This is a genomic window from Pilosibacter sp. NGB245, assembly GCF_057397225.1.
The window spans coordinates 2897501-2955171 of sequence record NZ_CM171584.1; the positions used below are offsets into that span (position 1 = coordinate 2897501).

General features: G+C 48.5%; 39 protein-coding genes and 1 tRNA gene (2 of these 40 running past the window's edge). 6 read left to right on the top strand and 34 right to left on the bottom strand.

Translation table 11 applies throughout. The features are described 5' to 3' along the window. The 16 genes from ACXMYH_RS13020 to ACXMYH_RS13095 all read right to left on the bottom strand — a co-directional run. Nucleotides 1-27, bottom strand: a tRNA-Ser gene (locus ACXMYH_RS13020) (it extends 59 nt beyond the left edge of the window). A gap of 375 nt (nt 28-402) precedes the next feature. Continuing rightward, nucleotides 403-1893 carry an AAA family ATPase gene (locus ACXMYH_RS13025; protein ID WP_215702223.1) on the bottom strand — a complete coding sequence of 497 codons (1491 nt, stop codon included), beginning with the start codon at nt 1891-1893 and terminating at the stop codon, nt 403-405. Continuing rightward, nucleotides 1880-2614 (bottom strand): 2-C-methyl-D-erythritol 4-phosphate cytidylyltransferase, encoded by a 735-nt coding sequence (gene ispD / locus ACXMYH_RS13030; protein WP_215702222.1) that lies wholly within the window; start codon nt 2612-2614, stop codon nt 1880-1882. The genes ACXMYH_RS13025 and ispD overlap by 14 nt, the downstream gene beginning before the upstream one ends. After that, nucleotides 2614-3651 (bottom strand): tRNA (adenosine(37)-N6)-threonylcarbamoyltransferase complex transferase subunit TsaD, encoded by a 1038-nt coding sequence (gene tsaD, locus ACXMYH_RS13035; RefSeq protein WP_215702221.1) that lies wholly within the window; start codon nt 3649-3651, stop codon nt 2614-2616. The genes ispD and tsaD overlap by 1 nt, the downstream gene beginning before the upstream one ends. A gap of 3 nt (nt 3652-3654) precedes the next feature. Beyond that, nucleotides 3655-4566, bottom strand: a complete 912-nt coding sequence (locus ACXMYH_RS13040; protein ID WP_118322624.1) for a ribonuclease Z — start codon at nt 4564-4566, stop codon at nt 3655-3657. A gap of 467 nt (nt 4567-5033) precedes the next feature. After that, on the bottom strand, nt 5034-5276 hold the full coding sequence (locus tag ACXMYH_RS13045) for a hypothetical protein (protein WP_118299088.1): 243 nt from the start codon (nt 5274-5276) through the stop codon (nt 5034-5036). Between the two features lie 76 nt (nt 5277-5352). Then, the gene (rimI, locus tag ACXMYH_RS13050; RefSeq protein WP_329752633.1) at nt 5353-5901 is read right to left on the bottom strand and encodes a ribosomal protein S18-alanine N-acetyltransferase; all 549 of its coding nucleotides are present in this window, start codon (nt 5899-5901) and stop codon (nt 5353-5355) included. Between the two features lie 353 nt (nt 5902-6254). Next, nucleotides 6255-9368 (bottom strand): glycosyltransferase, encoded by a 3114-nt coding sequence (locus ACXMYH_RS13055; protein WP_486555033.1) that lies wholly within the window; start codon nt 9366-9368, stop codon nt 6255-6257. Further along, nucleotides 9365-10225, bottom strand: a complete 861-nt coding sequence (locus tag ACXMYH_RS13060) for a class I SAM-dependent methyltransferase (RefSeq protein ID WP_486555034.1) — start codon at nt 10223-10225, stop codon at nt 9365-9367. The genes ACXMYH_RS13055 and ACXMYH_RS13060 overlap by 4 nt, the downstream gene beginning before the upstream one ends. Nucleotides 10226-10316: 91 nt before the next feature. Further along, entirely contained in the window at nt 10317-11633 is a 1317-nt protein-coding gene (locus ACXMYH_RS13065) for an ABC transporter ATP-binding protein (RefSeq protein ID WP_142412726.1), read from the bottom strand. A gap of 9 nt (nt 11634-11642) precedes the next feature. After that, complete coding sequence (locus tag ACXMYH_RS13070; RefSeq protein ID WP_485663125.1) at nt 11643-12428, bottom strand: ABC transporter permease; 786 nt, start codon at nt 12426-12428, stop codon at nt 11643-11645. A 156-nt stretch (nt 12429-12584) separates the two neighbouring features. Continuing rightward, nucleotides 12585-13160, bottom strand: coding sequence for a dTDP-4-dehydrorhamnose 3,5-epimerase (gene rfbC / locus ACXMYH_RS13075; RefSeq protein WP_015553895.1), 576 nt, complete (start codon nt 13158-13160; stop codon nt 12585-12587). A gap of 393 nt (nt 13161-13553) precedes the next feature. Next, nucleotides 13554-14480 carry a glycosyltransferase family 2 protein gene (locus ACXMYH_RS13080; RefSeq protein ID WP_486555035.1) on the bottom strand — a complete coding sequence of 309 codons (927 nt, stop codon included), beginning with the start codon at nt 14478-14480 and terminating at the stop codon, nt 13554-13556. Beyond that, complete coding sequence (locus ACXMYH_RS13085; protein WP_486555036.1) at nt 14470-15783, bottom strand: lipopolysaccharide biosynthesis protein; 1314 nt, start codon at nt 15781-15783, stop codon at nt 14470-14472. The genes ACXMYH_RS13080 and ACXMYH_RS13085 overlap by 11 nt, the downstream gene beginning before the upstream one ends. Beyond that, a complete protein-coding gene (glf, locus tag ACXMYH_RS13090) occupies nt 15776-16885 on the bottom strand; it encodes a UDP-galactopyranose mutase (protein ID WP_118533307.1) in 1110 nt (369 codons plus the stop codon). The genes ACXMYH_RS13085 and glf overlap by 8 nt, the downstream gene beginning before the upstream one ends. A gap of 88 nt (nt 16886-16973) precedes the next feature. After that, nucleotides 16974-17480, bottom strand: coding sequence for a signal peptidase II (locus ACXMYH_RS13095; protein WP_118533309.1), 507 nt, complete (start codon nt 17478-17480; stop codon nt 16974-16976). A gap of 261 nt (nt 17481-17741) precedes the next feature. On the opposite strand from ACXMYH_RS13095, the gene ACXMYH_RS13100 reads away from it, so the two are divergent. Beyond that, complete coding sequence (locus ACXMYH_RS13100; protein ID WP_486555037.1) at nt 17742-19475, top strand: S8 family peptidase; 1734 nt, start codon at nt 17742-17744, stop codon at nt 19473-19475. Between the two features lie 46 nt (nt 19476-19521). Here ACXMYH_RS13100 and clpX read toward each other — a convergent pair whose 3' ends face one another. Further along, a complete protein-coding gene (clpX, locus tag ACXMYH_RS13105) occupies nt 19522-21135 on the bottom strand; it encodes an ATP-dependent Clp protease ATP-binding subunit ClpX (RefSeq protein WP_486555863.1) in 1614 nt (537 codons plus the stop codon). Between the two features lie 600 nt (nt 21136-21735). Here clpX and gltS point away from each other — a divergent pair. Continuing rightward, nucleotides 21736-22920, top strand: coding sequence for a sodium/glutamate symporter (gene gltS / locus ACXMYH_RS13110; RefSeq protein WP_118533313.1), 1185 nt, complete (start codon nt 21736-21738; stop codon nt 22918-22920). A 215-nt stretch (nt 22921-23135) separates the two neighbouring features. Here gltS and ACXMYH_RS13115 read toward each other — a convergent pair whose 3' ends face one another. The 4 genes from ACXMYH_RS13115 to ACXMYH_RS13130 form a co-directional block, all read right to left on the bottom strand. After that, complete coding sequence (locus tag ACXMYH_RS13115; RefSeq protein WP_486555038.1) at nt 23136-24812, bottom strand: S1C family serine protease; 1677 nt, start codon at nt 24810-24812, stop codon at nt 23136-23138. A gap of 366 nt (nt 24813-25178) precedes the next feature. After that, nucleotides 25179-26018, bottom strand: a complete 840-nt coding sequence (locus tag ACXMYH_RS13120; RefSeq protein WP_215702210.1) for an undecaprenyl-diphosphate phosphatase — start codon at nt 26016-26018, stop codon at nt 25179-25181. A gap of 168 nt (nt 26019-26186) precedes the next feature. Then, nucleotides 26187-26864, bottom strand: a complete 678-nt coding sequence (locus tag ACXMYH_RS13125) for a uracil-DNA glycosylase (RefSeq protein ID WP_142412734.1) — start codon at nt 26862-26864, stop codon at nt 26187-26189. Nucleotides 26865-26889: 25 nt separating this feature from the next. Next, complete coding sequence (locus ACXMYH_RS13130; RefSeq protein ID WP_486555039.1) at nt 26890-27399, bottom strand: hypothetical protein; 510 nt, start codon at nt 27397-27399, stop codon at nt 26890-26892. Nucleotides 27400-27816: 417 nt separating this feature from the next. Here ACXMYH_RS13130 and ACXMYH_RS13135 point away from each other — a divergent pair, with 417 nt between their 5' ends. Then, the gene (locus tag ACXMYH_RS13135) at nt 27817-28248 is read left to right on the top strand and encodes a hypothetical protein (protein ID WP_118533321.1); all 432 of its coding nucleotides are present in this window, start codon (nt 27817-27819) and stop codon (nt 28246-28248) included. 157 nt (nt 28249-28405) lie between these two features. On the opposite strand, the gene ACXMYH_RS13140 is transcribed toward ACXMYH_RS13135, so the two are convergent. The 7 genes from ACXMYH_RS13140 to ACXMYH_RS13170 all read right to left on the bottom strand — a co-directional run bounded on the left by ACXMYH_RS13140 (nt 28406) and on the right by ACXMYH_RS13170 (nt 47788). Then, complete coding sequence (locus tag ACXMYH_RS13140) at nt 28406-32458, bottom strand: InlB B-repeat-containing protein (protein ID WP_329752643.1); 4053 nt, start codon at nt 32456-32458, stop codon at nt 28406-28408. Nucleotides 32459-32581: 123 nt separating this feature from the next. Beyond that, nucleotides 32582-36670 (bottom strand): InlB B-repeat-containing protein, encoded by a 4089-nt coding sequence (locus ACXMYH_RS13145; protein ID WP_486555040.1) that lies wholly within the window; start codon nt 36668-36670, stop codon nt 32582-32584. Between the two features lie 123 nt (nt 36671-36793). Continuing rightward, a complete protein-coding gene (locus ACXMYH_RS13150; RefSeq protein ID WP_329752644.1) occupies nt 36794-40219 on the bottom strand; it encodes an InlB B-repeat-containing protein in 3426 nt (1141 codons plus the stop codon). Nucleotides 40220-40776: 557 nt separating this feature from the next. After that, entirely contained in the window at nt 40777-42027 is a 1251-nt protein-coding gene (locus ACXMYH_RS13155; RefSeq protein ID WP_486555041.1) for a hypothetical protein, read from the bottom strand. 93 nt (nt 42028-42120) lie between these two features. Beyond that, a complete protein-coding gene (locus tag ACXMYH_RS13160; protein WP_486555042.1) occupies nt 42121-43278 on the bottom strand; it encodes a TolC family protein in 1158 nt (385 codons plus the stop codon). Nucleotides 43279-43442: 164 nt separating this feature from the next. Further along, nucleotides 43443-46445 carry an efflux RND transporter permease subunit gene (locus ACXMYH_RS13165; RefSeq protein ID WP_329752647.1) on the bottom strand — a complete coding sequence of 1001 codons (3003 nt, stop codon included), beginning with the start codon at nt 46443-46445 and terminating at the stop codon, nt 43443-43445. A 2-nt stretch (nt 46446-46447) separates the two neighbouring features. Beyond that, nucleotides 46448-47788 carry an efflux RND transporter periplasmic adaptor subunit gene (locus ACXMYH_RS13170; protein ID WP_329752648.1) on the bottom strand — a complete coding sequence of 447 codons (1341 nt, stop codon included), beginning with the start codon at nt 47786-47788 and terminating at the stop codon, nt 46448-46450. Between the two features lie 294 nt (nt 47789-48082). Here ACXMYH_RS13170 and ACXMYH_RS13175 point away from each other — a divergent pair, with 294 nt between their 5' ends. Next, a complete protein-coding gene (locus ACXMYH_RS13175; RefSeq protein ID WP_329752649.1) occupies nt 48083-48763 on the top strand; it encodes a response regulator transcription factor in 681 nt (226 codons plus the stop codon). A 76-nt stretch (nt 48764-48839) separates the two neighbouring features. Then, complete coding sequence (locus tag ACXMYH_RS13180; protein WP_486555043.1) at nt 48840-50324, top strand: sensor histidine kinase; 1485 nt, start codon at nt 48840-48842, stop codon at nt 50322-50324. A 156-nt stretch (nt 50325-50480) separates the two neighbouring features. On the opposite strand, the gene ACXMYH_RS13185 is transcribed toward ACXMYH_RS13180, so the two are convergent. The 3 genes from ACXMYH_RS13185 to ACXMYH_RS13195 all read right to left on the bottom strand — a co-directional run bounded on the left by ACXMYH_RS13185 (nt 50481) and on the right by ACXMYH_RS13195 (nt 53718). After that, the gene (locus ACXMYH_RS13185) at nt 50481-51371 is read right to left on the bottom strand and encodes an L-2-amino-thiazoline-4-carboxylic acid hydrolase (RefSeq protein WP_329752651.1); all 891 of its coding nucleotides are present in this window, start codon (nt 51369-51371) and stop codon (nt 50481-50483) included. Nucleotides 51372-51373: 2 nt separating this feature from the next. After that, a complete protein-coding gene (locus ACXMYH_RS13190; protein WP_329752652.1) occupies nt 51374-52189 on the bottom strand; it encodes an L-2-amino-thiazoline-4-carboxylic acid hydrolase in 816 nt (271 codons plus the stop codon). Between the two features lie 140 nt (nt 52190-52329). After that, nucleotides 52330-53718 (bottom strand): sodium:solute symporter family protein, encoded by a 1389-nt coding sequence (locus ACXMYH_RS13195; RefSeq protein ID WP_329752653.1) that lies wholly within the window; start codon nt 53716-53718, stop codon nt 52330-52332. Nucleotides 53719-53860: 142 nt separating this feature from the next. Between ACXMYH_RS13195 and ACXMYH_RS13200 the strand changes: the two genes are divergently transcribed. Next, entirely contained in the window at nt 53861-54787 is a 927-nt protein-coding gene (locus tag ACXMYH_RS13200) for a LysR family transcriptional regulator (protein ID WP_486555044.1), read from the top strand. A 275-nt stretch (nt 54788-55062) separates the two neighbouring features. On the opposite strand, the gene ACXMYH_RS13205 is transcribed toward ACXMYH_RS13200, so the two are convergent. From ACXMYH_RS13205 to ACXMYH_RS13215, 3 genes are all read right to left on the bottom strand, one after another. Continuing rightward, entirely contained in the window at nt 55063-56001 is a 939-nt protein-coding gene (locus tag ACXMYH_RS13205) for a 2-dehydropantoate 2-reductase (RefSeq protein ID WP_329752655.1), read from the bottom strand. Between the two features lie 17 nt (nt 56002-56018). After that, complete coding sequence (locus ACXMYH_RS13210; protein ID WP_329752656.1) at nt 56019-57212, bottom strand: M20 family metallopeptidase; 1194 nt, start codon at nt 57210-57212, stop codon at nt 56019-56021. A 165-nt stretch (nt 57213-57377) separates the two neighbouring features. Continuing rightward, nucleotides 57378-57671 carry the end of a sodium/proline symporter gene (locus ACXMYH_RS13215; protein ID WP_486555045.1) on the bottom strand. The gene runs 1239 nt beyond the window's last position, so 294 of the gene's 1533 nt are visible here — the last part of the coding sequence; its start codon lies off the right edge, out of view; the stop codon is at nt 57378-57380.

A 57671-nucleotide genomic window follows, 5' to 3' on the forward strand; every position in this document is an offset into this window, starting at 1 on the left:
TCGTTATGACCACTTCGATATCTCTCCAAAGCGCTCTCTCAAACGTGCTCATTAATAATAACCTACAATTACAGTTTTGTCAAGCATTTTTCCAAACTTTTTTTTGTTTTTTGATTCTTTTTAAATTGTATACAAAATATGCTATTTTAATCCGCGTAAATATCAATATCTAGTATCTGTTCTTTCATGCTTCCTTTCTCTGTTTTTCATCTTCGCAAACTTTTTTCAAAAATATTTTCAAAAAAGTTTGTTATTCAAACCCGGCTTTGTCCGGGCTTCCTGTTTCCGCAGGCTTTCCCTTTTCTTTTCCTTCAGAAATTTTTCGCGGACATATCATTGCCCTACACGCAATCCATCCTTTCCTATCATAAAAGAATAAGGAGGCACCAGGTCTCCTCGTTCTTATCCTAATAATTCCCGAACCATTTTCTTATCGAAAACTACTTTATTCACATGATTTACTTCGATCTGGTAAAGAGCGTTGGCTGCAATATGTTCTGCTGCCTGCTCCAGATTACGGATTCCCGATGTATCCGAATACCGGCTGATCACTTCATCCAGTGCCTCCGGAAGGATCTCACATTCTTCCTCTCTCATGCTCATCCGTTTCAATACCTTAGGAAGCGCAAATTTCGAGAAGATGATTTTCTTTTCCTCTTCCGTATAATCCGGAATATCGATCACTGCGAAACGTGACATTAACGGTGCGCTGATCTTTGAGCGGTCGTTGGCCGTCGCGATCGGGTAAACTCCACCCGTCGGGATCATGCACTCCATATAGTTATCCGTAAATCCAAGGTTATCCAGCAGCGTCAAAAGAACATCCGCCGGATTTCCGTTTCCTTTTCCAGACGCAGCCTTGTCGAGCTCGTTGATGATGAACACAAGATTCGACTGGCCGGACAGCGAAAATGCCTCCATGATGATTCCCGGCTTCGCATTTGCGTATACACGGGAGCTTCCTGTCAGCTGCTCCGGGTCATTGATGGAGCTCATGTCCAGGGTCGTCCACGGCAGTTTTAAGATCCTCGCTACCGCGTAAGCGATCTGGGATTTTCCCGTTCCCGCCGGTCCGATGAGAAGGATTCCGTAAGCCGGGAGCGTGTGGGTACGGTTAATCTGGATGATCGTCTCGATGATCCTCTGCTTTACCCGCTCCATTCCATACAGCTCCTCATCCAGAATCCGTCTCGCCTCTTCCGGATCGATGGCCTCAAAATAGTTGCTCTTCCACTGGATGTTCATCATGATGGACAGCGCTCTCTGGGCATGACGGCGCTCTTCCGGTGACACCTCATGGGAATTTGCCACCGCAAGGTTTCTTCTTGCCCACAGGCGGATATTATCCGGAAGTGTTCCTCCCGCACATGTCATGAAATCCGTGATGCTCTGAAGGCTGGTCAGCTTCATATCATCTCCATCTTCCGCTGCCTCTTCCTCCGACACTTCTTCTGCCGGGGCACTGCTCGCCTGAAGACGTCCGATCATATACTGTAAGAAGCCATCTTCCGCAGAAAGCTTTGTTCCGCCGCCAAAGGCGATCTCCCTGATCTTGTACACTGCATATCCGTCCGCCTCATTGGAGCCGGAAAGACGCACGTTGATCTTATTTTCTCCCAGCCATTTCAGCAGTTTCACAAAACGCGCGTCTATTTTTAAGATATCGGCGCTGTGTGTTCTGCCGTCTTCATCCTCAAATTCAAAGGCCGTCTCCCGTACCGGGTTCGTAAACACACCTTTGGAATGGTGCTCCCACTGTTTTTCCCGGTTGTCCAGGACCAGGATCGGATGTTCCGGAGTTGCCGTGGTCTCATTGGAACGAAATAACGTAAATGTGCATTTCGCGTTCTTTCTCTCTTCTTTTGCTTCCGCATTAAAATCAAAAACTGACATGTTTTTCTCCCTTGTACAGAAGTGCCTCCGCGATCACCATATCCTCCGGAGTCGTCACTTTAATATTAGAATAGCTGCCTTCCACGAATTTTACCTTTGTATCCGTCATCAGCTCTACCACCATCGCGTCGTCCGTGATATGGCTGCGGTCTGCCCCCGGTGCGAAGATCTTCTCATACGCACGATAGATCAGCTCAAACCGGAATGCCTGCGGGGTCTGGATCTGCCACAGGGTGCTGCGGTCCGGGGTGCTCTCGGAAAATCCGTCCGCGTCCGCCACTTTGATCGTATCCTTTACCGGCATCGCTGCCACGCAGGCAGAATAGCTGCAGGCGCCATCCACTGCGCGCGCAATGATCTCCCCGTCCACAAGCGGTCTCGCCCCATCATGAATCAGGACGATCCCATCTTCCGGGAATCCTGCTGCCTTCAAAGCGCAGAGACCGTTCCAGACAGAGTCATACCGCTCTTTTCCGCCCGGCACGACCTGTTTCACGCTGGAAAACCCATAGGCCTCCACGATATCCTTCCTGCAGAATTCCACCTCGTCCGCCCCGGTCACCAGGATGATCGTATCCATCCCGCTCATCTCAAACGCACGCAGGGCATGGACCAGCACCGGCTCTCCGTTTAAGAGCAGATACTGTTTCGCCACCTTGCTGTGCATCCGTTTTCCATGACCGGCCGCCAGAACGATCGCAGCTTTTTTTACCTGTTCCATTACCGTTCTCCCAGTTTCAGGTTCGGAACCGCATTCAGATCCCAGCCTGCGCGCACTCCGTTGATGTATTCATAATATCCGGCCGCGCCGATCATCGCCGCATTGTCGGTACAGAAGATCGGTGACGGATAGTAAAACTCGATCCCGGCTTTCTCACATGCCGCTTTCATTCCGGCACGGAGGGCAGAGTTCGATGCGACACCTCCCGCGATCGCAAGCTTCTTATAGCCAAATTCCTTTGTTGCAGCGATCGCGCGGCTCACAAGAACATCCACCACTGCGTTCTGGAACGAAGCACAGAGATCCGGGACATTGATCGTCTCGCCCTTCATCTCCGCCTGGTTGATATAGTTTAAGACAGCGGATTTCATACCGCTGAAGCTGAAATCATACTGGGATCCGCCAACCTTCGCACGCGGGAACTCCATGGCATGCGGATTTCCCTCTTTTGCCGCCTTGTCAACCTTCGGTCCGCCCGGATATCCGAGTCCGACCGCGCGGGCAACCTTATCGAAAGCCTCTCCGGCCGCGTCATCCATCGTGCGTCCGATGATCTCAAACTCGCCGTAATCCTTTACGATCACAAGGTGGGTATGTCCGCCGGACACGATCTCGCAGACAAACGGCGGCTCCAGATCCGGATGCTCGATAAAGTTCGCGGAAACATGTCCCTCGATGTGATGGACCGGAACCAGCGGTTTCTTTGCCGCATAGGCGATCGCCTTCGCAGCCGCAACTCCGACAAGAAGAGCACCCACAAGACCCGGACCGTAAGTCACCGCGATCGCCGTGATCTCGCCCAGAGTCATATGCGCCTCATCAAGGGCAGCCTGAACCACCTGGTTTACCTTCTCAATATGCTTTCTCGATGCGATCTCCGGCACTACGCCGCCATAGAGCGTGTGGAGCGCGATCTGGGATGAGATCACGTTGGACAGCACCTCACGTCCATTCTTTACGACGGAAGCTGCCGTCTCGTCACAGGAGCTCTCGATTGCAAGTATATATACGTCTTCTTCAACACTGTGTATCTTCATTTTCTAATCCTCGTCAAATCCAAGTTCTGCAGACCAGCCATCGCGGGCGGTCTTGATCTTCGGGAAAATCTCCCTGATCTCATTCAAATATTCCTCCGGATGCATCAACGACGGGCTGTAATGCGTCAGCCACATCTCCCTCGGATTCGCTTCCTTTCCGAGCTTCGCTGCCTCCTGGAACATCATGTGCTTATTCTCCCGCGCATTCGCGATCTTCTCCTTCTCGCCGTACATGCCCTCACAGATAAAAAGATCATTATCCGCAGCATATTCCGCGATCGCCGGGACCGGGCGCGTGTCAGTCGTGTAAGTCACAGAAATCCCGCGGCGCTTCTCGCCCAACACCATATCCGGCGTCAGGGTCCGTCCCTCATGCTCGATCGTCTCGCCCTTCTGGAGTCTGCTCCAGAACTTCTGCGGGATCTCCTGCGCTCTCGCCCGCTCCACATCAAACTTGCCGTTCCTCGGGATCGTGATACGGTAGCCGTAGCAGGTAACACGGTGATTCACACGAAACGCATCGACCACATACGGCCCCGCCTGGAACTTCTCCCTCGGCTCCGTGAGCTCCTTAAACACAAGCGGAAACGGAAGCTCCGGCGCGATCGTCCGGAGCGCGCCGACAACCCGCTCCAGCCCCTTCGGACCCACAAGAAGCACCGGCTCCGTCCGCTCCGCATTTCCCATCGTCAAAAGAAAACCCGGAAGCCCACTGATATGGTCCGCATGATAATGCGTAAAACAGATCACGTCCACCGGTTTCGGACTCCATCCCTTTTCCTTCAAAGCAATCTGGGTCCCCTCGCCGCAGTCAATCAACAGATTACTGCCGTCACAGCGCGCCATCATAGACGTCAGCCAACGATACGGCAGCGGCTGCATGCCCCCGGTCCCCAGTAAACAGATATCTAACATGTAATTTCCTCTGCATTCTATCATAATGGCGGGGTCAAAAAAACTTTTGTCCCCTTTGATACTAAATTTATCAAGTCTGCACGTATCATACCATAAAGCGCCAGTCATATGCAAGAGATGCAGCCCTTATTCCTCAGGAAAGAAACCATCGAAAGACACCTTATACTCCCATCGATGTGCCCGCCACGAGCGTCCCATCTGCAATACACAGCGGTGAGCTTCCGATCAGGAGTGCATTGATCCGGGGATCTGGTTCCACTTGGCTCGCGGACAGATGCGTTGGAGGACAGGGGACACTTGTCTGAGCGCAGCGAGTTGTGTCCCCTGTCCTCCGCCCTTAGCAGCCATCCGCAAGCTTAGTGGAACCATCCCCGCATCCCCAGCACTCCTGAGTGGAAGCTCACCGCGTACCCCCCCCCACCAACAAAAAAGGCAGGCAACCTCTCCAGCCGCCCGCCTTGATCCTTTTACAGCATCTCGATTTCCTCCTCCACCTCCACCGCAACCCGGAACTCCCCCGTCACCTCATCATAGCACTCCTCACACAGATCAAAATGGTGAACCTCCCCATCCTTCTCCGAAAAGAAATCCCACGCATGATCCGACGAAAACACGCCTTCCCGCACGATCCCATTCCTCACTGCCAACTTCCTTCCGCACCTGTTGCAGATCACGCTCTCCAACCGACCGTCTTTTCCGTATTTTCTCATATTTCTCTTTTCCTCCGCCTTCATCATCCCCGGTTCCCCCGGAGTCCCCTACAGTATAGCGGAAAAAATCATGATTTTAAGTGGGAATCGATGGAACCGGCCGTCTCCACATGATGAGCGCGTCCTCCACCGGATCATGATAATAATTCTTCCGAACAGCCTCCGCCTGAAAACCATAGAATTTATAAAGGTTTATCGCAGGCGTGTTCCCGGCACGCACCTCCAGAGTCAAATCCGGTGCCTCCTTCTCCCTTGAAGAGATTTCCAGACGATCCATGAGTTTCTTTGACTCCCCATGTCCCCTGTATTCCGGAAGCACAGCGATCCTCATAAGCTCCCCTTCCCCTGCGAGAAACCGGAAATTCGCATACCCGATCACGGAATTCTTCTCGTCCGCAAGCACCCAGGCCTCGTCCCACTCGCTCTCCAGCATATCGGAGAGAAGCTTCTCCGACCATGCATCGGAAAAACAAGTCTGTTCGATCCGTTCCACCGCCGGAAGATCATCCGCAGTCATCGCACGAAGAATCGTCTCCGCCTTTCCCGCGGACTTCGCCTCATCGCTACTATCCTTTGTGTATTTGTTGTAATTATTAGAATTTTCATGAATATTGTTTATTTCCACTATATTCTCCTTTTTTGCTGCATTGCAGCCATTCCCAATGATCGGTCCATCTGCATCCCGCCCAGATCGCTTCGCCGGAAAATTTCTCTGCATATACAGACTGCCGGGAACGAAAGTCCCGGCAGAATCGTATGATGCAATATTCGATTCATGAATAAACGTAACTGTTCAGTACCCTCACACCTACAAGAGCCTCCCCACGGAGCTTCCCTTCAGATGTATGGCAAGTTACGAGCAAAAATGCATTCCAAATCGGCTTTGCCGATGGGATTTTTTCCTTCCTATCCATGTTTTTCAGAATTGTAAACGCAGAAATCGTGAAACACTTCCACATTCGTGCGATCAGAAAACTCTTACCGTTTCTTCTCCGGCGTAAAATCTCCTTCAATGACCTTCCACGCCGCCTCGACACTGAAATACTCACGAATATACTTCTGCGTCTCCTCGCACATTCTGCGACACTCCGCCGGATCCTGGTACATCTTGACAACCTCATCGGCAAACGCCTCCGGTCCGTCAGCGACCTTCATGACGCGTTCCGCCTCCGGGATTCCCTCGGAACCGATGGAAGTAGTGACGATGGCCGATCCATTATAGACCGCCTCGACAACCTTTCCCTTGACTCCGGCACCGTAACGCAGCGGAACCACAACGATCCGGGATGTCGCATAAAGAGATGCAAGCTCTTCCTCTGTGACGAAGCCCTTGACGATGATGCCGCTTCCCGGCTGCTCAAGCGCCTTGATCTCATCTGTCACCTTGGATCCGACAACATAGAAGTTCACATCAAGCTTCTGTCTGATCAGCGGGAAGATCTCCTTTGCGAACCAGAGAACCGCGTCAGCATTCGGCGGATGCGCGAATCCACCGACAAACAGCAGTCCTTCTCTCTTTTCGAAGTCCTTGTCGATATTCTCCAGGAACTTCTCGTAGACATAGGCAGTGATCGCCCTGATCTTGTACTCCGGATGGATCGCATGGATTGCTTCTTCCTCCACGTAAGACGGATAGTAGGATACCGCCGCCTTCTCCATCAGGGAGAACTCGATGGATTTCCAGTAATCGGACTCCCGCTTTTTCTGGATATCGCCGGTGAGCTCATACTCCCGGTATTCTCTTAAGAAATGCAGGTCATGTCCGTAGTAGATCACCTTGATATTGGTGTTCTTCTTGATAAAGTCAATATATTTGATCGCGATATGCGGACGGTTCAGGTACGCAAAATCGATCTCGTCCTTATTCTTTGTCAGCCAGTCCCAGATTCCTGCCTGGTATCCCGGTCCGTATAAGATCTCCACGCCCATCTGCTGGAGTGTCGTCGAGTACGGCTCCTCGTGAAGGAAGTTGTCTCCGAGGAATTTCACGGAATATCCCATCTTCACAAACATTTTCAGATACTGATAGGTTGTCTTGGATCCCGCATCCTTATCAAATGTCGGAACATAGTGGTCCACAACAAGGATCACCGGCTTCTTCTGGCTTCTCTCACGGGCACGGAACGGGTTCGGATTGCCTGTGTTGACAGACTGCTTTTTGAACTCCTCCGCCCACTTCTCTTTTAATTTTCTGCTGTTCTCCACCTGGTAGCGCTTCAGACCGGTTCCGTTGACATCGGTACCGTTGGAGACGCCCTCAAAGTGGATGACCTTCGATAACGGCTGGTAGACCACGCGGTATCCGGCTTTTCTCACCTCAAATGCAAGATCGGAGTCCTCACAGTATGCCGGTGCAAACAGCTCATCAAAGCCACCGATCTGCTTCCAGAGATCCGTCGAGAGCAGGATCGCCGCGCCGGAGATGTAGTCCACATCCTTCACGTAGTTGTACTCCGGTTTCTCCGGATCATCGAGACGGCCATAATTCCAGCCGGAACCATCGCTCCAGATAATTCCTCCAGCTTCCTGAAGACGTCCGTCCGGGTACACGAGCTTGGAACCGACCATTCCGATCGTCGGATTCGACTCGATCAGGTTCACAAGGGAGGAAAGCCAGCCCGGTGTTACCTGGGTGTCATTGTTTAAGAACATGACATACTTGCCGCGGGCCGCCTTCGCAGCCTGGTTGCAGTTTCTTAAAAATCCCTGGTTTGTCTTGTTTCTGCAGATCACGAGATTCTCCGCGTACAGGGAGAGTTCCTTTGTCGCATCCGTGGACACGTCATCCGCAATGATGATCTCGTAAGTCACATCCTTCGTGTTCTCCAGGATTGAGAGCAGGCAGGCATATGTGTAGTGGATCTGGTTGTAGACCGGGATCACGATGGAAACGGTCGGATGCTCCACATAGTCAAAGTGCAGCTTTCCGTGTTCCAGGTAACCGGCGCCGATCTTGAAATCTCCACGGATCCTGTTTCGTCCGTCCTTCGTGAAATACAGCTTTCCGTATTTTCCCGGATGGAAGACGGTATTCTTGAAATATCCAGCGATCTTTCTCTTTCTCGTGCCCTTCGGCATGACTTTATCCACAGCGTGATGGCATTTCCGGAGAATTTTCCACATGATCGCCTCATGTTTCGACAGATACTGCAGGTCTCCCGCCATTCTCGCATTCTCGCTTCTGAGACTTGTGATGATGTTCTCAAGATTCGTCACATGATTGTTGGTGAGGCGCTGGACCTCCTGCTGTTTCATGATCGTGACATCTTTCTCGGAGATCTCCTGCTTTAAATTCTCACACCAGTCTTTTACCTTGTAGAGCTCGCTCTCACGGTCTAAAAGGAACTCGACCGTCTTTGTCGGCTGCTCATACTGCTTCATGTAACCGAAGGAACCGGCATCATGAACATAGGACTGGAACGCCTTTTCCATTCCGCCAAAAACAGCCTGCTCTTCCGCTGTAATCCCAAAATGCGCGTATAGGTCCTCTTCTTTAACGTTCAGCACCTTCTCATAACGTCTGTAGAAATATAAGAGATTGCGGTATTTTAAGAATTTCTCCGGGATCGGGAAGTCAAATACCCACTCGTAGTCGATCCCGTAGATACAGTTCTCATTTTCCGGGACCATAAGGTTCTCGAAGAGTCCGTCCACGTTGGACACGGAAACCGCCTGATCGCTGATCTCCGGGACTTTCCCGAATACCGCCTCAAATTCCGGCGTTGCCTCAAATTTCTTCTCGTCAGGGTCTTCCGGGAACAGGACGTTCATCACCTTCTCAAGTTCCTGATACGGAACTTCCCCCATGACGATCGCCTCGCCCAGGGCGTCCCCTACGGTCTTACCGTTTAAGTACTGGAAAGAAACCGTCTTCTGATCCTTTTTCCACTCCGGTTTTAAAAAGCGGACGGCCGGATTCAGATCGCGGATCTTCTCATATTTTTCCCCGAATGAGCGGATATGCGCCTCGCCGGCTTTCGTGAGAGCTGTCTTCTCGACAGTGAGAACTCCGTCCTCGCGCACGATCTCCGTTTTTAACTGGAACTGCTCCGCTCTGGTCCGGTTGTATTTTACAAATAAAATCTGTCTCATGCCTTCCCCTTTTCCCACATGCCAAGAAATGAGTTCGTGAACTTCGCGAAATCTCCATTTCTGCATGCGTTCGCCATGGCTTTCTCCTCGTTTCCGAACCAGAGTCCCGGACCGTCAAGACGGGCGGAGATATTCGTCACATCGCCGGTCTGCGGGAGATAGTCATCAGAGTAGAGAGTTACCGGATAACGGTAATCCGGAACCGGGTAGTAGAGCATTGCGGTTCCGCCAAATTTCTCTTTTAAGTCCTCAAACAGGCCGCGGAACTCCACCTCTAGGAAGGAGTGCTCAAATGGTTCCGCTCCCATGAAATAGCGGACGCCGGACTCATTCTCAGCCGCTGCTAAGAGTTTTCCTCCCGGTCTCACAAGGGATGCCGCTCTCTCGAGCAGATCCGCTGCCCCGCTTTTCTCTGTCGCGGAAAGCATGGACGGCAGGATCACATAGTCGAATCCAGCTTTATAGAGCGCGTCCAGCTCCGCTGCTGCACGTTCTTTTCCCTTGTACTCTTTCCACCCAAGAGACTCTGCATCTGCCTTCGGAAGTTCCCCGCGGATCAGGAAGAGATTTTTCTTTTCTCCATGCCTTCTCCGGTTCACCTCCAGATTCTCATCCCGCTGATCCAGAACGACCACCTCACCGGCACGCTCTGTAAAAAGTCCGGTACAGGAACCGTAGTCGGATCCGACCTGGAGAACCCGGTCATTTTTTTTCATTTCCAGCCACTCGAAAAGATTTTCCCTTAACGGAGAAAATGCGTAGAGACACCACGGGCTTGTTTCTCCCCGCAGTGCCGCCTCCGCATCTCCTTTATACTTTTCGAGCAGGTCAAGAAGTTCATAACTGTAATCCTTCATCTTTTTCTCCCGCTATGTGTCACAGACATTTTTCCCGGATCCTGCCGGTCTTTTCAGACAGATCCTGCTGTCAAAATGCCATGTTCTGGTCTTATGCTTTTGTCAACGATGTCTCCACTTCCGATTCCATGTCATACACACCGACCGTATTCTTATTGGAGATCACCGTAAGGTTTGCGATATTGTACAGGCGGTGGTATACCACATGTTCCTCACCCTCAAAGCCTGTACAGCTCATGGAGAGAAGATACTCGCCGCCCTGCAGTGTCATCTTCTGGGTAAAGGAAACATCGTAGACATCGCCGTCTCCCACCGGTTTGATGTCACAGCCCTCATACATGGTGTTCGTTCCGGTGAGATCCGTTCCCTTCTTGTCACGGATCGTATAGGTAAAGATCGGACACTTGATCGGCGCATGGAAGCGGATCCGCTCCCTGATCGTGAACATCTCTCCCTTTAGCAGGAGATTTGTGAGGTTTCCTCTCGCGTCAAAAAGCCCCAGATCAAAGATCTCTGCCCGTCCGTCTCCGTACTCGGTTCGGTCAGTGTTGATGGTGATCTTATCCTTCATGAGGGATCCATCAGAATGGGCTTTCTCAGCCTTCACGTTCTTTTCTTCGCCCAGCATACCGCCGGAATAGTCGCTCTCCAGCTCTTCCTTTAAGGAATCCAGCTGGTTTGCCAGGATCTTCTTATAGAGATCCACCATATGGCCCGGCTCACCTTCCGCGATGAACTCGCCCTTGTTTAAGAGAACGACCTTATCGCAGTATTTGATGATACTGCCCATATCGTGGGTAACCATGAGGATCGTTGTTCCCCTCTGCTTGATCTCCTCCATCTTCCGGTAACATTTTGCCTGAAAGAATACGTCTCCGACGGACAGGGCCTCGTCGACGATCAGGATCTCCGGCTCCACGTTAATGTTAAGCGCAAATGCCAAACGGACGAACATACCGCTGGAGTATGTCTTCACCGGCTGATAGACAAAATCGCCGATATCCGCAAAATCCAGAATATCCTGCAGCTTTTCATCCATCTCTTTCCGGGAATACCCCATCATGGTGCCGTTCATATAGATATTTTCAATTCCGGTGTAGTCCATATTGAACCCGGCTCCAAGTTCCAGAAGCGCGGAGATCTTTCCCTCCACGTCCACCTGACCGGTGGTCGGTGTGAGGACGCCGGTGATGATCTTTAAGATCGTTGATTTTCCGGAACCGTTCGTTCCGATAATGCCCACGGTCTGACCCTTTTCTACATTGAAGGAGAGACCATTTAAGGCATAGAAATCCTTGTGATAGCTTTTATGTGTCGGGCTTAAGGACTCTTTCAGTCGATCAATCGGCTTGTCGTAGAGTCTGTACACCTTCGTCACGTCTTTTACTGTAATCGCATTGGCAGACATGGTTTCCTCCTACAATACATCTGAGAAATGCGGACGGAGCCGCTTGAATACTTTGAGTCCCACTAACATGGTGATCAGGGTCACTGCCCAGAAATACACGGTCAGTGTCGGACGCATGAAGAACCAGTCTCCCGTCAGCATGCTGTCACGGTATCCCGCCGCGATATAATAAAACGGGTTCAGTTTCAGGATCATCGGAGCCATCGTCAAGCCCTTATCTAAGAATAACTGTTCACTGTACATGATCGGGGTCAGCCACATGCCGAACTGCAGGCAGATGCTGACGATCTGTGCCATATCCTTAAAGAATACCTGGATCGCACTCGTAAGGTACGTGAGCGCCAGAGCGTACATGGATGTGGCAAAGGAGTAATAAATGATCTGGATCCAGGAAAGTTCCGGTTTTTTGCCGCTGATCAGGAACACGAAGAACATGATCAGGACGAAAAATACATGCACAAACAGACAGGAGATCAGCTTGATCACCGGCAGGATCTCCACTTTGAATACTACTTTTTTTACCAGATAATTGTACTCCTGAAGGCATCCCGTTCCGCAGTTCAAGGCTTCAGAGAAGAAGAACCACGGGGCGATGCCCGGAATCAGCCACTGGACGTATGAGGCGTTCGGCACCGGCGGCGCACTCTTGAATCCGATCGGACCGAAGATGAGCCAGTAGATCAGGACGGTGACGATCGGCTGGATGAACATCCAGACAACGCCAAAATAGGAGCCGACAAAACGTTTTCTGAAATCTGCCTTGGAAAGCTCCCAGATCAGTTTTCTTTTTGCCACCAGCTCCTTCAGTAATGAAGTCAAATAATTCACGCTTTTACAACCTTTCTATTGATGCAGTTCCTGGCAGCGCCCTATGTCGCTAAATGCGGAAAAATGCCTACGCAAACAAGTTTGCGACACATCTTGCCGCATTTGGCGCCGCACTGCTAATTACTAACGATCAAACTTGAAGATCTCTTTGAATCCCGGCCATTTCTGGTCTTTCTCAGAGATGATGAGCTGCATATCCGGCGTGATCGGCCACTTTACGCCGATGGTCTCATCGTTCCATGCAAGTCCGCCCTCGTCACCCGGATGATAGAAATCGGTACACTTGTAGGCAAACTCTGCCTCGTCGGAGAGGACAACAAAGCCGTGTGCGAAACCTTCCGGAATGTAGAACTGTTTCTTGTTCTCTGCGGAGAGCTCAACTCCGAACCACTTTCCGTATGTCTTGGAGTGTGTTCTTAAGTCAACCGCTACATCGAACACGGTTCCGCGTACCGCACGGACAAGCTTGCCCTGCGGGAACTGTTTCTGGAAGTGAAGGCCGCGGAGTACACCCTTTACGGACATCGACTGGTTATCCTGTACGAATACCATATTGAGTCCTGCCTCTTTGAAGTCATTCTGGTTGTATGTCTCCATAAAGTATCCGCGCTCGTCGTTGAATACGGTCGGCTCGATTACATGAAGGCCCTCGATTACCATTCCATCTGTTTCACAGGAAGAAACTTTAATCTTTCCCATAGTCTTTTACCTCACCTTTTTATAAATTTACGGCTGTGCTTGTTTTCTCTTTCGGCATATGTCCGTTTCATTTCCGGAGTAAAAGCATATGCTTTTTCCGGATCAGCCGCTGTATTTCCGCCATTTTTCGGCATTTCCGCACTACATCATACCACCCGGAGTGCAGAATGACAATATTTTTCTGCTCTGACCTGCCACACAGCCATTGATATAGAGGAATATGCAGCAAATCAGTTTACATAATTGTAACTATTCAGTACCTTCATAGTTACACGCAAAAATCCATTCCAGATCAGCTTCGCTGATGGGATTTTTGCCTCCTATCCTATGTTTTCTTACGGTCAGCGCAGCAAGTGTGCAGACCTACTGAACAGTTACACATAATTTTCAACTCTATTTCCAGTAATTCCGGTTCATAGATAACTTAACTACCAATGCCTTCGGCAGCTTTTTATACCTCTTCCCGGCGAGATATCCCATATATTTAAACCCGCTGTCCACCACAAGCTTCGGCACGAGGTATGCATGCCCTGTTTTTACCAGCCAGCGCGCGGTGTCCTTCACCATGCGGATCCCCTCGCCCTCAGACCGGATCCCGGAGAATACATCGGGATGATCCGCCTGAGAGATTGCAAGATCGAAATTTCTGTGGAACTGCTCCACCGCCGTGTAGTTGTGGGAGTGGATCACTCTCGCGTCTGCCGCATAGCAGACCGCATATCCGTTCTTCATGGCCTTCGCCGCGAAGATCATGTCCTCATTGAAGATCGTCTTCCGGATAAATCCCCCCAGCTCCATATAGATCTCCCGCTTATATGCCGCACAGACATTGGAACAAAAGTACGTCTTGATTCCAAGCGTGTCGAGATCCGAGAGCCTCTTTATCCGGCTTTTGTCCGGATAGTTGAACTCTCTCGTGTGGCGCTCGATGATATTGCAGTCCTTTGCGGGAAGCTGTCTCGCATATGCCACGGCGATATCCTTCTCTGAAAAAAGCGCGTCCGTCAGGGCTTTTAAGAGCCCCGTGTCCGCCGGAAGCGCGTCGTGAGTCATGCAGACACAGACATCCGCGTCGGAATGTTCGATCCCTGCATTTCTCGTGGCACCGTGGTCAAATTCTTCCTTCGTCACATGGTACACGGAGAGATTTTCCGGGAGTCTTCCCGGTTCCAGAGTCTCCGTCCACTTATCCCACAGGGACTTTTCTGTATTCATGACGATCAGCCGATCCACCGGTACGGTCTGGTGTCCCAACTGGCCAAATAATTCCAACAATCTGTTTCCCGGACCGTAGACCGGGATGATCACATCAACCTTCATTATGTTTTTGTGCTCTCTCTTTCTGTTTCATAAAGCCTGCCGAAAAGATTCCGAAAAATACCATCAGTGCGGCCATCAAAAGCATGTATACAAAGGAACCGCCCTGAATCCCGCCCATCCGGACAAACCAGCCGGAGGAAAGGACCGCCAGCACACTGACGAAAGCATATCCAAGAATGATGAACTTCTGTTTCTGCATAATTATGAGCGAATAATAAAACAGGTTCATGAACGCATTCAGTGCTCCTCCGAGGATGATGAGTACCAGTGCCGCACGGCAGGTGGAAAGCCCCTCCCGCAGGTTCGGATACAGCAGGCTGATCACCGGAATGCCGAGCAGCCATGCGCCGCCCACCGCGAGGACTGTCAGCGCCGCAATGATCAGGGCAAGATTCCTGATGATCTTCCGGAATGCTTTTAAGTGGCCTGTCTCCCAGTCCACCGCGAGCTTTGTGAGGTACGGGCGGATCACGAATCCGGCAACCAGGTTGATCACGCTGGTCGGCATAAAGATCGCGCCGTAGACTGCGAGATCACGGTCTGCCATATGGGCCTCGATGGCGTATTTTGATGCGGAAAAGATATAGAAGTCCAGAACCACCGAGAAAAATAACAGAATATTATCCCGGAAGAGCTGGAATTTCTTTCCGCGCCCCGACTTCCATGTCACATTCGGGAGTTCCCGGATCACAAGGACATCGAACAGGAGAAAGCCTGCGATCTGTGCGCCCACCGCCCAGATACTGGCCGTCAGAAGTTCTCCCGTCAGTGCGAGGCTTCCGAGGAAACATGCCACGGAGAGGAGCGTCCGGAATGCATTGGATTTTCCTGTCAGATACAGTCTTCCGCCGCGCTGGAATTCCGCCTCGTATGTATCTGCCAGAGCATCGATGACCTTGTAGACCACCATCAGGAAGACGATGGCCGCTTTCTCAAAGGTATAGCCGCTGACCATCACATAGCTAAAGCCCACAAGGATCGCGAGGCCGCAGGTGATGAGACGCAGCCCGAGATAGTCACCGAAGGTGTACTTCTCCCCGGTATCCGTGATCTGGAACGGACGGATACCGAAGTACGCCGCCATGAACATGTGCTGTCCGAAGGTCGTAAAGGCAAAGGTAAACACCCCGCCCGCATCCTCGCCCGCGAGCTGGACAACGGCAATGGAAAGTACCATGGAAGCAAAGGCGTAGAGAAAGCTTCCGATCATGTTCCAGATGATGTTCTTCTGCTCCGATACTGCGGATCCGTCACCGATAATGAGGCGAGCAAATCCATGAGGCATTTTCGAACTGTTACTCATTTCCGAATTCCTTCTTTACGCAGGAAAATGCGGATTCGATGACCTTATCCATATCATAGTAACGGTATTCCGCGAGTCTTCCTCCGAAGATCACATTCTCCTCTTTTCCGGCGAGTTCTGCGTACTTCTTATATAATTCCTGATTTTTCTCGTCATTGACCGGATAATACGGCTCCATGCCCTCGGTCCACTCCGCCGGATACTCTCTCGTGATGACCGTCTTCTCCTGTGTTCCGAACTCAAAATGCTTGTGTTCAATGATCCTCGTGTAGGGAGTTTCGCGGTCCGTGTAGTTGATGACCGCATTGCCCTGGTAGTTGTCGCAGTCTAAGACTTCCGTTTCAAACCGCAGGCTGCGGTACTGGAGTTTTCCGAAGCAGTAGTCAAAATAGCTGTCAATGGTTCCTGTATACACGACCTTGTCCGCAAGCGCATCATATTTCGCTTTATCCGCCAGATAGTCGGTTCCAAGGCGGATCTCACAGCCCTCAAAGAGCTTTTCTGTGATCTTATTGTAGCCGCCGATCGGGATCCCCTGATAGAGATCGTTAAAGTAGTTGTTGTCATAGGTGTAGCGCACCGGAAGACGTTTGATGATGAAAGCCGGGAGCTCCTTGCAGTCTCTGCCCCACTGTTTCTCAGTGTAGCCCTTGACAAGCTTCTGGTAGATATGGGTTCCCACAAGGCTGATGGCCTGCTCTTCCAGGTTCTTCGGCTCGCCCTTGATGACCTTTCTCTGCTCGTTGATGATCTTTTTTGCCTCCTCCGGAGTGGAGATTCCCCACATGCGGCTGAAGGTATTCATATTGAACGGCATGTTGTACATCTCGCCCTTGTAGTTCGCAACCGGGCTGTTTGTGTAGCGGTTGAATTCCACGAGGCTGTTCACAAAGTTCCAGACTTCCTTGTTACTGGTATGGAAGATATGGGCGCCGTAGCGGTGTACGTTGATGCCCTCGATATTTTCGCAGTAGATGTTTCCGCCTGCATGTCCTCTCTTCTCAAGAACGAGGCAGGTCTTTCCGGCTTTTTTTGCGTAGTACGCGAAAACTCCGGCGAAAAGTCCGCTGCCCACTAACAGGTAATCATATTGTTTCTTCATATAGACTGTTCTCCTCATTGTCCCGGCTTTTCTGCGCCGATGTATTTTGCAGCATGGGTGAGCTGGATTTTGTGTCCTGCTGCCTGAATTACTCTTCTTCCTTAACAAAGATTTTTTCTTTCGGAAGAATTTCGCGGACCTCCTCCACGAGCTGGACTGCCGCAAACAGGGCAGATCCGGCAAAAATAAAGATATCACCCAGGTTGAAGACCACTTTTTTCAGTTTCTTCCACTGGATGCTGAAATAGTCCACCACATATCCGCGTTTGAGCCGGTCATAAAGGTTGCTCGCTCCGCCGGCCAGCACCAGGGTCAGCGCCGTCTTCTCCAGCACGCGTCCCTTCTTTCCGATCACATACGCCCATGCACCGGCTACCGCTGACAGCATGCAGACCGGGACCATCTCCACAAGTTTCGGGTATTCCTTCATGAATCCGAAGGAAAAGCCCGGATTGTGGTTTTTGTAGAGGCGGATCAGGCCGCCTGATTCTTTCACGGTTTTCGGGAATTCTTCATCGGGTCTGGCTTCGATCTCTTTTTTCACAGCCAGATCTGTAAGCGCAAGCGTCGTTCCGAATGTCAAAAATCCAAACATTGCGATTCCCCTTTCTTTTCTATCTTACATGATTGCATACTTTCACAGATATCCTTATATTACAACATTTTAAAGGGTCCGTCCATATATTTCTTATTTCACGGTCAGACCGCGGCGCCATTTTCACACGTTTTCTTACCCATTTCATTTACGCCTCTCGTTCCTCTTCCCGTTTTCTGATCCTGTAATTTTTTTGGGAACATGTGCCCTTGTCCCTCATATACATATATAGTATGAACCATTTTCTGCGGAGTATCAGCCATGTCATGTACAAATTCTGTCGCGTCGGAAGATTTTGCGGATTTTATCGCGCCTTATTTTACTACACCTGAAGAGTTTATTCGTTCACAGGGGACAGACTGCATTGATTTTGTGAATTCTACACTGGCGGTCGTCTATGTTCCGCTCTCCACGGTGACACCTTCTACTTATACTTCCTATACATATTCGGCAGTTCCGAAGCTATATAGTCTTCTGGATGTCACAAGTATGGATGCTGCCGGGATCACGCCAGCGGGGGAGCTTCCGGTGCTGAACAATCAGGGCGCGGGAGTTATTGTGGGATTTGTGGATACGGGGATCAATTATACAGATTCGCTGTTTCGGAATGTAGATGGAAGTACAAGAATTATTGGGATATGGGACCAGACAAATAATTCAGATAATTCTAACAATATAGAGAATGAAACTGTAAAACCATTTTCTGCCTTCTCAGCTCTCTACGGCACGCAATACACTGCCGAGGAGATCAACCTGGCCCTGAACTCCGACAATCCCGCCTCCATCGTCCCCACCCGGGACGAAAACGGACATGGAACATTTCTCGCTTCCATTGCCGCCGGGAACCGGGATGAACGGGCGGGATTTTCCGGGGCGGCACCGCAGGCATCCATCGCCATGGTGAAATTAAAACCCGCCAAGCAGTATCTCCGTGACTTCTACCTGATCCAGGACGGGGCAGAGGCCTACCAGGAAAACGATATCATGATGGGCGTCTCCTATCTCTATTTTCTCGCCAGAAAATACTCCATGCCCCTCGTCGTCTGCATTCCTCTCGGCACCAATATAGGAAGCCACATGGGAATGAGCCGCCTCGGGCAGTATTTAAACCAGGTCAGCCTTTCTAACGGTTCCGCCGTCATCACCGCTGCCGGGAACGAGACCGGGGCAAGACATCACTTCCGGGCTGTCATGGACGCAAGCACGGATGAAGTCACCGCGGAGCTGCGGGTGGGGGAACGGGAAGCCGGTTTTTCCATGGAACTTTGGGCAGAGAACATGGGTGTCTACACGGTAGGCTTTATCTCACCGACCGGCGAAGTTGCGCGGGAGATTTCCGTTCCGCTCCGGGGCGAGAACACGGTGTCCTTTCTCCTGGAACAGACCCAGATCACAGTCTACACCCAGATCGCCGATGTGAGCGCCGGAAGCCAGTTTATCTTTATGCGCTTCGAAAACCCCATGTCCGGGATCTGGCGGATCCTGATACGGAACTCTCTGGACATCCGTGAGACCTTTCATCTCTGGCTGCCGGTCCGGGGCTTTATCACCGATGAGACCTATTTTCTCCGCCCGGATCCCGATACGATCATCACAGATCCCGGAAATGCCCGGTATCCCATCACTGTCACCGCCTACGACCACACCAAAAACAGCATCTACATCCACGCCAGCCGCGGCTACAGCCTGTCCGGCCGGATAAAGCCGGACCTCGCTGCCCCGGGTGTCAACATCTTAGGCGCGTCCGTCTCAGGAAGACGTCTCACAAGAATGTCCGGCACCTCCGTCTCCGCCGCCCACCTCGCCGGTGCCGCGGCGATCCTGTTGAACTGGGGCGTCCTCAATGCAAATTATCCGTATCTCAACACGCCGGTGCTAAAGTCCATCTTCGTCCGTGGGGCACAAAGAAATCCAGCGCTCACATACCCGAACCGTGAGTTCGGATATGGAACGCTGGATCTGTATGAAGCTTTTTTACATCTCAGAAACCTTTAATTTATAACATCCGATGCCGTGCAGACACTATCAGCGGGATTCATATTTATTCAGCTTTGTAACAGGCTTCCGTCGGCCCCGGCAGAGCAGCCGCCTTCTTGTCCGCCGTAGAATACTCCCGCATCTCGATCCGTGGGCCGCCATGTTTTTCCAGATACGCGCGGGTGATCGTCACAGAACCGATCTCCGGGTCCTTCGGGATCTCGAACATGATATCGAGCATGAACTCCTCGATGATCGCCCGGAGCGCTCTCGCACCGGTGTCTTTCTTTAAAGCCTGTTCCGCGATCCATTCCAATGCGTCATCATCAAAGTTTAAGTTGACTTCATCCATCGCGAGAAGCTTCCGGTACTGCTTTAAGATCGCATTCTTCGGCTCCTTTAAGATCCGCACCAGGAAGTCCTTCGTGAGTCCCTGGAGTGTCACTGTCACCGGAAGTCTTCCGAGGAACTCCGGGATCATTCCGAACTCCCTGAGATCCTGGTTTGTGACCTTTGAGAGAATGTCCGGATCCTTATCGTACTTGTCCTTCGGGTCGGAGCCGAATCCGATGGACGTTGTGTTCGTCAGGCGCTCCTTGATGATCGTTTCAAGATCCGGGAACGCACCTCCGCAGATAAAGAGGATATTGTCCGTGTTGACCATTTCCATCGGAGTCATGGCATTCTTCTGCCCTGTTCCGACCGGGACTTCCACATCCGCTCCCTCAAGAAGCTTTAAGAGCTCCTGCTGAACAGACTCACCGCTGACATCGCGGGTATTCGTGGACTTCTTCTTCGCGATCTTATCGATCTCATCGATGAATACGATCCCCATCTCCGCCTTCTGGATATCGCCGCCCGCCGCCGCGAGAAGCTTTGTGAGAACGCTCTCGATATCATCACCGATATATCCGGCTTCCGTCAGCGAAGTCGCGTCCGCGATCGCGAGCGGCACATCGAGAAGTTTCGCAAGTGTCTTTACAAGATACGTCTTACCACTTCCGGTCGGTCCGATCATCAGGATATTCGATTTTTCGATCTCAATATCTGTTCCGTACTTCTCCGCATCCGGGGATGTCTTTGAGAATACACGTTTATAATGGTTATAAACCGCGACGGAAATCACCTTTTTCGCCTGTTCCTGTCCGATCACATACTCGTCGAGCTGCGCCTTGATCGCGTGGGGAGCCGGGATCTCGCTGAGCTTGAACAGCTCTTTCTTCACTTTTTTCTTCTTTTTCTTTGAGCGTTTATGTCCCTGTCCCATCAGGGCTCCGAGGTCGATCTGACCGACCGGGATCCCGAAGATGTTTCCGAGCGGGATTCCTTCCATCTCTTCGCCGTCTTCTTCGAAATCTTCATTGTCATCAGACTCATCCGCGTCCTCCACAGTCTGGGTTTTGTCCTCATCCGCATTGTCTGCAGGATCAGCTGTATTTGCAGCAGTCTGCTCTTCCTCTTTTTCGCCGTCACCGGTATGTCCGATCACATCTTTAGCTTTTTCCGGATCCAGATACATATTTTTCAGCATCTCCGGCGTAAACCCAGACATCTTTGTCCAGTCCATACCGCTTCCCATCATCATGTCAAACGATCTCTGCATGCAGTCCCTGCACACGTTCAGTCCGCCCGGCAGTGTGATCATCTTTCCCGCCTGGTTCTCCGTCCGTCTGCACATGCAGCAGACTTTTTCATATCCGTTATTTCTGTTGTCTTCCAATGTATTTCTCCTGATCTTTCTATCGTTGCAAATATCCCGTATTTTCGCAGCCACCACATACGCTCTTTTTTCTGCAAAATGCGCTCAAAATCCACGGAATCTTTTTTCTTTCTGAATTTTTCAGAATTACCGTAACTGTTCAGTGCCCTCACAGTTACGAGCAAAAATCCATTTTAAATCGGCTTCGCCGATGGGATTTTTGCCTTCAAGCCTGTGTTTTATTACGGTCAGCGCAGCAAGTGCGCAGACCTACTGAATGATTACGAATTATCCACTATTATAATGCAAATCCGCAGGACTCGCAACAAAAAGCCTGCCGCAAAGTTCCAGACAGATGTGCTTTTTTGCTTAGCGCTATCTGAATCTTCCCCCCTGTATTTTTTTGAATTTTTTTGTAGTGAGGTTTTATGATGAAATTGTAGCAAAAAATTGGTGATAAGTTCAGTTTTTTGTGCAGCTTGTACACAGAGATGTTTATGGATGCAAATTTTCCGTTCGTCTCCCTGCACAGATTTTTGCATAATTGAACAATTACCAAAAAATAAGAGGGGGTATCTTATGATTACTTTACAGCTCGACATGTATCAGGCCTGCGCTCTCGGCGCACTCGTCTATTGTCTCGGACGACTCATGGTCAACAAACTTTCATTCTTAAGCAAGTACTGCATCCCGGCACCGGTTGCCGGCGGTATCGTATTTGCGCTGGCTCATCTGGCATTATATGCAGCCGGGATCCTGGAACTTTCCTTTGACACGACATTACAGAGTGTCTTCATGACGATCTTCTTCTGCAGCGTCGGATTCACAGCCTGCTTCCGTCTCTTAAAGAAAGGCGGCATCCAGGTATTCATGTTCCTCGGTCTCGCGGTCGCGATCTGTGTCATCCAGGACGCAGTCGGCAGCGGACTCGCAGCAGCCTTTGGTTTAAACCCGCTGCTCGGTTTATGTATGGGTTCCATGCCGTTAGTAGGAGGACACGGAACATCCGGTTCCTTCGGACCGCTTCTTGAGACGGATTATGCCGTTGTCGGCGCTACCACTGTTGCTCTCGCGGCAGCTACATACGGACTTGTATCCGGAAGCATGATGGGCGGCCCGATCGCCCGCGCCCGTGTTGAAAAACTCCACTTGAAATCCACAGCAGCTGAGGAAGGCAACGAGACAGCTGAGGTTATGCCGGCCGTTGATGGTCAGAAATTCACAACATCCGCAATGTTTTTAGCGGTTGCCATCGGTCTCGGTACTCTTATTTTCACCTTCTTCAAAGATGTATGCCACCTGACATTCCCGACTTACATCGGCGCTATGCTCGCAGCAGCAGCGATCCGCAATATCTGGGATGTCCAGAACAAAGAACTTCCGATGGTCGAGATCGACGCCCTGGGCGGACTTTCCTTAAACCTGTTCCTTTCCATGGCAATGATGAGCTTAAAGCTCTGGCAGTTAGCAGCGCTCGCTCTTCCGATGATCGTCATTCTTCTTGTCCAGACCGTTGTCATGTTCCTGTACGCAAACTTCGTTGTATTCAACGTGATGGGACGTGACTACGAGGCAGCTGCTATGACCACCGCTTTCTGCGGCTTCGGCATGGGCGCTACCCCGAACGCGATGGCAAACATGAGAGCACTCGTTGAGCGCTACGGTGCAGCTCCGAGAGCATTCTTCATCGTACCGCTTGTCGGAAGTCTGTTTGTAGACTTCTTCAACTCCATGGTACTGACGACATTCATGAATTTCCTGTAAATTCCATCTTCAGGAATTTCTGATAGATTCCTGCCGCGGCTCCTGTGTTTTCACCGTGCAGGGAAAAAACTCTATACCAAACCTTCCCCGCTGCCGGTTCCCAGACCGGATAGCAAAAAGCAGGAGCGCCTGTCCGGATGGCGCTCCTGCTTTTTATCTTTTCTTTCTGCCTCCCGCCTTAATCTGCGGGCTGCAGATCCTGTTCTGTTTCTGTTTTATTTGCCGATCTTTGACTGGCTCTGTGCCGGTTTCTGATCCTGGCTCTGGCTCTGATCCTGGCTCTGGCTCTGATCCTGGCTGTTTCCATTGTCAGCTTCTGCCGGACGGTTCTTTAAGGTTACCTGGACTTCTCTCTCCTGGTAGCTGCCGTTGACAAGAGACTGTACGGTAAGAGTTACAGTATCACCGGATTTATAGTAAGTTAAAAGCTTTGCAAGGTCTGCATAGTTGGAGATCTTCTCACCGTCTAACTTTGTGATGATGTCTTTCTCATGAAGGTCAGATCCTGCTGCTGCGGAGTCTTCCATGATCTTGTAAACATAGACACCCTGCGGCATTCCGTACATCTTTGCCATGGACTCGTCGATGTTCTGTAACTGGATCCCGAGATAGCCCTGTTCTGATTCGGAAACAGCGATCTTTGTGGTTCTTGTCATCAGATCATCGATGATCGCTTTTGCTTTGGAGATCGGGATCGCATAGCCGACGCCCTCAACACTTGTATCTGCATACTTTGCTTCATTGATACCGATGACCTCACCTTTGGAGTTTAAAAGAGCTCCGCCGCTGTTGCCCGGGTTGATGGCTGCATCTGTCTGAATCACGTTCTTTGTGGTATCGTCAACGTTGATCTCTCTGTTTAATGCACTGACATGTCCGACTGTGACGCTCTGGCCAAGTCCAAGTGCATTGCCGATCGCGATCACGCCCTGGCCCATCTTTAAGGAGTCGGAATCACCGAGTGTTGCCGCTTTGATCTTGCTCTTTGTGTCAGCGGAGATGCTGTCGAGCGGAACAGCGATCACTGCGAGGTCTGCCTCAGAATCGGTTCCCTTGATCGCTGCATCTGCGGTACTCTCATCTGCGAATGTGACCGTAAGACCTTCGGTGTCGCTGACAACGTGGTTGTTTGTGACGATCAGAAGCTCTGAGTCATTCTGTCCGACGATGATGCCGGAACCGCTGCTCGGAACTTCGTAAGTCTGGGACGGTCCGAACCAGCTGTTGCTCTGGTAGAGCTGGGTATTCGTGATCGATACAACGGACGGAAGTGTCGCATCCACGATCGCGGATACATCCTCAATAACAACACCGTTGCTGGATGATGTGGAGGTGTTCGCCGCCGGGACCTGGGAAGTCTGACCGATCGTCTCGCTGGAAGCGCTCGCCTGGGAACTCTGGTACGGGAACAGGGTGTTCGCCGCACGGTTGACTCCGTACATCGTACCTCCGGAGACAACACCGAAGAGAAGTGCCGCCGCTGTGACGAGAGCCGCTGTCTTCATATGCTGGTTCTTCTTCGGAGCATGGTGGCTGTTTCCGTTCTGATTCGGATTCTGTCCATGTCCCTGGTAGTAATCATACTGCTGATACGGGTTTGTGTACTGGTTCTGGTTTCCGTAATACTGCTGATGCTGCTGTCCGCCGTAGTAGGAACCGTTCTGGTTCTGATTCTGGGCATTTCCGTTATATGGCTGACCGCTCTGAGCACCGCCGAGTCTTCCGTAGATCTGTCTTCCGGTGTGTTCGCTCTGTCCCTGGGACTGCTGTGCATCCTGCGGGCGGTTCTGCGGCTGCTGTGCGTTCTGAACGTTCTGCGCATTTACCGGCTCCCCGCCGTCCTTCTTTTCATTTTCATTGTTCATTTCGTTCCATTTATTTTCATCATACATAACAGGTATCTCCTTTCTGTAACGAGTGATATTTCTGATCATTTCTTCTGCATCCGGATCAGCCTTTCTTCGGAAAACCTGTCTGCCAGATGCTTTCAGATCTTGTCTTTCGTATTTAAGGGATCTCTTTTTTCCTTCCCCTCAACTACATGACATAGTGTACCAGTGAATTGTGATGAAAGTGTGATGAATCATGGATAGTTCTGTGAAATGGAATCACATTTCTGTACACAGTGTCTTTTCGTTTAACCGGACGTTCTATAGGAATTTCCTATGAAACAGGAAATCCCGGGCTATATGAGGAGATCAGCCATTCCTCATACAGCCCGGGATTTCATATGAATGTTTTTTTTAACAATACAGGATCTATTTTGCAAGGATCGCAGTCAGTCCGAAGTAGATCAGGACGATCACGCCAAGGACGATACGGTAATATCCGAAGAACTTGAAGTCATGTTTCTTGACATATCCAAGTAAAAACTGGATCGAATACATGGAAACGATGAACGCGATCACCATCGCTGCCACCATGAAGAAGAGTTCCATCGCGGAGAATGCGAGTCCGTAGTGAACAATCTTTAAGAGGCTGGCGCCGAACATGACCGGAATTCCAAGGAAGAAGGTGAACTCGGATGCTACTGTTCTGGAGCAGCCGAGCATCATCGCGCCGAGGATCGTCGCGCCGGATCTCGATGTACCCGGGACCAGGGCGAGAAGCTGGAATAAACCGATATAGAAGGCGGTCTGGTAGCTGATCTGGGAGACCTTCTTTACCCGCGCCTCCGCATACTGATTGTGGTTCTCAAATGCGATGAAGATCACACCGTAGATGATCAGCATTGCCGCTACGACATACGGATTGTAGAGGTACTTATCCAGAACATCATCAAACAGGATTCCGATGACAGCCGCCGGGAGACACGCGATCACGATCTTGAACCATAAGTGCCAGGTTGCACGTTTCTGTGCCGGTTTCTTTCCCGGATCAAACGGGTTCAGCCGTCTGAAATACAGGACCAGGACGGCCAGGATCGCACCTAACTGGATCACAACGCGGAACACGTTCATAAAGTCCTCAGAGACGTTGAGGTGGACGATATTTTCCACCAGGATCAGGTGTCCGGTACTGCTGATCGGAAGCCATTCGGTGAAACCTTCTACGACACCGAATACGATGATCTTCAGAAATTCAATAAAATTACTCATATTCACTCCTATGCTTTATATTTTGAATATAGCGTGCGTTCTTCTTGTTTTCATTGTCATGAAAACAAGAAGCTTCGGGCATCCGCCCTATGTCAACAGGTTCAAAAAATGCTTCTGCAAGCAAGCTTGCGGCGCATTTTTCCGAACCCGCTGACGCACGCCAGATTGCTAGTTGGCGTTTTCGATCTGCCAGTCGATCGGCTCCAGGCCGTGTTCTTTTAAGAACTTATTTGTCTTGCTGAACGGACGGCTGCCGAAAAATCCGCGGTAGGCGGACAGCGGGCTCGGGTGCGGTGACTCGAGGATCAGGTGCTTCGGGTTCGTCAGCATCGGTTTTTTCATCTGCGCCGGGCGTCCCCAGAGGATGAACACCATCGGGCGGTCCTGTTCATTTAAGATGCGAATCGCGGCGTCCGTGAATTCCTCCCAGCCGATATTCTTGTGGGAGTTTGCCGCATGGGCGCGGACTGTGAGGACCGTGTTCAGGAGCATGACGCCCTGGTCGGCCCACTTCTTTAAATACCCGTTATTCGGGATATAACAGCCGCAGTCCTCATGAAGCTCTTTATAAATGTTTACGAGAGACGGCGGGATCTCCACCGACGGCTTCACGGAGAAGCTCAGCCCGTGGGCCTGCCCCGGCTCATGGTACGGGTCCTGTCCCAGGATCACGACTTTTACTTTAGCGAGAGGCGTGAACGCGAACGCGTTGAAGATGTCATCCGGCGCCGGGTAGACCTCCTTTGTCTCGTACTCGTTCTTTACGGTCTCATACAATTTTCTGTAATACGGCTTTTTGAATTCCCCGCTCATCGGGGCTAACCAGTCATTTGCGATCGCAGCCATATTTCCTCCTTGTAGTATTGATACATCAGTCGAAAAACTCTTCCGCAAATTTCACGGATGATTCCGCCACCGGACATGATTTTCCGGCCAGTTCTTCCGGAACCTGCGAAAAGATCTTATGGACACGGAACAGATACGCCTTATTGTTTAACATCGCCGTCTTCTCAAACGGCCAGCGGATCAGGGACGGATCTTTATAATTCTCCCCGAGCTCCAGAAGCACCGTATTCCTGTTTAAGGTGCAGGAAAGCCACAGCGTGTACGATTTCCAGTTTTCTTCCGTAAAGGATACGCTGTGCGGGACCGCGATATGTCCGGCATCAAACGGGAGTCTTTTTGCGTCCTCGTCTGCCAGGGACGTGATCATATAGTAGTCTTTTCCATCCAGAAACTTCTTTAATTGTTCAGCCGCATGGAGGATTTTCTCTTCCTCCGCGCCTTCTTTCTTCTTCCATTCAGAGCCGATCCCGACAAGGATCTTCTCCGCGGATCCCAGTTTTTCCCTCAGGATCTTCTCTGCTTCTGTCTTTTCCAAATGTTTCCTCCAATATCTGGCAGAAACTGCGCTCCGCCGGACCGGCACTTCTTTTTCGCGCTGTATTTCTATTTTCTGCCATTTTTTGTCGACCGTTACCATCATAACATAAATAGGTTCTTGATTCAACTGATCCATTTTTCTCTTTATTTTTAATTTTCTTAAATTTTTCTGTCCATACCGGAGCCCGATCCGTAAATTTCTCCGCACAAAGCCGCATGTCCGAAATTCCGTCTGCATTTTTCAAAGAGATTCCCGATCCGCTTTCACTTCCTGCCCATAACAAAATGTATATTTTTCTTCTGTCTTTCCCATACTTTTCATATATACGGATCAGCCTGATCCATGACGGATTTTTTATCATCCGTCACACGGAAGCTGACCTGTAAAACCTTCTTAATAGAAAGGATGATCACAATGGAAGAACACACAGTCGATCTGCTCCGGGAATGCGATTCCGGATGCGCGATGGCGGCGGAGAGTCTGGAACAGATCCGGGATTTTGTTTCCGATCAGGGATTATGGAATGAGATCACTGCGAGCTATGAAAAGCACCAGGATCTCGATCTGAGGATCAAAAAGACATTGCGTGCCATGGAAGAACAGGGAAAAGAGCCGGGCAAAATGGCATCCGCCTGGTCCTGGATGTCCACAGAAATGAGGATGATGGCAAAAGGCGGAGACAAAGAAGCCGCCAGTATTGTCACTGACGGCTGTAATATGGGGATCAAGACCATATGCGGTTATAAAAATCAGTATTCCGGTGCCTCAAAGGCCGCCATGGAACTCGCGGACGAGCTTACCGGGATGGAAGAAAATCTCAGAAATCATATGAAGAAATTTCTTTGACTCACTTAGCCTGTGACATAAGGCCGCCGCAATCATGATAAGGCCGGTTCCTACCAAAAATTTGCTTTTCATGATAGCCTTTTTTTATGTTTTCTTTTCTGTAAAAAGGGAGATCGCATAGTATCTCAAATATGCGATCTCCCTCTCTGCATTTTATTTATTTCTCGCGTTTCTTCAATGACCGACCCGCAAAAATCAGTGCGCCGCCAGCCATCATCAACAACCATACCGGCCACCAGGTTTGTCCTGTCTGCGGAAGCTTTGTTTCATCTGTTTCTACCGTCTCAGAGGTAGACTCGTTATTTTCCCCCGTAGTACCCGGAAGATTGGTCTCATCCGTGCCTCCTGCTGTCTGATCTGTCTCCGTTGTATTCGTCGATGTAGTGGTATTTGTAGTTACCGTCTGATTCTTTCTCGTTGTTGTTGAAGAACCAGAGTCATCAGAATCATCGGAGGAATCCGATCGGTTCGCGTTGCTCGGTGACTGTTTGTCCGCGTTGCTCGGTGATTTAACCGGAGTTGTCGGATTCGATGGATCCGGTTTCGGATCAACCGGCTGATCTGTGGATCCAGAGCCGCCTTTTTCATACAGCAGCGCGAACGGCGAAAATGATTCCGTGGAGAATTTCACGAAATCCACTCCATCAATCGTGACCTTTTCACAGTCCAGTTCTTCCGGGATATCGGTTGTCAACAAATCGTTGATATCCTCATTGCTCTCACGTTCAAGTCCTTTAAAATGAATGATATGGAACTCTGAGTCTGCTTTTGCGTCACTCGGAACCGGCCAGTACAGATTCATTTTCTGACCACTTCCCATCGTGACATAGGCATTCCCATTATGTGTATCCACCAGATCCAGATACCGGAACTGATACGTATACTTACCGTTCGCTTTTTCATTCTGATTGATATAGGCTGCCAGCAGGGAATCATCCAGAGTATGATCTACCAGCAAACATACACCCGTTGAATCCGCGCTGACACCAGAATCGTTGATAAAATACTGCGTGTCGTCCTGAGCTGTACCAGCAAGAAGATAACCTTTGTTCTGCGGATCGACGGAAGGCTCCGTATTTGAAATTTCGCGATAACTTTCATCGGTATTTCCGCGTACTTTCAAGGTTCCTGTTCCGAGCTTAAGCGGACGTGTCAGTGTTCTTCCATCTGTAGTTGTAATTGTCACCTGGTATATCTGTTCATCAAGCTGACCTGGGTAAAAGCTGATCTTATAGTTCCGAAACTGATCTTTTAACAGTGCTTTAAATTTTGAATCCACCATGACGGAACCATCCGCGCCTGTAAACTGTACACGGGCAGGCACTATCTCATCTGTACCGTTAATTTTACTGGGAAGTAGTTTGTAGATATAAACTCTACGGCCATTCTCCATAACATGGCTCATCGTTTCATCTCCATACAGTTTAAGTTCCCAGCTCCTGGTAGTTCCTTTTTTATCATCGTATGTCAGACTTAACTTACTGCTCAAATCTACTGGATTATCAACGGTGCCTCCTAGCATCGCGTTTACATCATCCGGCAGAGTCAGATAAAATCCAATCTCCGGCAGATCATTTTCAGCAAATTTGCCATCCTCACCGATTACTCCATAATAGCCATTACCGCCAACATAGCTCGTGATATCCATCGGAGAGATTGTGACTGAATATACTCCATCCGATTTCCACTGAGCATATACGGTCATGCTCTTTGTGACATCCGTTGCTGCTGTAAATGGATCGCCTGTGCCATCGGCTTTCGTGTTCCATCCCTCAAATGTATAGCCCTCACGAGTCGGCTCAGTTGTTGGCAGATCGAAATGATTGACAATTCCAGCCTGCTTTTCCTGCGCTGCAATGCGCGGATTAGCGTCAGTGTCACCACCATTCTTATCAAAGACTACGGAGATGCCTGTTGCTACCTGCCACATATAATAAGCATCGGTTCCATCAGCGTCAGCTACACGTTTTAAGAACAAGTTTTTTTGCAGCGCATCTTCGTTTCCGAGCAGAAATGTTCCCTGCGTCGGTGCATCACCATTTTTCTTGGAAAGAATATAATTATCACCTAATGTTGGTGCATACAGTGTCTGCCAGTCATCTGATTTTACGGTATAAACAGTGGTAACTCCAGAGGAATTTCCAACAATTTGCAGCGGGATAGTTCCTCCGTTTTCCGTGCCATCATAATTAGTGATAACAGCAGGGCAGCGGATTTCTGCGTTATTCGCGGTATAGTCACTCTGAAAATAGGCAGGAGCCATCAACGCTATCATACCATTGTTAGTAACATCACCTTTCAAGTTGCTGGTGCCGTGATCGATCAGACATCCTTTTTCACCAACACAAGTTGTTCCTTTGACAAAAATATCATTATAATTACTGGCATTATCGTATTTCTGTTCCCAGGTACCATCGATAATGGTATCGCCCCAGACCCAAACCTGATTCTCATCCGTGGTCAAAGAACTGCCATCTTCCACTTTCAAACCAGCGTTATAAGAGAAATTGTGGACAGTCACGTTGGTTCTCTCCGTCAAATTGACCTCTGACATTTTCTTGATAAATGGGATTGTTGCCTCGCAGGCGTACACATTCGCAACAGGAAATTCTTTTGAATAAGAAGAACCTTGCGTTCCGCGCAGACCAGTTCGGATTTTGGGATTGCCTGTAACATTGATTGCCGATCCAGTCGGTGCCTGATCCTGATCTGTATTCATGACAAGACCAACATCACCACCGTCTATATTAATAATTACAGGACCTTGCGCAGTACTTGCGGCTCCAGTTTCCCATAAGCCGATAATATAGCCCTCGTCATATTTTGTACCATAATAGCTGTTTTTTAGTTCGACATTATTTGCGTTGATTACAACAGAACCCTGGATTGCTGAATCACTCGCACCGAAAATATTTTGCACATGAGAACCATGAGCATTAATAGTAATACTTCCACCGACGTTTCCGCGAATCGCTCCATAGATTTCAGGGACATCATACGATGTTGGATCAGTACCTCTATCCCATCCCCATACATTCTCGTAAGTATCAATCGTGATATTTCCGTCAACCTCATAATTACCGACCGCTCCCGGCTCAGTCGCAAATCGGTTTCCAGCTCCCACGATTGGCCAGTTATAATTCAGTCTCAGAGTGTGGTCCGTATTTTCATATTTCTCTGCGCCAGCAATAATATGCAGATTGCCACGGATGATGGACTTATCAACATATTCCTGTGTACCACAGATTTCACTCGCTCTGCCAGAACGAATATCCAGTAAAACATCGCCTTTCATCTCGCACCCATAAGTACCTTCGATTGTTGGAGATGTTGTTCCATTCGGATTGTCATAAATTAAGGTGGCGTTTCCTCCTACGTACACATCTGGACTATCTTGACCATCACCGCTGGTGCCATCGCCTGTTACACAACCTGGATTAAGATGATTGCCACTATACATTTGGATATTACCAGTAATCTCCAGATATGTATCGCCTTCAACGGACCCCTTATAAGAACCACCAATGGCATTATGAAGTCCACTCGATGTACTTGGATTGATATCTCCGCTTGCTGCAACAACAACATGGGTGCTGGATACCGTGGCCATATAACCGCCGCCATACAGTGTTCCTGATAAATGGATCTCACCATCTTCAGTGAAAATTGTATTGTAACCGTTACAGTACAATTTATACCCTGTTACGTCTACATTATCAAATGTACAATCTCCCTTCAGGATACCTCTGCTCAAAAAATTGAGCTTATATTTCGTCTCTCCTTCACTGCACACTGTGACTTGCTTTCCATCCACGCCGAACTCTGTAACGTTTGAACTTTCTTCCGTTTGAGGCACTGTGACATTCTTTATCAGCTCAATTGTCGCTTCTGCATCACTGTTACTGGCAATTTTAAGTAATGCCTGCGTTAGTTCCTCCGTTGTAGCAACCTGATAAACATTTTCACTGCTCTCTGCATTATACACTGCCCGTTGTGTTTTTGCCGCCTGTGTTTCGGTCGGTTTTACATTACTGCCGGTATCCACAATCTGGTCAGCGTTGCTCGAAGTTGATATTTCCTGGGTTTCCTGGTTTTCCTGGCTTTCCTTGTTTTTCTGCTGTCCACCACTCTCCGCGGCAGCAGCGTTCCCATACATTAAAGTTAATACCATGCTGACAGACATCAAACATGCCAACAATCTCTTTCTCATAATTCACACTCTTCTTTCTTCTGTCTGTGTAAGGATGCAGACCTGTATCCTTACTTTCCTCCATGCTGCTTATTTTTAACGTCTTCTGGCTCTTTTTCCTTCTTTCGCGTTTCCGTTCTCTGTTTAACTGTGTTTAATGGTATCACCTCTTTTCTTTCCCTTACTTTTCCCGTTTTTTATCAGCCGACCCGCAAAAATCAGCGCGCCGCCAGCCATCATCAACAACCATACCGGCCACCAGGTTTGTCCTGTCTGCGGAAGCTTTGTTTCATCTGTTTCTACCGTCTCAGAGGTAGACTCGTTATTTTCCCCCGTAGTACCCGGAAGATTGGTCTCATCCGTGCCTCCTGCTGTCTGATCTGTCTCCGTTGTATTCGTCGATGTAGTGGTATTTGTAGTTACCGTCTGATTCTTTCTCGTTGTTGTTGAAGAACCAGAGTCATCAGAATCATCGGAGGAATCCGATCGGTTCGCGTTGCTCGGTGACTGTTTGTCCGCGTTGCTCGGTGATTTAACCGGAGTTGTCGGATTCGATGGATCCGGTTTCGGATCAACCGGCTGATCTGTGGATCCAGAGCCGCCTTTTTCATACAGCAGCGCGAACGGCGAAAATGATTCCGTGGAGAATTTCACGAAATCCACTCCATCAATCGTGACCTTTTCACAGTCCAGTTCTTCCGGGATATCGGTTGTCAACAAATCGTTGATATCCTCATTGCTCTCACGTTCAAGTCCTTTAAAATGAATGATATGGAACTCTGAGTCTGCTTTTGCGTCACTCGGAACCGGCCAGTACAGATTCATTTTCTGACCACTTCCCATCGTGACATAGGCATTCCCATTATGTGTATCCACCAGATCCAGATACCGGAACTGATACGTATACTTACCGTTCGCTTTTTCATTCTGATTGATATAGGCTGCCAGCAGGGAATCATCCAGAGTATGATCTACCAGCAAACATACACCCGTTGAATCCGCGCTGACACCAGAATCGTTGATAAAATACTGCGTGTCGTCCTGAGCTGTACCAGCAAGAAGATAACCTTTGTTCTGCGGATCGACGGAAGGCTCCGTATTTGAAATTTCGCGATAACTTTCATCGGTATTTCCGCGTACTTTCAAGGTTCCTGTTCCGAGCTTAAGCGGACGTGTCAGTGTTCTTCCATCTGTAGTTGTAATTGTCACCTGGTATATCTGTTCATCAAGCTGACCTGGGTAAAAGCTGATCTTATAGTTCCGAAACTGATCTTTTAACAGTGCTTTAAATTTTGAATCCACCATGACGGAACCATCCGCGCCTGTAAACTGTACACGGGCAGGCACTATCTCATCTGTACCGTTAATTTTACTGGGAAGTAGTTTGTAGATATAAACTCTACGGCCATTCTCCATAACATGGCTCATCGTTTCATCTCCATACAGTTTAAGTTCCCAGCTCCTGGTAGTTCCTTTTTTATCATCGTATGTCAGACTTAACTTACTGCTCAAATCTACTGGATTATCAACGGTGCCTCCTAGCATCGCGTTTACATCATCCGGCAGAGTCAGATAAAATCCAATCTCCGGCAGATCATTTTCAGCAAATTTGCCATCCTCACCGATTACTCCATAATAGCCATTACCGCCAACATAGCTCGTGATATCCATCGGAGAGATTGTGACTGAATATACTCCATCCGATTTCCACTGAGCATATACGGTCATGCTCTTTGTGACATCCGTTGCTGCTGTAAATGGATCGCCTGTGCCATCGGCTTTCGTGTTCCATCCCTCAAATGTATAGCCCTCACGAGTCGGCTCAGTTGTTGGCAGATCGAAATGATTGACAATTCCAGCCTGCTTTTCCTGCGCTGCAATGCGCGGATTAGCGTCAGTGTCACCACCATTCTTATCAAAGACTACGGAGATGCCTGTTGCTACCTGCCACATATAATAAGCATCGGTTCCATCAGCGTCAGCTACACGTTTTAAGAACAAGTTTTTTTGCAGCGCATCTTCGTTTCCGAGCAGAAATGTTCCCTGCGTCGGTGCATCACCATTTTTCTTGGAAAGAATATAATTATCACCTAATGTTGGTGCATACAGTGTCTGCCAGTCATCTGATTTTACGGTATAAACAGTGGTAACTCCAGAGGAATTTCCAACAATTTGCAGCGGGATAGTTCCTCCGTTTTCCGTGCCATCATAATTAGTGATAACAGCAGGGCAGCGGATTTCTGCGTTATTCGCGGTATAGTCACTCTGAAAATAGGCAGGAGCCATCAACGCTATCATACCATTGTTAGTAACATCACCTTTCAAGTTGCTGGTGCCGTGATCGATCAGACATCCTTTTTCACCAACACAAGTTGTTCCTTTGACAAAAATATCATTATAATTACTGGCATTATCGTATTTCTGTTCCCAGGTACCATCGATAATGGTATCGCCCCAGACCCAAACCTGATTCTCATCCGTGGTCAAAGAACTGCCATCTTCCACTTTCAAACCAGCGTTATAAGAGAAATTGTGGACAGTCACGTTGGTTCTCTCCGTCAAATTGACCTCTGACATTTTCTTGATAAATGGGATTGTTGCCTCGCAGGCGTACACATTCGCAACAGGAAATTCTTTTGAATAAGAAGAACCTTGCGTTCCGCGCAGACCAGTTCGGATTTTGGGATTGCCTGTAACATTGATTGCCGATCCAGTCGGTGCCTGATCCTGATCTGTATTCATGACAAGACCAACATCACCACCGTCTATATTAATAATTACAGGACCTTGCGCAGTACTTGCGGCTCCAGTTTCCCATAAGCCGATAATATAGCCCTCGTCATATTTTGTACCATAATAGCTGTTTTTTAGTTCGACATTATTTGCGTTGATTACAACAGAACCCTGGATTGCTGAATCACTCGCACCGAAAATATTTTGCACATGAGAACCATGAGCATTAATAGTAATACTTCCACCGACGTTTCCGCGAATCGCTCCATAGATTTCAGGGACATCATACGATGTTGGATCAGTACCTCTATCCCATCCCCATACATTCTCGTAAGTATCAATCGTGATATTTCCGTCAACCTCATAATTACCGACCGCTCCCGGCTCAGTCGCAAATCGGTTTCCAGCTCCCACGATTGGCCAGTTATAATTCAGTCTCAGAGTGTGGTCCGTATTTTCATATTTCTCTGCGCCAGCAATAATATGCAGATTGCCACGGATGATGGACTTATCAACATATTCCTGTGTACCACAGATTTCACTCGCTCTGCCAGAACGAATATCCAGTAAAACATCGCCTTTCATCTCGCACCCATAAGTACCTTCGATTGTTGGAGATGTTGTTCCATTCGGATTGTCATAAATTAAGGTGGCGTTTCCTCCTACGTACACATCTGGACTATCTTGACCATCACCGCTGGTGCCATCGCCTGTTACACAACCTGGATTAAGATGATTGCCACTATACATTTGGATATTACCAGTAATCTCCAGATATGTATCGCCTTCAACGGACCCCTTATAAGAACCACCAATGGCATTATGAAGTCCACTCGATGTACTTGGATTGATATCTCCGCTTGCTGCAACAACAACATGGGTGCTGGATACCGTGGCCATATAACCGCCGCCATACAGTGTTCCTGATAAATGGATCTCACCATCTTCAGTGAAAATTGTATTGTAACCGTTACAGTACAATTTATACCCTGTTACGTCTACATTATCAAATGTACAATCTCCCTTCAGGATACCTCTGCTCAAAAAATTGAGCTTATATTTCGTCTCTCCTTCACTGCACACTGTGACTTGCTTTCCATCCACGCCGAACTCTGTAACGTTTGAACTTTCTTCCGTTTGAGGCACTGTGACATTCTTTATCAGCTCAATTGTCGCTTCTGCATCACTGTTACTGGCAATTTTAAGTAATGCCTGCGTTAGTTCCTCCGTTGTAGCAACCTGATAAACATTTTCACTGCTCTCTGCATTATACACTGCCCGTTGTGTTTTTGCCGCCTGTGTTTCGGTCGGTTTTACATTACTGCCGGTATCCACAATCTGGTCAGCGTTGCTCGAAGTTGATATTTCCTGGGTTTCCTGGTTTTCCTGGCTTTCCTTGTTTTTCTGCTGTCCACCACTCTCCGCGGCAGCAGCGTTCCCATACATTAAAGTTAATACCATGCTGACAGACATCAAACATGCCAACAATCTCTTTCTCATAATTCACACTCTTCTTTCTTCTGTCTGTGTAAGGATGCAGACCTGTATCCTTACTTTCCTCCATGCTGCTTATTTTTAACGTCTTCTGGCTCTTTTTCCTTCTTTCGCGTTTCCGTTCTCTGTTTAACTGTGTTTAATGGTATCACCTCTTTTCTTTCCCTTACTTTTCCCGTTTTTTATCAGCCGACCCGCAAAAATCAGCGCGCCGCCAGCCATCATCAACAACCATACCGGCCACCAGGTTTGTCCTGTCTGCGGAAGCTTTGTTTCATCTGTTTCTACCGTCTCAGAGGTAGACTCGTTATTTTCCCCCGTAGTACCCGGAAGATTGGTCTCATCCGTGCCTCCTGCTGTCTGATCTGTCTCCGTTGTATTCGTCGATGTAGTGGTATTTGTAGTTACCGTCTGATTCTTTCTCGTTGTTGTTGAAGAACCAGAGTCATCAGAATCATCGGAGGAATCCGATCGGTTCGCGTTGCTCGGTGATTTAACCGGAGTTCCCGGATTCGATGGATCCGGTTTCGGATCAACCGGCTGATCTGTGGATCCAGAGCCGCCTTTTTCATACAGCAGCGCGAACGGCGAAAATGAATGTGTCGTAAAAGTGATAAACTCCTTTCCAGCAATCACAATTTTTTCACATGAAATCTCGGTTGGTGGATTCTGTCTCAACTGCTCACCTGTATCCACGTTGCTTTCACGATGAAGCGTCTCAAAATGGATGATCCGAAATTCCGAATCTCTGGACGCGTCTTTCGGTACTGGCCAGTAGACATTCATTTTCTGTCCCTCTGCCATTGTCACATACGCGTCTCCATTATGGGTGTCCACTAGATCAAGGTATTTGAAAATATACGAAAATCTTCCATCTGTATTGACGTTCTTATCAAGATACTCTGCCAGGGAACCATCGCCCAGACTCTGATCCACCAGTAGGCGAACGCCGGACGGATCTGTCACTTTGACATTTCCCTTATTAATAAAGTACATCGTATCTGGCTGTGCGGCACTTGCGAGAATCCGCTCAGGAGCATCGAGCTCGAGCTTCGGTCCTCCATATGTCACGTCAGAAAACTTTTCTTCCACATTCCCTCGAACTTTTAAATTTCCAGTTCCCGCACGTACCGTCCGAGTGAGTGTCTTATTTCCCACTTTGATCTTTGCGCGGATAAGAGACGCATTCAGGTTAACGGAATAAATATCTACCTTGTAGTCGCGGAATGTATCATTTTCCTTGACCGGGAAATCAGAGCTGACAATGACAGATCCATCCGGTGCCATAAATTTCAGACCGACCGGAATGGTCTCATCCGTGCCGTTTACCTTACCTGGAAGGATCCGATAAATCCGGTGCTCTGTTCCATTCAGCGTTGAGGAGCTGTGTTCCTCATCTCCATAAAGCTTCAGATTCCATACTATTGTCGTTCCATTTCCATCATCGTAGGTCAGTTCGATATGATCGCTCACATCACTGCCCGCTCCCTCATCCTGAAGAGCCTGACTGATGTTTGCCGGAAGAGTCAGGTAATATCCCATCTCAGGCAGATCATTGGAAGCAAATTGGTTATCCGATCCGATTACGCCTTTGTATCCATTGCCGCCAACATAGACCGTAATATCCATCGGTGTGATCGTGATCGCGTATGCGGAATCCGGATCTTCTTTCCACTCTCCATAAAGAACCGTATCTGTGCTCAATGTCGTTCCATCCACATATTTCTGAGTGAGTTCCTGATCCAGATACCAGCCATCAAATTTATATCCCTCTTCTGATTCCTCCTGCGATTTTGCCGTATATGCGCTGTTAACGCGAACCGCATCATCCACTGGAGGCTTTGCGTCAGACGGCGTGCATGTTCCTACCCACTCATAATGGATTCTTATCCCTGGAATATATGTCATCCAGTCCGTTTCATGCTGGCTTTCTCCTATCGCCAGCCCTGAATGCATTTTTTTACTTGGAACAAAGATTCTGTCGAGATCAGCCGTTTTCGCTGCCTCCGCTCCACCGGCTTCATTTGTATATAATACTAATTTTGTACCAATTGCGCTGAGGTTCTCGACATGATCTTCCTCACTCGTAATCATGATTGGTGCTTCACTGGTTGTTCCTGTATATTCCGATATCATCTTTATATAATGATCCGTCGGAAGATACACATCATTGTCGGAAGCGACCTGTGCGGAATCTCCCATTTCAAAAAAGCCGTTTACATATATTCCATCACCCGTAGTATTTTTCTGATCGCCCGGATTATTGCCAGATACATCGCCGCCTGTCATGGTAAATGTACAATTTGGGGAGATATATGCGCCCCCGGCATTTTCTGCTTTATTTTTCTGACAGGAACCGCCTGTCTGACGTAGCTGTGACCCACGCCAGATATAATAGCCTCCACCTGTACCGCTCGCCTGGTTTTGGGAAATTGTACCGCCTTTTATGAAAAGTTCGGTATTATCTTGTACCATGATTCCACCACCAAAGGCTGCCTCATTTTCTGAAAGCAGACCATCTGAGATCTCGCCGGTTCCCTTCATACTGTACATAAAAATCCCACCGCCAAAGTCTGATACTTTATTTCCTATCAGCTTTCCACCATTCATACGGAATTTTGTACTATTGAAAAACATCGCAAGCGCTCCACCGCTTCCGTCTGTCACCTCATTATCCGCAATTATGCCGTTATTGATTTCAACCGAAACCTCCGGACTATTGTTTCCTGACTGGGGGAACGTTACAAGACCGCCGCCATAGGTTTGAGCCACATTTTCTGAAATCTCGCCACCATTCATAACAAACGAAGCCGGTAATGAAGTAAGCAGCTGATTGTGATTTTCACCTACTCCTGACATATCCTGCCAGTCCGCAAGATAAATTCCTCCGCCATAGCCGAACTGGCTGCCTATCGTGTAGGTTTTGTTTTTCTCAATGGAACCCCCATTCATGACCATTGAGGATCCAATAACCGCTACACCACCACCGCGGTTCGCCGTGTTTCCAGTGATCAGACCACCGTTCATCGTGAATGTACTATTATTTGCGATTGTCACTGCTCCACCATAATGCACGTTATGGTTGGTATTGTTTTGAATAACCGCACCATCATTCATCGTCATATTGAATCCATTGATTCCGAATACAGCTGTTCCCATCATCTGGGCATTATTGTTTTCCAGGATCGCGCCATCATTCAGTGTCAGGCTTCCTCCATGAAATGCCTGAATGATCGAATCTCCTGTTTCGCTCTCGTCCGGATTCTTAATGGTGTTCTCCGCATCGATCACGATATTGCTGAGCGTAAGATTTGAGTTCTCACCCTTCAGGTCGATCATATAGCTTATAAATCCGTAACGGTTCAATGTTTTTCCGTCCAGATCCCATTCTTCTGTTCCGTCTATCACATAATTTCCACAGAGATATACATGTTCAAATGAGTTTTCTTCCATCAAGCTCTTAGCCTGCTCAAACGTTTTGACTGCGTTTTCCCTGTCTAGTCCCGTGTTTCCATCATCGCCATCTGACTGGGATAAATAAATACCATCGGGCAAATCAGCCTTCTGTTTGGTCTTTTTTGTGGCAAAAAGAGCTGGGTTAGAAGCGCTTGCTATGTGTTCTTTGTCATCCAACGGGTATTTCTGTATATCAGATGCCTCTGAATCTGTTGCCTTTATCGGCAGTATCTCTTCTGTTTCATCTGTAGTAGTCGTTCTAGTATTTTGCAATACCCCCCCCGGGTATCTTTTGCGTATGAAAATGGACTTGCCGAGGCCATGATCATACTAATTGCCAATACCAACGATAAGCATCGTTGTTTCATGTGCAGTCTCTCCTTCTTTTTATTTGCAAATCAGTATTATATTCTCTTATCTTGTGTGGTCATGCCAAAGTAAGTCCTTATAACTTCCGCTTGATTTAAGAATTTTTACAATTTACATACGGGGTATATTATAGCACTAATTTTTACCAAAACAAGTTATTTGAATATTTTCTAAAATTTATAAACTAAATATACCACCTTTATTACATCCAAAATCGGCCCCGGTATTTTTTCTGAAAAGCGCAAAAAAGAACACACTTTTACATGTACTCTTTTTGCTACGTTTTTCTATCTTCCGGCCGGTGCCCCGCCACCGCCGGAAGCTCCGGCGGATGCGCCGGTCTCAACACCGGCCACCTGCCATACATAGGACTCGTAGGCGGAGACGAGATTCAGTTTTGCCGTATTCATCGCTGCCTCGCCGGAGAGCCATGCGGATTCACCGGAAAGATAGGCGTTCTTTGAGAGCATGCCTGCTGCCTGCTTCTTCTGCACCGTATCCCATGCCTGTTTTGCGGCGGAATAGGCGCTCTCCGCTGCCTCATACTGGGATACGGCATTCTGGAGATTCTCGTATGTGGATCTCAGGCTGATCTCCGCGTTCTGGGATGCCTCGCTGATCCGCTGCTTTCTGAGCTCCCGGTTATCCGTTCCGGTGACCTTTGATTTCATCTCGCTGACCCAGGTGGGATCGTTGCTGATGGCTGTCTGAAGGTCATTCTCCACAGAAACTGCACGGATCGCCGCCATATCCGGATCCGGGACTGTGCCGATCTCCACATCGGTGCGCCCGGAAAGTCCGAGCAGCGTCAGAAGACTTTCCTTCAATTCACTCTGCTGCTCTTTCAGGGATGCCAGGGAGTTCTGCTGCCGTTCCAGGCTGCTCTTCTCCGACTCCAGCTCCGTATCCTTGATGAGACCAGCCGACCGTTTCTTCACCGCCGCGTCGTAGGAACTCTGCGCCGCCTCCACATTTTTTTCCATCGCCGCCACATTGGCTGCCATCTGGTTGTAGGAGTTCATCAGGTTCTGTGCCGATGCCGTCAGGGTATCCGCCAGATCCTCCATGGTCTTCTCCTGACTTGCGGAATTCATTCGGTTGATCGTGGACTGCACCTGCGCCATGGAAGTTCGGATGTTTTTCGCATTATTCTCGTAGAGTTCCTGCATTTCTGTGTCGCCGTCATCCTTGTAGGAATCTGCCATCTTTTTCAGGTAGTTGTACTCTTCCTTTAACGTCTCGTGCATCTTTTCATAGGGCGCACTCTGGCGGTTCTGGCTGTCCTGACTCTGCAGGTAAGAAAAGTTTCCTGTTTTGATCAGCTCCCGCAGATCGCTGTACTCGATTTTTGTGATCTGACTTGGATCTGCGGAATCGGATTCCGCTGCGTAGGATACGATTTTGCAGGATGAGAGCGCTCCGGCGATCACTCCGTACATATTTCCGGGGATATCGTCCGCGTTGTTCCCACCTCCGGCTGCCGCGAAAATTGCCGCACCGAATACCAGACCGCCCATCCATTTTTTATATGTTTTCATTCTTTCACCTCACATCAACTCATTCCCAATCTGCATTCCATGCCATTTTGCATTTTTCTGCTGTGACAGGAATCATTCCCGGCAAAGAGGAACTTATGACGCCGACGCCAGTCCTGCCACCGCCCAGTCATATGTGACCTTCGCGGTGAGAAAGCTTAACCTTGCGGATTCCATGGAAGTTTTCGCAGAAAGGCAGGCGGATTCCTGCTTCGCGTATGTCTTCTTTGTGATGGTTCCGGCGGAGAGTCTTAACTCTGCTGCTGCCCGTTCCTTCTCCGCAAGCTCATAGCTCGTCTTCGCCTGTTCGTAACTGTCCTTTGCGAGTACCAGGCTGTTGTAGGCGTTCTTCACGTTTGTGGAAACCGTGTCTTTCTGATTCGACAGTGTGCTTGTATAAGTCACTCTGTTGTTCTCCGACTGGGAGTTCGCAAGTCTGCGCTCCGTAATTTTAATGCTGTAGTTGTTCGCGATGGCTGTCTGGATATCTGAATCCACATTGATGGAGGAAACTGCGGAGGTGTCCACATCCGGCAGACTTCCGATCTCCACGGAATCATTGTAGTTCCAGCCTAACATGATCACAAGCTGCTGCCTCGTCTGCTCTAAACTGCTCTTCGCGGCTTGCAGGGACGCCTTCGCATTTGTAACCGCCTCCGCCGCGTTGTCGACCTCCGACTGCAGGGTCATTCCCGCGGATTTTCTCGTCTGCGCCTGGGTGTATGTGGTCTCTGCCTGGGTCACCGCGTCCTCTAAGGTATCCAGAGATGCCTTTCCGCTGTAATAGGAGATCATCAGCTTCTGCGCCTGCTGCACGATGCTCTTTTCCGCCTGCTCATATCCGAGGCGTTTGATCTCACCGTCATCCACGTTGTTATCTCCCTGCTCCGTCAGGTTATCCACGGAGATCTCGCTGTTTAACGCCTGGGAAATCTGTCCCGCGTAGTTTGCGCTGTCATCGTCCGGGTAGCTGATCCGCTCGGATACCTCGCTTGCGGAATCATAATATTCCTTTGCGATATCCGTGCTGGTCTTTCCCTTATATTTCTGATAGTCCAGCTCATTCTGGCGGACCGTTGTGTTGTACTCATGGATCAAGTCCGCGATCTCTCCGTATTCCAGCTTGTTATCCTGGAGAGATGCCCATTTTTCCGCTGTATATGCAAATTCCGGGCTTGTCGCAAACGCCTGAATCGGCGTCACACTCATCATAAGTGCCATAGCGAACAAGCCTGCAATCTTCCATTCCTTCATGCTGATATCCATTCCTTTCTGCGGCAGATACAGGTCCGCCCTGGGGATAAATTCCCCCAGGGTGTTCCCAAAACCTTTTTATCCTTTTAAACCTTTTTAATGAAACCTTTAAATTTAATCCTTAATTTGATCCTCTTTTATGACCTTTTATTTTAAACCCGAATTTAAATATCCAGTACCTTCCTCTCCTTCTTACCGTTCATGATCGCGTAGTAAACCGGAAGAATAAACAATGCAACCAGAATACCTGCCGTCAGACCACCGATATTTACGATCGCCAGACCTTTCGTCGTGGACGCGCTGCTTCCTGTGGAGAGCACCATCGGAATCATGGAAAGGATCGTGGTGGAGCTTGTCATTAAGATCGGGCGGAGACGTGTCGCTCCGGCCTCAACAAGAGCAGTCTTAAGCTCCATCGTCATCCGGTACTGATTGACTGTATCCACATAAAGGATACCGTTGTTTACGACCGTACCAATTAAGATCAGGAATCCCAAAATAGATGTCATACTGATGGTCGTGCCGGTCAGCTTCAGAAGTCCGAAGGAACCGACAAGGCTGAAGGGGATCGTTGTCATGACCATGAAGGAGAACTTTGGGGATTCGAACTGGGCTGCCATGACTACGAATACCAGGAATACCGCAACCGCGATGGCCTGATACAGGGATGAGAATTCCTCCGCCATCATACGGTTTCTGGAGTTTGTACCGATGGTCACACCGGACGGAAGATTCGGCCGAACCACCTCGCTGTCGATGAGATTCTTCACATTTCCGTTTACATAATCCGCCGTGATCGTAACCTCGTACGCTTTATCGGTCTTGGAGATGGAGGATGGGTTATCCTTAAAGACAACATCCGCCACATCGGAAACCGCTACGGTTCCGCCGCTTCCTGTCGTGATCAGCATATTCTTTACCTGCTCAACCGTGCGGTACATACCTTCCGGATACTCTGCCTTGACGCTGACCTCATTTCCGTCGATGGTTAGGGTCGCGATCTCGGTTCCGTCAAGCATCTGCTTTACTTGCTGTCCGATGGATGCCGCCGTGAGACCTTCCGCGGAAGCTGCCACCTGATCTACATTGATGGATACAACCGGAGCCGTGTTCTCCACATCGGAGTGGACATTCTTTACATCATCTCTGGCAACCATCTCGCTTACGATCTTGTCCGCGGCTTCCTTCACCGTGTCGTAATCAGAACCGTCAAGGATCACCTCATAATCATTCTGTCTTCCCATGAAGCTCATAGAAGCAGACGCCTCTACCTCAATGGTACAGTTCTCAAGACCTGACATCTCGTCTTCCCACTCAGATACGATCTCATCCGTGCTCATCTTTCTGTCATCCTTTAAATAGGCACTGACGGTTCCGCTGCTGCCGTTGTAACGGAGCATGTAGGAATCCACATCCTCGTGGCTGCTGACGATAGATTCCACCTGAGTCAGGATATCATCTGCCTTCTCATCGAGAAGACCTGGTCTTGTGGTGATCGTCACGGAGATCGTACCGTTATCATCGGATGTCATGAGCTCACTCTGCATGCCGCTCGCGAGGAAGAGCGTAGCTGCGACAAGTCCGATAGAGCCCAGCATGACGATGGCTTTATGTTTCAGTACCATCGGAAGTAGCTTCCGGTATCCGAACTGAAGCAGCTTCATAAGACCGGATAACGGTGCTTTTTCCCGTTCCTTCGGCTTATACAGCATATATGTCAGCGGAACGACCGTGATCGCGGAAAGCAGGGACGCACTCATACAGAATACGATGGTCCAGCCGAGCGGTGTGAACATCTGGCCGCTCATTCCGTTTAAGGTTGTAAGAGGGATAAATACAACACAGGTCGTCAGGGTGGAACCGAGGACGGACATGGCAACCAGACCAGTGCCTTCCAGAGATGCCTTCGCGTACTCCACGAACCCGCGCCCATCCATCTTATCCATGGCCCGGAAACAGCTCTCTAAAACAACGATGGAGTTGTCGACCATCATGCCGACGCCGAGAACCAGAGCACTCATAGTAATGACATTTAAGGTAAAACCGACTCTCGTCATCAGGATCAGGGATACCAGAATGGAGGTCGGGATCGAGCTTCCGACGATCAGGGATGCCTTGATATCACCGAAGAAAAGCCAGATGATGATCATGGAAATAATAACTGCCAGAACCATCGTCTGAGCCACATCCAGAAGGGAGGATTTGATGCTGTCTGCACTGTCACGGGCAATCTCGATGTGAAGTCCGGAATCTGCTGCCTCCAGAGATTCAACCGTTTCTTTTACATCTGAGGAAAGCTTCATGGCGGAGATGTCCTGCTTCTTCGATACGGAGATGGAGATGGTTTCCTGTCCGTTATAGCGGGACACACCGCCCATTTGTTCTTCCGTGGTGTACACATCTGCAATGTCTTCCAGATACACAGTCTTACCGCTCTGGGTCGTGATCGGAACCTTTTTCAGATCCTCCAGCGTGCCGGCCTTCGCGGATGTTGTGACGGAGAGGGAGAGATCGCCGTATTCCGCGGATCCGGACGGATAGGAGAGATCTGACGCCGCCATGGCACTAGTGATCTGATTCACCGTCACTTTATACTGTTTCATCTTTACCGGATCGAGTTCCACCTTCACATACTCGGAGGAACCACCCATGGATTCCACCTGGGCAACTGTAGAAAGCTGCTCAAATACCGGTGTGATGTTCTGGTCTACATAGTCGTAGAGGTCTTCCTGCGTGTCGTGGGAGATGGAGAGCATGATGTCGTTTCCGCCGTTCATGTTCATCTCCATGACGCTCGTATTACAGTCCTCCGGGAGTCCGCGGATGCTGTTTAAGGAACGTGTCAGTTCATTGTAGGCATCATCCATATCCTGATCATAATCATACTCCAGCATGATCATGGCATTTCCCTCGTTGGAGGTGGATGACATGCTCTTTACGCCCTCCAGCGTACTGACCTGATCCTCTATGGGCTTTGTCACCAGTTCATCCATGTCTTCCGGTGTTGCACCGGAATATGACGCGCGAACGATCAGCATCGGCTGGTCTGTATCCGGCATCTGCTCCAGTGTCGCGTTAAATACGGAGGAGATACCGAAAACAAGGATACAGAGCAGGGCTAAGATCGTCGTGACCGGACGTTTTAATACATATCTCGTAAGTCCCATGATCAGCCCTCCTGTGCTGCACTGCTGCCGGCAGCGCTGTTATCTGCGGCTGGTGTCTCGCCGACTGCTCCGTCTGCCGGGGCATTCTCACCTGCCGGGGCTGCTCCGCCGTTATGGCCTGCTGCGTCCGAAGCTGCCTGACCATCCGGTGCGCCAGCTTCTCCGTTCTGGGCTGCCTGGCTGTTCTGATCACCTGCTCCTTCCGGGGCTGCCTGGCTGTCGTCGCTTCCGGAAAGCTGGATATCCGCGCCCTCATACAGGTTGTTGCTCCAGGTGCTCACGACAAGGTCATCTGCGGAAAGTCCGTCTGTGACCTCCACATAATCATCATCGTTGATTCCGACCTCGATGGACGCTTTTTTCGCCTTTCCATCTTCATACAGGTAGACGTAAGCGTTTCCGCCACTGTAATACACGGCATCCACCGGGATCGTCATGACGTTTTCGGCTTTTCCCGTCGTAACGGTGAGCTTCACGGTACTTCCCGTCGCCGCGTTATTGTCTGTATCGGTAAGCTGCGCCTCCACCTTAAACATTCCTGTGGAATCGTCCACCATGGTGTTGATCTCATCGATCATTGCATTGTATGTATTTCCGCTCTTTTCTACTGTCAGCGAATCGCCAACCGCAAGGTTCTCCAGCATTCTCTGGGTGACATAGAATGTCACCTTCTTCTCGCCCTCGCCGGAGATCACGCAGAGCTCTCCGTTCATATTCGCCCGGTCGTAAACTTCCGCGCTGCAGCTCTCCACCTTTCCGGAGATCGGAGCCGTCACACTGCTGTAGCTGACCTGCTGATCATAGGAGGTCTTCGCGGAATTGTACTGGAGCTGTGCCGTCTTCACCGCGTTTGTATACTGTTCATATTCCTGTTCGGAGAGGTCGCCGCCATCGTAGAGGATCTGCATTCTTGCGAGATCACTCTGAGCCTTCTGAAGATTTACCTGCGCGGAATCCACAGAATTTTTCGCATTTGCAACCTGCTCCGTATCGATCGTAAAAAGGACCTGGCCCTTCGTGACCGTATCGCCCGCCTTCACATAAACCGCCGTGATATCTCCGGATGCCTTTGCGTATACATGGACCACATCATCCGGTTCCACCGTCCCAGTCAGCTCCGTTGTCAGATAGATACTTCCTGTCTCCGGCTCCTCCGCACGGACCACGGTACTCTGGCTTTCCTGCTGCATACCGCCCATTCCTCCCGGACCGCCGCCGGGGCCGCCCATACCCCCCTGCATTCCGCCGCCCGACGAGTTTCCTTTCATCACGATTACACCTGCTGCCGCTGCAACTACAACGACTCCTGCTGCCGTACACAGGATGATGTTCCTTTTTTTCATGATCCTATATGCTCCCTTCCTGATGATCCTTGTTATTTTCTGCCTTTTTGAATGTTATAGCCAATAATATAAAAGTCATTTGTGAACACTTTGTGAGGAAATTTTCAGGAAATTGTGAGGACTCTTTCACAGATGGGATTTTTATGATATATCTTTAGATAGAAATGCCAGCCGGCTATGACACAAATGTTGGAAAAACTTTTATGTCCAAACCGATTATCTGCAAATGAAAATGTATAATTTTATCAAATATACGTGTAATTCATGAAATTATAGAATAGAGGTACAATATTAATGTCAAAACTATTGATCGTTGACGACGATATCCGTCTCAGGAAACTGGTTCGAACATATGGAGAAGTGGAGCATTATGAATGTGATGAGGCCGCAGATGGACTTGCGGCACTGGAAAAATTACAGAATGATCATTTCGATCTCGTGATCCTGGACGTTATGATGCCGGGACTCGACGGTTTCGAAACGTTAGAGCGGATCCGCAAGACCAGCGAGATCCCGGTGATCATGTTGACCGCCAGAAACGAAGAATACGATAAGCTCACAGGCTTTGGTCTCGGAGTGGATGACTACGTCTCAAAACCCTTCAGCCCGAAAGAGCTCATGGCGCGGGTGGGCGCGGTCTTAAAACGCAACGGAAAGAAAAGTGCTGTTCTCTCCTATCAATATAAAGAGCTTGAGATCCGCCCGGATTCCCGCACCGCCTCCATCTCCGGGAGGGAGCTGGTTCTTGCCCCGAAGGAATTTGATCTCCTCCTGGAGCTTGTGAAAAATCCCGGAACTGTCATGAGGCGGGACAAGCTCCTTCAGGATGTCTGGGGATACAGCTACTGCGGCGACGGACGCACCGTGGACACCCACGTTAAATCTGTCCGTGACCGTCTCGGCCCGTACCGCTCCATGATCCAGACCGTATGGGGCGTCGGATATAAATTCGATCCTGATGCCGCGATCCGGTAATTCGGCCTGACAGCTCCCGCCGGGCACACCTCAGATACTGACTGGAATTGAAAAACATTACCGATAAAGGAAAATTATGGAAAATATCAATGAAACCAAAAAATCCGAGCTGAAAGCTCTTCACAGAAAAAAACGCCCCGGGCTGATGTTTCAGCTCTGGGGCATGATGATGGGGCTTGTTGTCCTGACCGCAGCCTGTATGTGGTTCGTACAGGTCTTTTTCTTCGAACACACCTATGCGGAGACAGCCCTGTCCAACTCCTTAAAACAGCTGCAGCCGGTTATGAGCGACCTGACAAACCGGGACCTGACGGAAGACGATCGTCTTCTGCCTTTTTTGAGCCGGATGATCGACGGAACGATCTTTCTCGTAGACGATGCAGGAGATCTGACCGATATTTACAGCTATGGCCATCTCCTTGCCGGTGTTCAGAATGAGCCTGAATACGGAATCTGGAAATTTATCAGAAATTCCGATGAGTTTTCCAATGTTAAGGCACGCCAGATCTATCAGAACGTATTAAAAAGCGATCACCATATAATCAATATCCATATTGGGATCCCTGTCACCTACGCCGGTGAGAACGCCTATCTTCTGATTGAAAATATGATCCGTACCGATACAGCCTTTACATTCAACCGGATGCAGCTGATCATTCTCACCGTGGTCCTGACCATCGCCGCGTCCATCCTCGCCGCCGTGGGCTCCGGATATTTCACAAAGCCGATCTTTGCAATCAAACACACGGTGGACCGGCTCGCAGAAAATGATTTTTCCGCCCGCGCCGATGTAAACCGCCAGGATGAGCTCGGCGAACTGGCGGAATCTGTCGGACTTCTCGGCCAGGCCCTGGCCCGCGTCGATGTTCTTCGAAAGGAAGTCATCGCTAATGTTTCCCATGAGCTCCGCTCTCCACTTTCCGTGATCTCCGGCTATGCAGAACTTGTCCGGGACATTCACTGGAAAGATGAGGCGGCCAGAAACGAAGATCTGGACCTTATTATTGAGGAATCCAACCGAATGAGTGAGATGGTAAATGATATTTTAGATTATTCCCAGCTTCAGTCCGGCTATATCAGGCTCCGTCCGGAATTCTTTGATTTCACAGGGTTGGCGGAATCCGAGACCTCCCACTGCGCGGCAGCCGCCGCGACTTACGGGATCCGGGTTCGCTTTGACGCTCCCAAAGAGTCTGTTTTTATATATGCCGACCCGTTAAAGCTCAGTCAGGTACTCCGGAATCTTCTCTACAACGCCATCAATCATACTCCGGAAGGCGATACCATTACCGTCTCTCTGGAAACCAAAGCTAATCACACTGTCCGACTTTCCGTAACGAATCCCGGCACCCCGATCTCAGAGGAGGACAAAAAGATCATCTGGGAGCGCTACCAGCGAAGCCAGCACCAGAGCGGCCGCCGCATGGGTACCGGGATCGGACTCTCCATCGTCAGTACGATCTTAAATGCCCACGGAATGAAATATGGGGTGGATTCCGACGAAAAAGAAACCGTGTTCTGGTTTGAAGTGACAAAAGCCGATGTTCCGCAGGAATCTTAGTTTTATCCCCGCCGTCTGCAGACTTCATAATGTAAACGCCTGCACTGCCCAACCATTAAAATATTCTGTCTTTTTGCGGTATATTCGTGACAAAATAAAGCACTGAGGCAAAAAGGACTGGCAAAACACCGTAATGCTTTTTGCCAGTCCTTTTTTTTAAATTCCTAATCTTTCAAAAAAATTCTTATAAAATTCTGTTTTCAACAATTCTTTAGCACCATAACGGTCATACTTATTCCACAGTGGATCATCATCCATATTTACATATAATGGAAAATGTTTATCTGCAAATTCTCTGCTAAGCTTTTGATGCATTTCCGTTGACTCCTGTATTAAATGTTCTGCAGCATCCTCCGCCCATACATGAAGTGCCTTTGTCATTACTTTTACCGCCTGATCTGGACATTCCTCATATAAAACTTCCAGCATATAATAGTAAACTCTTACACATAATGAAGAGAATCCCGATTTACCTGCTGCAGCTGAACCGTCAATCTGAGGGACCTTATAACCTGGATCATATTCCGCAAAACACTTCGCTTTCTTGTCGGACGGAACATTTGCCTTTCTCAAAACAACGTGGAAATCGCAATAGCCATCCCCATCTTGTGTCAGGGTCTGTGCCAGATTAACCTGAGTCAGACCAAATGCATATTCCTGATAGCATGCGCGATGAAATTCTTCACAATAAATTCTTCCTATTCTTCTTGCATCATATTGATCCCAAACTTCTGCCATCGGGCAAACAAGTGTATGTGAATTTCGTTCTTCATCTGTCAATTTCAAGCGATCCCTGCGAAATCTCGGATCTGACGGCAGATCACTGCATACGGCAAACAGACTATGCATATTAATTTTTACACCCAGTGCCTCGTGCTTTTCTCTTCGAGTTCGACCACGGTCTTTGCCATATCGCCTCGTTGCTTCGCGGACGATTCGTTCCCCCTTTTCTCCAAGAGCGTTCATAATCTCTCTTGCGAGCAATGCATACATAATTGTATAACTATCCTGAAGATGAATCACTTCCAATTGATTATTTGTATACATGGTTACTCCTCCCCTTTTAATTTCAACAAACATTCCAGTTTTTTTCGGAAATATACAAACTCATCTATTGAAAGCGCACAGTTCCGCTTTACAAAACTATAATCTAATGTCTGCTCCATACTTTTGGATCTTGACTCTAGAAACTCTGCAATTTTATATGCTGTCAGTTCTGTTGCTTTCTGTTCTGAATTCTCTTTGCAAAATGCCTGTACCATAAATCTCGCACATATATTCCATTTTTTCACAGCTTCCTTCATCGTCTGGTTCACACACGATACATCTGTTTTAGGCTCTTCAAATGAATTAAAATGCATTTTATAATCGTCATTAGAATTGGCAGGTCTAAAGTAAGAAGCTATTCTGCAACGATTATTTTCATCTTCTGTGAGTACTTCTGAAATATTGACCTGTGCAATATTTTCTGTATATGCTCCGATGCAAGCCGCTGTAAATTCTTCACAAAACAATTTTGCCACTTTTTCTGTTCCATACCTTCTTGCACTAGATGCAAATGGACATCTGATCACATCTGTTAATGCTACCTGCTCATTTAACCTCTGCTGCTTTTCTAATAATCTTGGATCTTCAAAACGTACCTGTGGCCATATATAAAAATTTTGCAGATTTGTTTTTATTCCTTTCTTTCTCTGCTGTTCGCGCTCTCTATTTCCTACTAGTTCCCCATATGTACGGACAGCACTTCTCACCAGCTCCTCACCTTGTTCTGACTGATTTAGAAGATATTCTGCCAGTCCAAAATATAGGATACTCCAGGAATCCTGGAGATTCTGCGCCTCTAATTCCTGTATACAATTCATAGATTATTCTTCCTTTCTACCCTTTTTCCTTGAATAATTAGGCCATTCCTTCATGAATTGGAAAATCATCCAGATCACAAATCCTGCCATGATAACAATACTTCCATATACTAAAATATCCATTTACATCCTCCTTCAACTTACTTGCGGATATCTACAATTTTGGCATCTTTTGCAAATGGTGTAATTCCAAAAAACAAAACTGCGCTCACAATAATACCATAGACAATTGCCGGTAATCCAAATATAACGATTTTATTTAAATCACAGATCAAGGCCACTGCCCCGCCGCCAATCATAGAAATTAAAGCACCTGTATAAGATTTTTTCCCGCTTCCAAAAATTCCATATAACATTGGAACAAGACATCCGCCTACATATGCTGTTGAACTTAAAGTCCAGACCGACATTACATCCGGAAGAAGTAACGCAAAACCCAATCCGAGAAGACCGACTGCTAAAATACCCACTTTGGTAACGATCACCATTTGTTTATCCGTTGCTTTTGGATTAATATAAGTTTTATAAATATCCACAGAAATATTAGTTGCTCCTGATAACATATACGAATCTGCAGTAGACATAATCGCCGCCATCAGTGCTGCAATGCAAAGTCCTTTAATTCCTGTTGGAAGATACTGCATCAATAATGTTGCAAATACCATATCCTTTGGAAGATCTGCTGGCAGTAAAACGACCGCAGCCAATCCCATTACTAAAGACATAACTAACAGAAGACATTGTGGAACTGCAGCAATAAGTGTACTGATCTGAGCTGTTTTGGCATCTTTCGCAGAAAAGAATCTTGAATATCTGTTTCCATCAATGAGAACGGGAAGTGATGTGGCACAAATCAATTTAATGGCTCCAGATGTATCTAACTGTAAATGTTCTGCGGGAACTGATGATGTAATTCCTGACCAACCACCTGCTCCGCTATATACCATAGCTGTAGCAAGTAAAACACCTCCTGCAAGGAAAATAAACTGAACATAATCAGTCATTGCAACTCCCCACATTCCACTTGAAAGCGTATATGCCAAAATAATTGCCATACCAATAATCATTCCAACTTTCATATTTACACCGAGCAGCAGGTGAATACATGTACCAAGCGCAATCGACTGCATAGCTGGTCCTGTTCCCATCATATATATTGCGCAAAACAGACCGCCCAGTGTCTGACACTTTTTTCCATATACTCTTCCCAACATTTCCGGTGCTGTAAAGCCTCCGATATTTCTCATCTTCTTTGCTACAAATAGTCCCATAAATAAGTTGATGCAAAGCAAAATAATAATTTTCGGAACTTCAACAATTCCATTCATATAGCTATTACCAACACTTCCGGTTAATGCGCCCCCACCAACTGCAGTCGCCAGCATAGTCGCTGTCATTACAGAAAGTCCCAGTTTTTTGTCTGCAACCGCAAAGTCCTGCATGCTGTCATCTGTTTTAAAATACATACCCACGCCAACCATAGACAACATATAAATAATAATCAACGCCCAATCTAAAACACTTGCCATACACTTTTCCTTTCTTTGCCAGTAATTTCCTGTAACATCCGAAGACTGTCGACCTCTTCACTGCATTAAGTATATCACTTGACAATTACAAACTGTTAATTTAAAATTTTGATTATAGTTATCAAAATATTGGAGGTAATCTATGACTTTTGAACAATTCAAATATGTCTTAGAAGTAGCGAAATGTGGTTCATTCAATCAGGCTGCTAACACAATGTTTCTTTCTCAATCCACACTCTCCACTTCCATAAAAAATTTAGAAGAAGAGCTTGGGCAATCCATCTTTTTCAGAAATAATCGAGGAATCCAGTTAACTTCTTTTGGACGTGATTTTATTTCTTATATCACACCAATATGCTCACAAATGACTCAATTAGAGCAGGTCTGTAAGCAAAAAAAATTTGATGAGAGAGTTTCATTTTCTGTTTCCAGCAATGGTTTTCGTTTTATCGCTCCTATTTGCGCAAAATTATATCAGCATTACCGCTCTCTTGGTATTCATATATATCATTATGACGGAATTGGGGATGAGACCATTGAGCATGTCTCTAATCAGCAAGTTGAAATAGGAATTGTACGCATTTGGGATTGTTATAAGCAAATTTACATGCGCCAGTTTTTTGCCAAAAAAATTTTATTTACTCCTTTAACCACAGTTAACATATGTATTATGGTTGGGTGCGGCAATCCATTATTCTATCAAAAAAAAGATTCTATTCCCGCATCTGTGCTGGCAGATTATCCTATGGTTGTTCACCCTAATTTACATTCCGGACCATTTTCTGATATTTTTTCCCGCTTAGGAATCCCAGAAAACAAAAATCGTATTATTGCTGGATCCCGTGCTATTATTTATGATACTCTTGAACATACAGATGCTTATTATGTGTCTTCTGATTTAAAACAGGGCTACCGGAAAATAGAAACTCCCAAAAATTTACGTTCTTTTCTAATTGATGGATGCACAATTACTTCTGAAATTGGCTGGATCCGACATGAAGACTATACGCTTTCTCCTATTGCCAAAGAGTTCATTAAAGAATTAACTTGGATGTTTCAAGAATTGTAATTATCATTTTTTCAATAACAGTTATGACTTTTATCGATAACAATACTATGTCTCACGATATAAACTTTGGGGGTGTCGGCAATCGCAACACCCCTTGTGGACTTTCAACGCAGACTGGCGGTAAGTTCATCATACTTAGAAACGTGCGCCGCAAGGCACACGCAAAAAAATGCTGCCTGCAAAATTAATCTGCACGCAGTATTTTTATACGATTCTATTCGCTTTTGAATTTCTGTTATTTTTCTTTCAACTCATCCGCCTTTTGCAAGTATTCTTTATCTTTCTTTCAGCTCATCCGCAATCTTCTTATACACCGGCATCGGAACATGGTACTTCTCGCCCATGCGGACCACCTCATATACGAGCCCATCGATCTCTGACTGCTTTCCTTCCATCACATCTCTCTGCATGGATGTCGTGGACTCCGGTGCGAGATGGGATAAGATCTCAAGGTTGACTTTCACATAGTCTCTCTCAAACGGAACCCCCATCGCCTCCGCCAACACCATGATCTCGCGGATCATCGCCTTGAACGCCTCGCGCTCCTCGCCCTCTCTCTGAAAATCTGCCGCTGTGGCATGATAGTAAAGGCCTGCAGCACCGATCGGGGATACATAGGAGAATTTTTCCAGGGCATCCCGGCGGATATTTTCGGAAAGTTCCCCGGAGATTCCGCTATCGTTGAAGTCCTTCGCGATTTCCTTAAGTTCTTCCCGAAACTCGCTCTTTTCCCGGACGCCGAATACGACCCGCAGGATCTTTCCGTGCTGCACAAGGGCACCCGGGCCTTCGATGTTGGCGGACACATAGATACATCCATCCGTCACAAGAATTCCCGGCAGTTTTTCCTGAAGACGCCTACCTGTTCCGTAGATGTTGAGGATCGGGATCACGATCGTGCTCTTCTTTGCGATCTTCCGGATAAAAGGTACCGTGCTGTCCAGGGAATATCCCTTGACACACACGAGGATCACATCCGGCTTTTCTTCCTCCCCTGCTGTCTCGATCTTTTTCTCATAAGATTCCATATTTTCCGCCTGCACTGGGATCGTCTCCACAGTTTCATCCCAGAGATGGCGGACGGTAAGTCCATGTTCCTTCATAGCGGCAAGATGAGCATTTCTCGCAATCAGCGTCACGTTTTTTCCCGCCTTTGTCATATAGGCACCAAGAATTCCTCCGGTGCCTCCTGCACCGATGATCAGATATTTCATAATATTTTTCTCCTCGATCAGTCTGCCTGATGCTCTACCTCATAGGCATGTTCTTCTTTGATCTTCTTTAATGTTTCCGGCTCGCGGATCAGATCCAACGCTGTAAATGCAAGCACCTTCGCGCCAAGAAGAATCGAATCCAGTCCCTTCTGTGAGCATGCCGCAGCAACCATTTCCTTGCTGTGGCCCTTGATCGGCTCATCGCTGATATTGATGGTCGGCTGGATCGCCGGAACAACCTGGGAAACATTTCCGATGTCGGTGGATCCCATCATGCGGTCTCCTGCCGGTTTCGCTGTCTCGCCGAACAGTTTCAGGTTCTTCTCATAAACTGCATCAAAGGACGGAGTCGGCACCATATTCTCTACCCAGTTCTGATACGGCTTCATGCTGCCCTTTGCGCCCATTGCCATTGCGGAAGCTTCCACGATCCGCTCTACCTTCGCGTACACATCCTTTAAAGTGCTGGATGCAGCCGCTCTCAGATAAAATTTTGCTGCCGCATAATCCGGTACTGTGTTCGGCGCCTGTCCACCGTTTACGATGATTCCGTGGATACGCACATCATCGCTTAAATGCTGGCGCAGGGCATTGATGGAATTGTATGTCTGGATCAATGCGTCTAAAGCATTGATTCCCTGTTCCGGTGCCGCAGCCGCGTGGGATGCCTTGCCCCAGAACTCGATATCGATCGGTACGCAGCCTAGTGTCTTTGAGGTAAGCTGATGGCCAACGCCCGGATGTGCGGAAAGTGCCGCATCGACGTCCTTAAAGTAGCCCTCACGGACGAAACTTCCCTTTGCACTTCCATTCTCTCCGCCTTCCTCGCCAGGAGTTCCGTAGAGACGTACCTCACCGCCGACCTCATCGATCACGCTCTTTAACGCCGCAGCCGCCAGAGAAGAAGTTGCTCCAAACAGGTTATGTCCACAGCCATGTCCAAGTCCTACAAGGGCATCGTACTCCGCAAGGAAAACCATGACCGGACCGGGTTTCCCGGATTTATAGCTCGCCGCAAAACCGGTTCTGTGACCAGCTGCCGGCATCTCTACCTCGAATCCCACGCTCTTAATCTGATCTGCAAGACGTTTGGAAGCGAAAAACTCATAATTGCTGACCTCCGGCTTCTCATGGATCTCCAAAGCGATCTGCTGATATGTCTTGCCGTTTGCCTCTACATAATCCACAATTTTCTTCTGTAATTCGTCCATTATCCACAATCTCCTTTTCTTTTATCCCATAAATTCACTGCAATATTCTTATAAGGAAAAAGACCTGACAAAAACCTACTTGTCAGGTCTCTTAATGCGTATTATAGTTCTTTTCGCCTAAATTTTCCAGTCTTTTCTTCCGATTTCACCGATCTGTTCCGGCAATTATTTTCCTACTCTTACTTCCTCAAACTCCTCCTGGATCTCCTTTGACGGCTCACCGGTCGCAAGGCTGACAACAATCAGACAGAGCATTGCAATGATAAACGCCGGAAGAAGCTCATACACATTCCATGCACCGCCTAACGGACGAACGCAGTATTTCCATACAAATACCATGACTCCGCCTGCAATCATGCCGACAAGAGCACCGTTCCTGTTGGAACGTTTCCAGAATAATGCCGCAAGGACCACCGGTCCGAATACAGCGCCAAATCCAGCCCACGCAAAGGACACGAT

Bases quoted from the DNA above. Each gene is read 5' to 3' on its own strand.
- ACXMYH_RS13200 (WP_486555044.1), top strand. From the start codon at position 53,861: ATGACTTTTGAACAATTCAAATATGTCTTAGAAGTAGCGAAATGTGGT.
- clpX (WP_486555863.1), bottom strand. From the start codon at position 21,135: ATGTGCAGACGGACGGAGAACCAGGCGGGAAAGATGATCACACTGCCG.
- ACXMYH_RS13170 (WP_329752648.1), bottom strand. From the start codon at position 47,788: ATGAAAAAAAGGAACATCATCCTGTGTACGGCAGCAGGAGTCGTTGTA.
- ACXMYH_RS13155 (WP_486555041.1), bottom strand. From the start codon at position 42,027: ATGAAAACATATAAAAAATGGATGGGCGGTCTGGTATTCGGTGCGGCA.
- ACXMYH_RS13115 (WP_486555038.1), bottom strand. From the start codon at position 24,812: ATGTATGATGAAAATAAATGGAACGAAATGAACAATGAAAATGAAAAG.
- ACXMYH_RS13175 (WP_329752649.1), top strand. From the start codon at position 48,083: ATGTCAAAACTATTGATCGTTGACGACGATATCCGTCTCAGGAAACTG.
- ACXMYH_RS13060 (WP_486555034.1), bottom strand. From the start codon at position 10,225: ATGAAGGATTACAGTTATGAACTTCTTGACCTGCTCGAAAAGTATAAA.
- ACXMYH_RS13065 (WP_142412726.1), bottom strand. From the start codon at position 11,633: ATGTCTGCCAATGCGATTACAGTAAAAGACGTGACGAAGGTGTACAGA.
- ACXMYH_RS13040 (WP_118322624.1), bottom strand. From the start codon at position 4,566: ATGTTAGATATCTGTTTACTGGGGACCGGGGGCATGCAGCCGCTGCCG.
- ACXMYH_RS13125 (WP_142412734.1), bottom strand. From the start codon at position 26,864: ATGGCTGCGATCGCAAATGACTGGTTAGCCCCGATGAGCGGGGAATTC.
- ispD (WP_215702222.1), bottom strand. From the start codon at position 2,614: ATGGAACAGGTAAAAAAAGCTGCGATCGTTCTGGCGGCCGGTCATGGA.
- ACXMYH_RS13160 (WP_486555042.1), bottom strand. From the start codon at position 43,278: ATGAAGGAATGGAAGATTGCAGGCTTGTTCGCTATGGCACTTATGATG.
- ACXMYH_RS13180 (WP_486555043.1), top strand. From the start codon at position 48,840: ATGGAAAATATCAATGAAACCAAAAAATCCGAGCTGAAAGCTCTTCAC.
- ACXMYH_RS13095 (WP_118533309.1), bottom strand. From the start codon at position 17,480: ATGTTTGGATTTTTGACATTCGGAACGACGCTTGCGCTTACAGATCTG.
- ACXMYH_RS13055 (WP_486555033.1), bottom strand. From the start codon at position 9,368: ATGAGACAGATTTTATTTGTAAAATACAACCGGACCAGAGCGGAGCAG.
- ACXMYH_RS13025 (WP_215702223.1), bottom strand. From the start codon at position 1,893: ATGTCAGTTTTTGATTTTAATGCGGAAGCAAAAGAAGAGAGAAAGAAC.
- ACXMYH_RS13185 (WP_329752651.1), bottom strand. From the start codon at position 51,371: ATGTATACAAATAATCAATTGGAAGTGATTCATCTTCAGGATAGTTAT.
- ACXMYH_RS13205 (WP_329752655.1), bottom strand. From the start codon at position 56,001: ATGAAATATCTGATCATCGGTGCAGGAGGCACCGGAGGAATTCTTGGT.
- ACXMYH_RS13045 (WP_118299088.1), bottom strand. From the start codon at position 5,276: ATGAGAAAATACGGAAAAGACGGTCGGTTGGAGAGCGTGATCTGCAAC.
- rfbC (WP_015553895.1), bottom strand. From the start codon at position 13,160: ATGGGAAAGATTAAAGTTTCTTCCTGTGAAACAGATGGAATGGTAATC.
- ACXMYH_RS13135 (WP_118533321.1), top strand. From the start codon at position 27,817: ATGGAAGAACACACAGTCGATCTGCTCCGGGAATGCGATTCCGGATGC.
- ACXMYH_RS13085 (WP_486555036.1), bottom strand. From the start codon at position 15,783: ATGAGTAACAGTTCGAAAATGCCTCATGGATTTGCTCGCCTCATTATC.
- ACXMYH_RS13120 (WP_215702210.1), bottom strand. From the start codon at position 26,018: ATGAGTAATTTTATTGAATTTCTGAAGATCATCGTATTCGGTGTCGTA.
- ACXMYH_RS13080 (WP_486555035.1), bottom strand. From the start codon at position 14,480: ATGAAGGTTGATGTGATCATCCCGGTCTACGGTCCGGGAAACAGATTG.
- ACXMYH_RS13195 (WP_329752653.1), bottom strand. From the start codon at position 53,718: ATGGCAAGTGTTTTAGATTGGGCGTTGATTATTATTTATATGTTGTCT.
- ACXMYH_RS13145 (WP_486555040.1), bottom strand. From the start codon at position 36,670: ATGAGAAAGAGATTGTTGGCATGTTTGATGTCTGTCAGCATGGTATTA.
- ACXMYH_RS13140 (WP_329752643.1), bottom strand. From the start codon at position 32,458: ATGAGAAAGAGATTGTTGGCATGTTTGATGTCTGTCAGCATGGTATTA.
- ACXMYH_RS13165 (WP_329752647.1), bottom strand. From the start codon at position 46,445: ATGGGACTTACGAGATATGTATTAAAACGTCCGGTCACGACGATCTTA.
- tsaD (WP_215702221.1), bottom strand. From the start codon at position 3,651: ATGAAGATACACAGTGTTGAAGAAGACGTATATATACTTGCAATCGAG.
- ACXMYH_RS13100 (WP_486555037.1), top strand. From the start codon at position 17,742: ATGTCATGTACAAATTCTGTCGCGTCGGAAGATTTTGCGGATTTTATC.
- ACXMYH_RS13210 (WP_329752656.1), bottom strand. From the start codon at position 57,212: ATGGACGAATTACAGAAGAAAATTGTGGATTATGTAGAGGCAAACGGC.
- gltS (WP_118533313.1), top strand. From the start codon at position 21,736: ATGATTACTTTACAGCTCGACATGTATCAGGCCTGCGCTCTCGGCGCA.
- ACXMYH_RS13190 (WP_329752652.1), bottom strand. From the start codon at position 52,189: ATGAATTGTATACAGGAATTAGAGGCGCAGAATCTCCAGGATTCCTGG.
- glf (WP_118533307.1), bottom strand. From the start codon at position 16,885: ATGAAGAAACAATATGATTACCTGTTAGTGGGCAGCGGACTTTTCGCC.